This window comes from Pseudomonas sp. NPDC089734 (assembly GCF_044748865.1).
Classification (GTDB): domain Bacteria; phylum Pseudomonadota; class Gammaproteobacteria; order Pseudomonadales; family Pseudomonadaceae; genus Aquipseudomonas.
Map to the genome: position 1 here is coordinate 1 of NZ_JBIVGV010000014.1, position 56,394 is coordinate 56,394.

The following is a 56,394-nucleotide window of genomic DNA, read 5'->3' on the forward strand; positions in this document are numbered from 1 at the left end:
GGGCCCGCGCCTATCTGCTGGAACACCAGCCCACCCACGAACGCCTGCTACGGCAGATCCGCGATACCCAGGCCGACTTTCAGGCATGGGCCGAGCACCTGGGCAACGAACCGCTGCGGCTGTTCATCGACACCACGAACCCCAACACCCTGCTGTACCTGCAAATGGTCATGACCCATCTGCTGGTCGTGTATACCCAGGACGAACAGGCCAGCACCTGGCTGATCGAGCAGGACGCCAAAGCCACCAGCCTGTTCGGGACTATGCGCTACGGGTTTTCTCCGGCACTCAAGGAAGCCCTGCACCAGGAAGCCAACGCCCTGCTCAATGGATTGGGAGACATCACCAACCTCGCCACCCGCGCCGGAGAACTCAACGCCGTACTCAACCACAAGGATTTCGCCGACAGACCCTGGATGAAAAACCTGAAACAACCGGTCAGGGATACCTTCAAGGCCCTGCGTGAACTGGCCATGGGCGTTGGCAAGGCCACGGCAGAAACCCTGCTGCTGGCCTGGGTGCCCACCGACAGCCGTCTGGCCCGGGGCCAATATCAGAATATCGCGGCCTTGATCCGTAACCTGCTGATCGGTCAGATCCTGGCCAATACGCCGGAGCGAATCCGCCTCAACGAGCAGATCGCCTCCCGACTCCAGCAATGGAAACGCGAATGGCACCGGCTCTCCAGGCAGATTGCCGAGACACGACGTCGATGGCTCTACCCCCTCGAACCCCATAGCCGCCGCAGCACCGCCCGCCACCTGCAAACCATGATGGATGCATTGCGCCTGCACGAGCTGAAACTCCCGATGCTGCTCGACTTCCAGAACAACCAGTACGCCCGGCTGCTGCAGGACGAAATCCGCGCCTTCTTCCAGTCCGGCCTGGACGTCGCCAAGGACTGGCACACCCGCGCCAAGGCCTGGAGCGAACGCCTGGGCGGCTTCAGTGCCGCGGTCACCTGGGGCGTCATCCTGCTCAACTTCATCAATACCGCCCTGCTCTACCACGACCTGACCCGCGATGGCGATTTCAGCGCCAGGGATATCGTCAAGGTCGGCTACAGCCTGGGTTACAGCGCCAACCTGCTGATGGCCGTATTTGTCGAAGCGCCCTGGGCGGTGATCAAGGAAGCGAAGCCGGTGCTGATCGGAGGTTATGACGTAGGCATTCTGGATCGCTCTGCCGCCTATTGGAAAGCGCAGGGAAATCCGGTCTGGGGCGAAGCGGTTCGTAGCTTCAGGGTGACACTGGGGGCTGTGGGGGCGTTTGCCATAGTGGCATCAACATTAGAGTTTTGGGACATACGAGGTGATTACATCAGTGCCAGAACCTCTGAGGAGAAAGTAACCCTGGTTATAAAAGGCATTGCTGTTCTCATGATGGATGCTGGAGGACTCGCTCAATTGGTTGGAGCCTTAGGCCTATCCAAGCAAGCCATATACATCGCCATGAGCCCATGGTTTGCCGTCACCCTCCTGATAGTAGGCAGCATTTATCTAATTGCCAGCCTTGCCTTGAATTACTTTAAAAAAGACAGCATTGGCTGGTGGCTAACAAAGTGTTGCTGGTCACAGTCCCTGGAGCATCGTCACAATGACAACCAAGGGGAAGAAGCAGAAGAAAAACGTTCCTTACTGGAAATCCAGCTAAGCCCGCAAATATTCATCAAACGGACAACCACTCATAAACAACAATATATAGGAAAGGGTGACTATATAGCGGTGGCCATACAGAATGGCGCCTGGATACAGCTATTGTTACCTGAAGCCATACGAGGCCAACTGATTCAGCTTAACGTTATCAGCAGTAAGCGACCTTTCGGTCCGCTGTCAGCGGTTCAAAAAGAGGATCATTTAACTGAATTATTTGAAGAGCGCGGCGAGTTCATTTCCCTCAATCAATTCGGCAAGCTTGGTAATGAACGCCCTTCCTACATGCCATCACACCAGTCCTCACCAATCAATCCAATGGAGAAGGATATTGTCTGGCAGGTCTGGGTCCCCCTTAATGAGGATGTTGACTATATAGAGCTACAAATCTGGTATTCAACAAGAAAAAACACATCAGAATTAGAAATTCACAGCTATCTCTATCAATTAGAACTGACCAATCAGGGACAGATGACGGCTGACGGCTCAACCTTCACAAACCTTGAAGTCAGTAAAACACCCCGCAAGAACGCCTTGACTCTTGTCATACCGGAATAAACAACTACCATGCTGCCTACAACAACCGACAACACAGTCAACGCCTCACTGCCTTGCAGCGAAATCATCATTAGCTGGACCATAAAAACCATTGCCTGTTCACCAAAGGAACTATTAAAGGCCCACATTACAGTCATCGTGGCTAATCTCCTGCCTTTTCTTTTTTGCACATGGGCACTGTGGGATAACCTACCTGAAAGCATAGGATTTATTATAGCAGCAGGCTGTGCTGCAATCGCATTTTCAGCTTACTTGATCATTCTTATAGTCAGACAAAAAACCATATTCAAATACCATATCTGCCCTCAAAAAGGGTATGTAGAGTACTTCATTCACTACCCGGATTTCGCGGCGCCCTTCTTCAAAGGCGTCGCCATTTTCACCATTCTGCTCTTCGTCGGTGTCGCCCTCGTCACCGGCTCTCTGCTGTTCCTGATCGGCCCTGCCGCGATGGCGGTCGGGGCAGCACGATCACTGTTGAACTGGGAAAACCCCATCCATCATGAACAAAGCAGGCCATGGGGCGAACACAACTTCGTCACCGTAGATCGCAAACGCTCCATGATCGTCATTCACTGCACAGATATCACCGTTGGCTTTGAAGCCCGCTTCCCCGACAAGCAGCTCTTCGAGCAGTACCTGCAATTTCTCCATACCGTCCTGCCGCCCACTGCCGAGTTCACCGAAAGGGCCTGGGAGTGGTGAATCTCTCACCGTACATTCGCCACCCGGCGAAGCTCCGTGAGGCTGGCGTCCTGTTGTAGCGTGTCATGAGCGCTGTTCTGAACGCCCAGCAACCCGAGCAACCGGGCACGGTGGCTCTGGAATCCGGGTTGTCCACTGTCGCGCTGGCGAGGCAGTTCAATGCGGATCTCGTCGGCGATTCTGCCGTTGGCGAGTACGATCACCCGATCGGCGAGCAGGATGGCTTCATCCACGTCATGGGTGACCAGCAGCACGGCCGGGGTGTGTTTACGCCACAGGTCAATGATCAGTTGATGCATGCGGATGCGGGTCAAGGCATCCAGGGCCGCAAACGGTTCATCCAGCAACAGCAATTGGGGTTCCCGGACCAGCCCCCGCGCCAGAGCCACACGCTGGGCTTCACCGCCGGACAAGGTGGTCGGAAACGCATTGATGCGGTGCGCCAGCCCCACTTCGGTCAAGGCCTCTTCGGCTCGTGCCCTGGCGTCACGGCTTCGCAGACCGAGGGTCACGTTTTTCCAGGCGCGTTTCCAGGGCATCAGGCGAGGCTCCTGAAACACTGCCGCCCGTGCGACAGGCACTCGCAGTTCGCCGCTGTCGATGCTGTCCAGTCCGGCCAGGGTTCTCAGCAAGGTGGTCTTGCCCGAGCCACTGGCACCGAGCAGCGCGACGAACTCTCCGGGCGCAATATCCAGATCCAGGCCGTCGATGACCCGCTGTTGGCCAAACTGACGAACCACGTTGCGTAATCGCACAGGAGCGGGCGCCTGACTCTTGTGGGTTTGTTTTGCATGAGTGGTGAGATGCGTGTCCAGCAGGTCCAGGGCAGCCATGTTCAGTTCCTCACGAATGTAGGTCGCCAGGCCAGCGCATAGCGCTCCAGCGTGCGGATGATGCCGTCGATCACAAGCCCGAGAACGCTGTAGATCAACAGGCAGATGACAATCACGTCGGTGCGCATGAAATCCCGGGCATCGCTGGCCAGATAGCCGATTCCGGCCGTAGTGTTGATCTGCTCGACAAACACCAGCGCCAGCCAGGAGATGCCCAGCGAGTAACGCAGGCCGACGAAAAACGAAGGCAGTGAGCCCGGCAGGATCACGTGCCAGATCAATTCGCGCCGACTGAGGCCAAGGGTGTTGGCGGCCTCGATCAGTTTGGGATCGATATTGCGGATGCCGGAAAACAGGTTCAGGTATACGGGAAAGGTCGTCCCAGTCACGATCAGCGCCACCTTGGTGAACTCACCGATACCGAACCAGAGGATGAACAGAGGTACCAGGGCCAGCGAAGGAATGGTGCGCAGCATTTGCATCGGCGAGTCGAGGATCACTTCGCCGCGTCTGGACAGACCGGTGATCAGCGCCGCCACCACACCAATACTGACCCCGATGCTCAACCCCAGTAGCGCCCGTTGCAAGGACACCCATAAATGCCTGCCCAGCTCTCCGGAAGCGATCATTGCCCAGAGTGTTCCACCGATCTGTGAGGGCGCTGCAATCACTCGAGCGGGTAGCAGCCCCGTCTGGGAAGCCAGTTCCCAGAGCAACAACAAAACCAGTGGACTCAACAAACGCACGATAAAAGCCGGGACCCGCCAGTGACGGTGCCCGGAACGTGATGCAGCATCGACCTGCCCAGCCTTGCTGACGATCAGAAAGCCAGCGTCGGCGGGGTCGAGGGTTCTTTCAGGCATAGAGGCCTCCTTCCATGGCTGGGCCGACAGAAAACCCGGCCCGATGACGTTGCGGCCATGCTATTCACATGAAAAACATCCGTGAAATTCTATTTGGCAATAAGCTAATAGTTAAATTATTGATTATTAAAAATACATAAAATGCATTTTTTTAATAATTAATTTAGTCCAAAATCGAATTTCACAGGCTGCCTCCCCTCCCCGTATGGTGCTGCACGACAGGGTCGAACGGACCTCAAGCACCTGACAGGAGTTTTCATGAGCATCGAATTCATCGGCTATATCGCCACCCAGCCCGGTTCGGAAATCCACCCTCGCAGCGGCCCGGCCATTCAGCCCGATTACGTGGAAAAGGTCGCCAGGGCTCATGAAGAAGCCGGCTTCGACCGGGCATTGGTGGCCTATCACTCCAACAGCCCCGACAGTGCCTTTGTGGCAGCCCATGCCGCCAGCGTCACCCGCACACTCAAGTTCCTGATAGCCCACCGCCCCGGTTTCATTTCTCCGACCGTGGCGGCCCGCCAGTTTGCGACGCTGGATGTATTCAATGGCGGGCGCACGGCCGTGCATATCATCACTGGCGGCGATGATCAGGAGCTGCGCGCCGATGGCAGTCATATCGGCAAGGACGAACGCTATGCCCGCAGCGATGAATACCTGAGTGTGGTGCGCAAGGAATGGACCAGCGATCAACCCTTCGATCATCAGGGCACTTACTATCAGGTCGAAGGCGCCCATTCGCTGGTCAAGTCGCCTCAGCAACCGCATATCCCGCTGTATTTCGGTGGGTCGTCTGCCGCTGCGATTGCCGTGGCCGGCAAGCATGCCGATGTCTATGCGCTCTGGGGAGAAACCTATGAACAGGTGAAAGACATCGTCAAACAAGTCCGCGCCGAAGCAGCCCGGCATGGCCGCACCATTCGTTTCAGCTTGTCCTTGCGCCCGATTCTGGCCGAGACCGAAGAAAAAGCCTGGGCGCGGGCCGACAGCATTCTGGAAAAAGCCAGGGCCCTGGCCCAAAGCAACGGTTTCGTACGACGCGAACCACCGAATGAAGGCTCACGTCGCCTGCTGGCCGCTGCCGCTCAGGGAGCACGTCTGGACAAGCGCCTGTGGACAGGCATCGCCGGTCTGCTCGGTGCTCAAGGTAACTCCACATCTCTGGTCGGCACACCGGAGCAAGTCGCAGAGGCTCTGCTGGATTATTACGACCTGGGCATCACGACATTCCTGATCCGTGGCTTCGATCCGCTGGAAGATGCCATCGATTACGGCAGGAAACTGATCCCGCTGACCCGGGAGCTGGTGGCCCGGCGCGAGCGTCAGACGCGGGAGCAGGTAGCCTGAGCATGTGATTTACCGGGCCTTCGCTCTCATCAAAAAAAACGCAACATCATGATTTACAAACCCTTGCGTAGGAGCGAACCGGACTGATCCGTAGGAGCGGATTCATCCGCGAAGAGGCCGGTGAATCCGCAACCAATACATTGCCTGGAATGCCGGCTTCGCGAATGAATTCGCTCCTACCGTTTGTTGCGCGGCAGCGCGGTGCCAAGACAGCGGGTGATCTGGACTCATCCTCACGCCGCAGCCTGTTCCTGCTTCAATGAGCGGGCCACCAGGCGACCGAACGATTCCACCGGCCCTTGCAGGTTGCCAAGAAAGCGCGGGTAGACCAGCCACAGGTCCATCACGGGTTTGAAGTCCTTGAGTGGCAGGACCGCCAGGTGCTCGCGATGAGCGCTGCGCTCCAGTAAGGGACGCGGCACCAGACCCAGCCCCATGCCATCGGCCACCAGCCCCAGTTGCAACTCGGTGCCGAAGGTTTCCAGATTGACCTTCAGGTTCAGCCCCTGATCGGACAAGGTGCGTTGCAGGCCGGCGCGAAAACCGCAGCCATCGGGGTTGAGCACCCAGCCTTGCTCATAGCAGTCGGCCAGTTTGCCGGTCTTCTTCGGCAGGGCTTCCCTGGCGCACACCACAACCAGTTCAACCTTGCCGATGGACTGGCCAATGATGTTGTCCGGAAAGATCTTGCCCGCCGGAAACAAGGCTGCCGCCGCATCCAGCTCGCCATTTTCGATCTTGCCGATCAGGTTGCTGCCCCACCCGGTGACCACCTGGGCACGCAGGCCGGGGAACTCACCGCGCAGTTGCTTGAGCGCATCGAGCAGCACCACATCGCCGATGGTCTGCGGTACGCCCAGACGCAACAGACCGCTGGGCGGTGTATCGCTGGCCACCAGTTCACGCAGCGAATCCATTTCACGCAGGATCGCCAGGCATTTCTGATAGACCTGAATACCCATGGGCGTGGGCTTGAGTGGCTTGGTATTACGGTCGAAAAGCTCGACGCCCAATGCCTGCTCGAAATTCTGCACCCGGCGGGTAATCGCAGGCTGGGTCAAATCCAGTGAATCGGCGGCATGGCTGATCGACTGGCAGCGAATCACTGCGACGAAAGCATCGATATCATCAATTTTCATTCGGACCGCACATAAAAATATAAAAAGAACATAGGCAAAAAGCATAGTGCGATTTGCAGGCCCTGAATAGCGGCTTCCCCGCCACCAACGCACATTCATTCATGAAAGGCTTATGTCTTCTCATGCACCAAAGATTTTTTCGTTATAACCTAATTATAAAAAAATAGCATATTAAACACGAGCATTATGATTATATCCATCCAAGCCTTAACCACGCTCTGGAAATGGATATGACACAGCTTCGACACCCGGAACGACTCAGAGCCTTCATCGGTGCACTGGCCGAACTGATAGACGGCAATCCCCGCGAGAGCGATCTGTTACATCGCGGCGGCAAGCTGCTTTCACAATTGGTCAGCCATGATGACTGGCTGCCGGACGCGTACACGATTCCCGATCCGGCCCGTTATCAACAATTCCTGCTGCATGCCGATTCCCGCCAGCGTTTCTCGATCGTCAGTTTTGTCTGGGGTCCAGGCCAGAGCACGCCTATCCATGACCACCGCGTCTGGGGCCTGATCGGCATGTTGCGTGGTGCCGAATACTCTCAAGGCTTTGCACGCAGCCCCGATGGACGTCTGGAGCGCGAAGGCCCGGCGATTCGTCTGGAGCCGGGTCATGTGGAAGCCCTGTCGCCGCGCAGCAACGATGTCCATCAGGTCAGCAATGCCTTCAGTGATCGGGTGTCGATCAGCATTCATGTCTACGGCGCCAACATCGGCGCGGTCAAGCGTGCCGTCTACGAGCCGGACGGCACCGAAAAACTGTTCATTTCCGGTTACTCCAACGCCTTTCTCCCGAATATCTGGGACCTTTCAAAAGAGAGCAAAGCCCCATGAGCACATCAACGACCCGATCCTTTGCCGATATTCGCCAGGCGCTGCTGGAGCGCCGGGAAACCGCACTCGTGGACGTACGCGAGGAAGCCCCGTTCGCCGAAGCCCACCCGCTGTTCGCGGCCAATATCCCGTTGTCGAAGCTGGAGCTGGAAGTGTTTTCGCGCATTCCCCGTCGCGATACCGCCATCACCCTGTATGACAATGGCGAAGGCCTGGCACCGGTGGCGCAGCAACGCTTGCAGGCACTGGGCTACAGCGACGTGAAACTGCTCGGCGGCGGCTTGCAGGGCTGGCGCGATGCCGGTGGCGAGCTGTTCATCGACGTCAATGTGCCCAGCAAGTCCTTCGGGGAGCTTGTGGAGCACCATCGCGGCACGCCTTCCCTGTCGGCTGAAGAGGTCAAGGCGCTGCTCGACGCCAGAGCCGATGTCGTGGTGCTCGATGCTCGGCGCTTCGACGAATACCAGACCATGAGCATCCCCGGCGGGATCAGCGTGCCGGGTGCCGAACTGGTGTTGCGTGCACGGGAACTGGCTCCTGACCCGGCCACCCGGATCATCGTCAATTGCGCCGGACGTACCCGCAGCATCATCGGCACCCAGTCGCTGGTCAACGCCGGCCTCCCCAATCAGATCAGCGCCTTGCGCAATGGCACCATCGGCTGGCTGCTGGCCGGGCAGACACTGGACCACGGTCAGTCACGCCGCTTTGCCGCCGTCAGCGAAGACACCCGCGAACTGGCCAGTGCCGATGCCCGCAAGGTCGCAGACAAGGCCGGTGTACAACGCTCGACCTTGGCCGACCTGCAACGCTGGCAAGCCGATACCAGCCGCACCACTTACCTGTTCGATGTGCGTACACCGGAAGAATTTGCCACTGGTCATCTGCCGTCGGCCCGCTCCACACCCGGCGGGCAACTGGTCCAGGAAACCGATCATTACGCCAGCGTGCGGGGTGCGCGCCTCGTGCTGGTGGACGATGACGGCGTACGCGCCAACATGTCGGCGTCCTGGCTGGCCCAACTGGGTTGGGAGGTCTTCGTGATCGACGGCCTGCAAGAAGCTGACTTCAGTGCGCAAGGCGATTGGGACGCCCCCTTTCCGACACCGTCCCAGGTCGAGGAGATCAGCCCGCAGACGCTGGCCGAATGGCAAACCCACACTAACGTCGCGGTGCTGGATTTCACCGCCAGCGCCAATTACGTCAAGCAGCATATTCCCGGCGCATGGTGGGCATTGCGCTCGGATCTGGAACAGGCTCTGGCCAGGGTACCGGTTGCCGAACGCTATGTGCTGACCTGTGGCAGCAGTCGCCTGGCCCGTCTGGTCGTGCCCGAGGTAGAGGCCTTGACCGGCAGGCAGGTGTTTCTGCTCAACGGCGGTACCGCCAGCTGGATCAAGGCCGGGCTGCCATTGGAGCACGGGGAAAGCCGACTGGCCTCGCCGCGAATCGATCGCTATCGCCGCCCTTATGAAGGCACCGACGCGCCACGCGAAGCCATGCAGGCTTATCTGGACTGGGAATTCGGCCTGGTCGAACAACTGGCCCGCGACGGAACCCATGGTTTCAGAGTGATTTGAGTGCAGGAGCGGACTTATCCGCGAGGACAGCCGGTTCGCACATACCGGACAAGCAAGAGTTATCCGCTAATGACAGGGTCAAGGAGCACGACATGAGCACACAACGACACTTGAAACTTGGAGCCATGGTTCACGGCGTCGGCCACGGTTGGGGCGAATGGCGCCATCCGGATGCGCTGGCCGATGCCAGCGTCAACTTCGGTTTCTACAAACAACAGGCGGCCTTCGCCGAAGCCGCGAAGTTCGATTTCGTGTTTATCGCCGACAGCCTGCACATCCACGAAAAATCCAGCCCCCATTACCTGAACCGCTTCGAGCCGTTGACCATCCTGTCGGCACTGGCAGCGACCACACAGAACATCGGCCTGGTGGCGACAGTCACGGTCAGCTACACCGAACCGTTCCAGGTCGCCCGCCAATTCGCCTCGCTGGATCACATCAGTGGCGGCCGGGCTGGCTGGAATGTGGTCACTTCATGGCTGAGCGGCACCGCCGACAACTTCAGCAAGGGTGAGCATCCGCCGCATCCGGTTCGCTATCGCATCGCCAAAGAGCATGTTTCGGTGGTCAAGGGGCTGTGGGACTCCTGGGAGGACGATGCCTTTGCACGCAACAAGCAGACCGGCGAATTCTTCACTCCCGGCAAGCTGCATGCGCTCAATCACCAGGGCGAGTTCTTTCAGGTCAAGGGACCGCTGAATATTTCCCGCTCCCGCCAGGGGCATCCGGTGCTGTTTCAGGCAGGCACGTCCGAGGACGGACGCAATTTCGCAGCGGAATACTCCGATGCCATTTTTGTCCACGCCGAAACCCTGGAAGAGGCCAAGGCCTATTCGCGGGATCTGAAAAGACGCGCAGCCGGGTTCGGACGCGATCCGGACAAGCTGTCGATTCTGCCGGGCATTCGTCCCATCGTCGGGCGTGATGAAGCCGACGTGGAAAGCCGCTACCAACAGGCGGTGGAACTGGTGTCCATCGAAGATGCGATCGTGGCATTGGGACGCCCCTTCAACGATCACGACTTCAGCCAGTACCCCCTGGACGAACCGTTCCCCGATGTCGGCGACCTGGGTGCCAACAGCCAGAAAGGCGGTTCCGACCGGATCAAGCAACTGGCCAGGGACGAAGGCCTGACCCTGCGTGAAGTCGCCCTGCACTTCTCGCGCCCGCGTCGTGATTTCGTGGGCACGCCCGAACAGGTTGCCGATGCACTCCAGACCTGGTTTGAACAAGGCGCTGCCGACGGCTTCATCATCAATTCGCTGCTGCCGGACGGCCTGCAATCCTTTACCGAACAGGTCGTACCGCTGCTGCAGCAACGCGGTCTGTTTCGCCGTGAATACACAGGCGCCACCCTGCGCGAACACTTCGGCCTGTCCGTACCGGTCAACCGCCATGTTCAACAGGCAAGTTCCAGAGAGGAAGCCGTGGCATGAGCCTTTCCCTGCTGCGTCCCCAGAACGGCCCTGCTCCGGACGAGTCCTTCACGGCACGCCTGGAACGGATCACCACAGCCCTGGCCGAGACAGCCGAGCATTACGATGTCAGCGGCGAATTCCCCCACGACAACTTTCGCCTGCTGCACGAGCAGGGTCTGCTGGGCCTGACCGTCCCCGTTGAGCTGGGCGGTGGTGGGGCCGATCTGACTCAGGCGTTGCAGACCATCAGCGCCGTCGCCCGGGGAGAACCGTCCACAGCGCTGATTCTGGTCATGCAATACATCCAGCATGCCCGTTTGCAGGACAACAAGAGCTGGCCCCGGGACTTGCGCATACAGGTCGCAAGACAGGCCGTAAACGAAGGCGCGTTGATCAATGCCTTGCGGGTAGAACCTGACCTCGGCACGCCCGCTCGTGGCGGTCTGCCCGCCACCATTGCCCGCCGTACAGCGCAGGGGTGGCACATCAGCGGCCACAAGATCTACTCCACCGGCAGCCATGGCCTGACCTGGTTCAGTGTCTGGGCGCGCAGCGACGATGACGATCCACTGGTGGGGGCCTGGCTGGTTCACAAGGACACGCCCGGTATCCGCATCGTCGAAAACTGGGATCACCTGGGCATGCGTGCCACCAGCAGCCATGAAGTGATTTTCGAGGATGTACGGGTGCCGCTGGAACATGCGGTCAGTGTCAGCCGCTGGAGTGCACCCCAGCCGGAACTGGACGCTTCGGGCCTGCTGTGGATGTCCGTGCTGCTCTCAGCCGTCTATGACGGCATTGCCCATGCGGCCAGGGACTGGCTGGTGCAATGGCTGGCGCTGCGGCAGCCGTCCAATCTGGGAGCGCCTCTGTCGACCCTGCCGAGATTCCAGGAAACGGTAGGCCATATCGATACCTTGCTGTTTGCCAATCAGACCCTGCTGCACACGGCTGCTCAGGGCCAGGTGGCAACCTCCCATGCCGCACAGATCAAATACCTGGTGACCGGCCATGCCATCCGTGCCGTGGAGCTGGCCATCGAAGCCGCAGGCAATCCGGGCTTGTCACGCAGCAATCCGCTGCAGCGCCATTACCGCAATGTGTTATGCGGTCGGGTTCACACGCCACAGAACGATGTCGTGCTGTTGAACGCGGGCAAAGCCGCCTTTACGACAAACGGCCCCCCGTAAGGGAAAGTTCGGTCCCCTTTCAAGACACTGAAACATGGGCTTTCAATAGGCGTCTTCACGACCAACTTTGTGAAGACGCGAAGGCCAATAGTACATGTCACCCTTCATATCAAGTTCCTTTCCCATCAAGGCGTTAGCGCGCCACAGTTTATTTTCCCACCTCAACTTTCAAGTTAATGAATTTTATCAATCATTACTTCTAAAACGGCACTAACACATCCATATGAATACCATAATCGCCTTCACGAAAAATCTTTTCCCAGGCCTCAACCCTTAAGCCAATCTCCTAGATCCTCGTTGTCCTCAGCCCTTGAAAACAGGCCTGTTTCGTATCCGAAGGCATTGATCAGGTTGTTTTTTATTTGACAGGACGGTCAACTAAAAAACCAAGTAACCCCACAGTTACACACGCGTTGCCCAGCGGCAGGATTAGGGGTTATCCCGATATTGACGTCAATTTACCATCGCTATTATCAAGTACTCTTGAAGGCAATCGAATGGATGCGGGGATGGCTATTTATATTGGTTTCTGGCTTGGCCTCGCCGTTAGCGCTACCGGGATTTCACTGGCGCAAAACATAGTTTCCGCTCTTGGCCTGCTTATTATTGCAGCGTCGACTATTGCCTTGCATCTCCGTGCCAGAGCCTCCGCTCCACATCAGGATTCTCCCTCCCAGGATTCAGAATCCTCTCAAACCCGGCCTCAGCCCGACGTCCCGGCCTTGCTGCACACTGTGGTGCCAAGCTGGAGCGAAAGCATCAACCAGAGCCGCGACCTGCTGCAAAACAACATCAGTGAGCTGTTCAACCGCTTCAGCAGTATTGCCACACGCCTGGAAAGCAGCCTCAACAACTCCGAGAGTGTTCTGGGTAAAGGCGGTGTCGGCGCGAGCCTGCTGGAAGCCAACGAACGTCTCAAGGAAGTGACCCATTCGTTCAACGCCAGCAGCCAGCGTCAGCAAGAGCTGACAAGCACCATCGGCAAGCTCGACAGCTATGCCGGTCAGTTGCAGTTCATGGCCAAGCGCGTGCAGGAAATCGCCAGCCAGACCAATCTCCTGGCCCTCAATGCCGCCATCGAGGCCGCCCGCGCCGGGGAACATGGACGTGGTTTCTCGGTGGTGGCCGACGAAGTGCGCAAACTGTCTTCCCTGTCTGCCGAAACAGGCCAGGGCATGGACTCAAAGGTCGAGGAAATCAACCACGCCATTCAGGCAAGCATTGCCGCTGCCGCCGAACTGGGTGCCAGCGAACGCAGCAACCTGGACTTTCTCAATGACTCCGTCAGTCAGGTCATGGCCCGCCTGGGAGAAAACCTCAACGAGCTGTCCGACTCCTCCCATGCACTGCAGCGCGATGCCCGGGACACGCAAACCGACATTCACGCGATCATGGTCAACCTGCAATTCCAGGACCGTGCCGATCAGATGCTCGACCACATACAGGCCGATCAACAGCAGCTACTCAACGCCCTGCATGCCCAGGACGAGAGCCTCGATGATCCGCATGCCTGGCTGGACCGCCTGCGCCAGCGCTTCACCACCGAAGAGGAGCGCCACGGGCGTCGGCAGTCCCAGGACGAAGCCAGCGAAATCACGTTTTTCTGATGACTGCCTTTTCTTTATAGAGAGATCTGAACATGGCCAAGACTGTACTGATCGTTGACGACTCTTCGTCAATGCGCCAATTGGTGAAAATGAGTCTGACCAGCGCCGGGCATCAAGTGATCGAGGCCGTAGATGGACGCGATGCACTCAACAAACTGACCGGGCAAAAGGTCAATCTGATCATCAGCGACGTGAACATGCCCAACCTGGACGGCATCGGTCTGGTCAAGGAAGTCAAGACACGCCCGGAATACCGCTTCACGCCCATCATCATGCTCACTACGGAAAGCGAGCAGTCCAAGAAGGCCGAAGGCCAGGCAGCAGGTGCAAAAGCCTGGATCGTCAAACCTTTTCAGCCACAGCAGTTGCTTGCTGCGGTCGAGAAACTGTTGGGGTAAGCCCATGTTCTCGATAACCGGTGGTACGCAAGACACACCCACCCGGATGCACGTGAAGGGTGACCTGACCATCTACGAAGTCAGACAGGCACGCGAGCTGCTCATGCCCTTGCTGTCCACGCCGGCCGATGCCTGGCAACTGGACCTCAGCGGCATCGATGAACTCGACAGCGCTGGCATTCAACTGTTGCTGGCCTTGCAGATTGAACTGTCCCGGACCGGCACGGCAGCCAGCGTCTGCGCAGCCTCGCCCAGTGTGATTGAAATGGCCGGGCTGCTGGCGCTGGATGCACTCCAGCCCATCGCCCGTGCCGAGGATTGACCGATGCTCAGTGGCGAACAGTGGAACCAGTTACTTCAGGGCTTTCTGGACGAAGGCCGCGACCTGCTCAAGGATGCCGAGGACAGCCTGCTGCGTCTGGAGACGACCCCGGACGATCATGATGCCGTCAACGGCCTTTTCCGGGCGGTGCACACACTCAAGGGGTCGGCCGGGATCTTTTCTCTGACCCCTCTGGTCACCCTCACCCACCATCTGGAAAGTCTGTTGATGTCGGTACGCGACGGTCAGCGGGTGCTGACGTCGGAATTGACCTCCCTGATGCTCAAATGCATGGATGAACTGAGCACGATGCTTGAAAGCGTAGACCCCGACAATGGCCTGATGGAAGCCAGCGAAAGCCGGCAGGCCCCTTTGCTCGCGGCCCTGGCCAAGGCACAGGGGCATCCCGCAGCCGAAGCGGGCGAAAACCCGCCGGCCAACGACGAAGCCGCCCTCAGCACCGACGAGAGCGACTGGCAGATCTCCATCGCGTTTGCCAGAGAGTTGTTCCAGAACGGTTTCGACCCGGCCGCATTTATCCGTTACCTCAAGAAACTCGGCACGATCACTCATCTGGAAACCCGTACCCAGAACCTCCCCGCTCTGGCAAGGCTCGACCCCGAAGACTGCTACCTGGAACTGAGCCTGACGTTGCGCAGTACGGCCCAGGAAAATGAGATCGAAGATGTTTTCGAGTTCATACACGACTTCTGCACCCTGCACATAGAACGGCTGACACCGGAACCGGTGATCGAGAAAACAGCCGTCGAGGACGCCGTGGTCGAACACTACCCGGTAATCGAGCAGACACCCGTCCTGCAGGCCCATCCTGTGGCTCAGGTGAACGTCAGCGCCCAGGAGAAACCCTCCGCCGCCGGCCCGCACCGCGATCGCAGACCGGTAGAGACAACACTGGTCAAGGTCGCCGCGAACAAGCTGGATGAGTTGATCAATCTGGTAGGCGAGCTGGTCATCAGTACCGCCGGTGCGCAGATGCAGGCCCGTCTCAGTGGTGACAATGCCTGCATCGAAAGTACCCAGGCAGTGCTCCAGCACGTAGAGCAAATCCGCGAAAGCGCGCTGAAGCTGCGCATGGTCGAAGTGGGCGAAACCTTCAACCGCTTCCACCGTGTGGTACGCGATGTCAGCCAGGAACTGGACAAGAAGATCCAGCTGACCATACGCGGCGGCGAAACCGAACTGGACAAGTCGGTGATCGACAAGATCGCCGACCCGCTGACCCACCTGGTGCGCAACGCCATCGACCACGGTATCGAGTCCGCGGCCGACCGGCTGGCCGCCGGCAAGCCAGCCGAAGGCAACCTGAGCCTCAACGCCTATCACGACTCCGGCATGATCGTGCTGGAGATCAGCGACGACGGACGCGGGTTGAACACGGCGCGCATCCTGGAAAAAGCCATCGCCAAAGGCATGGTCGAGCCCGACGCGCAGTTGAGTGACAGCGATATTCACCTGTTGATCTTCGAGGCCGGATTCTCCACCGCCGAGCAGGTGTCCAACCTGTCCGGGCGGGGCGTGGGCATGGATGTCGTGCGCAGCGCCATCGATCAATTGCGCGGCCTGATCGAAATCGATTCGATCGCTGGCGAAGGCTGCACCTTCCGCATCCGCCTGCCGCTGACCCTGGCCATCATCGATGGATTTCTGGTCAGCGTCGGCCATGACAGCTTTGTCATTCCGCTGGACATGGTCACCGAATGCATGGAAGCCAGCGAGCACACGCTTGAAAAAGGCTACGGCTACCTGAACCTGCGTGGCAAACCCCTGCCCTGCATCACGCTGGACAGCCACTTCGGTCTCAAGGCCGAGCCTTCGCGTCGCCGCAACATTGTCGTGGTCAGTCAGGGACGCCAACAGGCGGGGCTGATCGTCGATCAATTGCACGGGGAACTGCAAACCGTCATCAAGCCTCTGGGCAAGATGTTCCAGCACCTTCGCGGCATCAGCGGCTCGACCATTCTGGGTTCCGGACAGGTCGCGCTGATTCTCGATATCCCCAGCCTGTTCCGCCACCTACAAGCTCTGGTCGAAAGCTCCAGCCAGGCCAGTGTCGCCAGTGCCAACTAACCTTTTGCAGCCTTCAGGAGATTCACTATGCAGTTCATCCGAAACATGAAGATAGGAGTAAGGCTGACATTCGGGTTCCTGATCGTCGTGGCCTTGACCGCGACCATTGGCCTGATCGGTATCAACAATCTGGACGAAGTCAACAAGCTCTCGGACCGGATGTATGACATCGATGTCGAAGGCATGAACCAGCTGCAGGAGGCCAATATCCAGTTGATCTCGGCCGGACGTGCAATGCGTCAGAGCCTGCTCTCCACCTCATCGGAGGAGCGGGAAAAGGCAGCCAGCAACACACTCAAGACGCTGGAGACGACGCGCGCGCTGATCGTCAAGTCGCGTGAAAGCTTCATCACCAAGGAAGGCCAGGCTCGAATCGATGCCTTGCTGCCTCCCCTGAATGAATACGAAAGCGTTGCCAAACAACTGTTGCAGGCTCACCAGCAGAGCGGTCAGTTGCAGGAAGCCAGCGAGACCACCAACCTGCTGCCCAAAGCGATATCGACCGCTGACGTTGTGGATCGCATGCTCGGCGAAGTGGTTGACTACAAGAAAGAACGTGCCGGACAGTCCAATCAGGAAATTTCCAACATCGCCGAAAAATCGCGCGTGCAAATGATCGTACTGGTCGCTATCGCCACTCTGCTGGGCATGCTGATCGGCATACTGGTCACCCGTAGCATCACCAAACCGCTCAATGGCGCGGTGGAAGCGGCCAACCGCATGGCCGCCGGAGACCTGAGCAAGGACCTGGAAGTCAACAGCAAGGACGAAACCGGTCAGTTGCTGGCCTCCATGCAGAACATGGCCCTGCGTCTGCGCAGCATTCTGGGCGATGTACGCAGTGCCGCCGACTCGCTGTCTTCCGCTTCCGAGCAGGTCAGCTCGACGTCGCAGTCCCTGAGCCAGGCCGCCAACGAACAGGCCGCCAGCGTCGAACAGACCAGCGCCTCGGTCGAGCAGATGTCGGCCTCGATTGCCCAGAACACCGAAAGCGCCAAGATCACCGATGGCATTGCCGGCAAGGCGGCCAACGATGCCGTGCAAGGCGGCGGTGCCGTGGGTGACACGGTCCTGGCCATGAAACAGATTGCCGACAAGATCAGCATCATCGACGACATCGCCTACCAGACCAACCTGCTGGCCCTGAACGCCGCCATCGAGGCCGCACGGGCTGGCGATCACGGCAAAGGCTTTGCCGTCGTCGCCGCCGAAGTGCGCAAGCTGGCGGAACGCAGCCAGATAGCCGCCCAGGAAATCGGTCAGGTCGCCTCCAGCAGCGTACAACTGGCCGAACAGGCCGGACGCCTGCTCAACGAGATCGTACCCAATATCCAGAAGACCTCCGATCTGGTGCAGGAAATCACCGCCGCGTCCCAGGAGCAGAGCGGTGCGGCCGGGCAGATCAACATTGCCATGGGCCAGATGAACCAGATCACTCAGCAGAACGCCTCCGCGTCCGAAGAGCTGGCGGCCACCGCCGAGGAGATGAACGCCCAGGCCGGGCAGTTGCAGGAGTTGATCGGCTTCTTCCGCTTTGAAGCCCAGTCGTCCTCCAGACCTCAGCCTCGCGCCAACGACAACTACAGCAACACGCCACCGCCATGGTCCAGGGGCAAGTCCCAGGTCGATGACGGCCAGTTTGTCAGCTTCAACTGACGGGGTACGACCATGACGCTTCCCCAACCCCTTGATCTGTTGTCCGAAACCGATGTGTTGAGCATCCAGCATCTGTCGTTTCGGGTACGTGACGCGGCCTATGCCCTGCCGATCGATCTGGTGCGTGAAATCATCGAATACGATGAAGTCACCACCGTGCCGATGATGCCGGCCTTCATCCATGGCGTGATCAACCTGCGCGGGAATGTGGTGCCGGTGCTCGACCTGGCGGCGCGCTTCGGCTTTGAGCTGACAGTGCCGGACAAACGCACTTGCATCGTGATCATCGAGCTGACCCTGGAAGACCTCTACCAGCGCATCGGCCTGGTCGTGGACGCAGTGGACGCGGTGCTCGATATCGATCCGCAACAGGTCGTGCCGGTGCCACCGTTCGGCGCCGGTATCCGCACGGACTTCATTGCGGGCATGGCCCGTAGCGAGCAGGCCTTCACCATCATTCTGAACATCGCACAAGTGTTGTCCCTGGACGATATTCGCCAGCTCAGTCTTGCCGTGGTCAAAGGAAGCTGAGATGTCAGAAGTACTGAAGATGCCGGCACTCGGAGACAACGAGTTCCTGCGTCTGCAAAAACTCATGGCCGATGCTTCGGGCATCCAGCTGGCGCCGAACAAGCGCCCGCTGGTTGCCGGTCGCCTGATGAAACGTCTTCGCTATTACCGGCTCGACAGCTACGCCGAATACCTGCGCATGCTCGAACAACCCATGTACAAGCAGGAACGCCGCCTGGTGGTGGACCTGCTGACCACCAACGAAACGTACTTTTTCCGCGAACACCCGCATTTCGAGTTCCTCGGTAACTGGCTGAGCAAACGACGCGGGCCCGTGCGGGTCTGGAGCGCCGCCTGTTCATCGGGCGAAGAGCCGTACAGCCTGGCCATGGTGCTCACCGAACATGCCGCGACACAGGACTGGTCCATCCTGGCCAGCGACCTGAGCCTGAGCATGTTGCATAAAGCCCATGAAGGCATCTATGACATCGCCCAGGCCAAGTACTTTCCGGAAGGCTGGATGCAGCGTTATTGCCTGAGCGGCGTCGGCGAGATGAGCGGACGCTTCAGGGTCCAGGCCTCGCTGCGGGACCGGGTCACGCTTCGCGAGGTGAATATCGTCCAGCCTCTGACCGAAGACATTGGCCTGTTTGACGTGATTTTCCTGCGCAATGTGCTGATCTATTTCGACAACGAAGAAAAAAAACGCATCGTGCAACGCCTTGTCTGTCAGTTACGGCCCGGCGGCCTGCTCTTCATAGGTCACGCCGAAAGCATCCACGGTTTTGAGCTGCCAGTACGATTGGTAAGGCCCTCGGTGTACGAATGTCTATGAACCCTCCCCTTTTCCTGCGTCCGGGCGACTATTTCTTCGGGCGCTATGACGGCCCGGTCACGACCCTGCTGGGCAGTTGCGTGTCGATCATTCTGTGGCATCCGCGCTGGCACCTGCTGGCCGTATCCCATTACGTGCTGCCCCACGACCCGGCAGCGGGTCAAGGCCTTGACCCGCTCAACGATCAGGACACCCGCTATGGCGATGCCGTGTTCGAGCGGATGCAGGCCGACATGCGGCGTCACGGCACCAATCCGAGCGAGTATCGCAAAGGCATTTTCGGTGGCGGTTGCCTGTCGCGTTTCGAGGGAAACCCGAAACGCAAGATCGGCCACACCAACAGCGATTTTGCCCGCAGACAGTTCAGCCTGCGCCACTGGAGCGTCGATCTGTGCGACCTCAACGGCACGCATTACCGTCGTCTGCAGATCGACGGGGCAAGCGGCAGGATTGACTGTCAACGCAATCAGGTCACTCTGCCGACCCTGGCAGTTCCCCGCAAAGGCAGACATATTCTGTGATCCGCGTATTCATCGTCGACGACTCTGCACTGGTTCGCCAGGTCCTGACCAACTGCCTGGCCAGCCATCCCGGCATCGAAGTGATCGGCCAGGCCAGCGATCCGATCTACGCCATCGACAAGATGCGCCGCGACTGGCCCGATGTGGTGATCCTGGACATTGAAATGCCACGCATGGATGGCCTGACTTTTCTGCGTCAGATCATGAGCGAACGCCCCACGCCCACCCTGATCTGCTCGACCCTGACCGAAGCCGGAGCCAGCGTCTCCGTCGAAGCCCTGGCCGCCGGTGCCGTGGGTGTCTTCACCAAGGCCAGACTGGGTTTGAAACAAAGCCTCGAACAACTTTCAGGAGACCTGATCCGCAAGATCGAAGAAGCCGCACGAACCCGTCCGGGTGCCTTCCGGCCGCCTCCCCGCGCCCAGGCCCAGGACCTCCCCACTCCCCCTGCAACACTGTTCAAGACCACTGACCGGGTCGTCGCACTCGGTTGTTCGACAGGAGGTACCCAGGCACTTGAATTCATTCTTCGGCAACTGCCACGTGACTGCCCGGGCATTGTGATCGTTCAACACATGCCGGAAAAATTCACGGCAGATTTTGCCAGGCGTCTGGACAGTCTCTGCCAGATAGAAGTACGCGAAGCCAGACACCTGGACCGCGTTCACAGCGGTCTGGCATTGATTGCCCCCGGCGGTCTGCACATGCAACTCAAACGTAACGGAGCCCACTATCAGGTAGAAGTCATCGATGGCCCACCGGTCAACCGGCACAAGCCTTCGGTAGACGTGTTGTTCAGGTCGGTCGCCCGGCATGCAGGTGCCAATACGCTGGGCGTGATCATGACGGGCATGGGAGATGACGGCGCGCGTGGCCTGTTGGCAATGCGTGAAAACGGCGCCCAGACCGTCGCCCAGGACGAGGCCAGTTGTGTTGTGTTCGGTATGCCCAAGGAAGCCATTCGCATGGGTGCAGCACAGACGATCGAACCGCTGTCCAGGGTACCGGTACTGATTCAACAGTTTGGTGACAGCACACGGCATGGCTAAAGGAATGCCATCGCCAATATCCGGGATATGGAGGTCCTTCCTGTGGGCGTCTTTAGAACGGATGCAGTCAGCCAACAGCGGACTATCATCAATCCCCACGGGAGAACAGCAATCGTAGCTGTTACTCGTTGGCAGCTATCCACTTCCCATGCGACACAGGCCGTAAATATGCCTTGCCGAATCTTGCTCGCCGATAACTACCCACTGTTTCGGGCTGGTATACGAGCACTGCTAGAAAAACAACACGAATATGAAATCGTCGGCGAAGCCGGCGATGAAGACAGCACCATCCAGCTTGCCTGCCTGCTGTCTCCGGACATCGTTCTGCTCGACATGTCGATGGAGCGATCATGCTGCGTTCATGCACTGGAGGAATTAGCGGTCCATGCGCCCTGCTGCAAGGTGCTCATGCTGTCGACACACACCGACTCGGGCTTCGTCATGAAGTGCCTGCAACTGGGTGCTCAAGGCTTCCTGCTCAAGACCGCCAGCTTTCTGGAACTGGAGCTGGCCCTGCAGGCGCTGCAACATGGCGATCAGTACCTGTCTTCGGAGGTCGTCCCGCTGGTGGTCAGCCAGGCGGTCAAGAAGAGCCTCACCCAGCCTTCCGGTTCACGTCCCGGCAATTTCTCGCTGACCGAACGCCAGCTGGAAATCCTGCGACTGATTGCCCGCGGGGAATCGACCCGCTCCATCGCGACTGGCCTGGGCCTGAGCGTGAAGACCGTCGAAGCCCATCGTTCCCAGGTCATGCATCGCCTGGGTATTCATGACCTGGCCAGCCTGGTGCTGTTCGCCGTGCGCGAGGGGATCATCCAGGTCAACGATTGAAAAACGGGTCAGGCCATCTGCGGCGGATCAAACGCCGTGATCGGCGGCAGGGCCTGATCCCACTTGACGATCTCCACCGACGCGGTTTGTGCCGCGCAGCCTTGGGACAGACGCGAAGCACCCACATCGAGGGTGATCACGTTCGGATTGCCATGTTTCTCCAGGCATCCCTTCCGGCCACGAACCAGAGGGTCGAACCAGGCACCGGTGGCGATCTGCACGACGCCGGGGCGAATGTCGTCCGAGACAATCGCCCCGGCCAGAAAAGCCCCTCGTTCGTTGAACACCTTGACCACATCCCCCTCGGCAATACCTCGCGCCTGAGCATCGAGGCGATTGAGGGTCAAGGGTTCACGCGCCTGAATCTTTGAAGCGCGGCTGTAGACGCCATGATCGTACTGGCTGTGCAGGCGGGTGCGCGGCTGATTGGACAGCAAGTGCAGCGGGTAGGACGGCACAGGCTTGTCCAGCCACACCGGATGCCCTGGACAATCCGCATAGCCGAACCCGGCGATGCGCTCGGAAAATATTTCGATGCGTCCCGACGGCGTGGGCAAAGGGTTGGCATCCGGATCATCGCGAAAAGGCTTGAGCAGCACCGTATCGGTTTCAGGAGACGGAACCTCGAACACCCCGTCACGCCAGAACTGCTCATAGTCGGGTAACTCGATACCGAATGTCTGTGCCCTGTCCCTGGACTGATCATAGATAAAACGCAGCCACTCAGCGGCATCACGCCCTTCGGTGAAGGCATCGTTCACCGCCAGGCGCTGCGCCAGTGCAGCGAAGATCGAATAGTCGTCGCGGGCATCCCCCACCGGCTCGATGGCCTGCTGCATGGCAATCATGAAGCGGTCGGAAGCCGCGCTGCCGATATCGTTGCGCTCCAGCGCCGTGGTCGCAGGCAGGACGATATCGGCGTACCGGGCCTGGGCGGTCCAGTATTGCTCATGGACGACAATGGTTTCCGGACGCTGCCAGGCGTCCAGCAGCCGATTGAGGTCCTGATGGTGATGGAAGATATTGCCGCCCGCCCAATACACCAGCCGAATGTCCGGGTAGCGGTGCTGCTGACCGTTGTAATCGAAAGACGCACCGGGGTTGAGCAGCATGTCGGCGACACGCGCCACCGGAATGAAATCCTTGACCGGGTTGATGCCTTGTTCAAAGCGCGGCCCGGAAAACGCCTTGCGGCCACTGCCGGTGTTGTTCATGCAGCCATATCCCAGGCCGAAACCGCCTCCCGGCAAACCGATCTGCCCCAACAGTGCCGCCAGGGTCACGGTCATCCAGAACGGCTGTTCCCCGTGGACCGAACGCTGCAGGGAATAGGCGACATTGATCATGGTGCGCTTGCCGGCCATGCGCCGAGCCAGCCCGATGATCTGCACAGCCGGAATACCGGTCAGTTGCTCAGCCCACTGCGGGCCTCGGACTTGTCCGTCGACATGCCCCAGCAAGTAATCGCGAAAGCGTTCGTAGCCGACGGTATAGCGCTGCACGAAGGCCTCGTCATGCAGCCCTTCGGTGATCAAGACCCAGGACAAGGCCATCATCAACGCCGTATCGCTGCCGGGACGAACCGCCAGCCATTCGTTGTGCGAAGGCCCGACCAGATCCTCACGCAGCGGGCTGACATTGACGAACTCCACCCCCGCCGCCGACATGGCCTGCAAGGCGTCCTCCAGAAGATGGTCGCTGGCACCGCCCGGGCTGGTCTGGGCGTTCTTGACCGGCAGGCCACCGAACGCCACGAACAGCTCACAGTGCCCGGCCAGGTTTTTCCAGGAGGTGTGCGACGCCAGCAGCCAGTCCATCGGGCCGACGATGTGGGGCATCAGCACCCGCCCTGCGCCGAGGCTGTAACTGTCCGTGCTGGAGACATAGCCGCCAAAACAGTTGAGAAAGCGATGCAACTGGCTCTGGGCATGATGAAAGCGCCCCGCGCTACCCCAGCCATAACTGCCGCCGAAAATCGCTCGATTGCCGTGCTGGTCTTTGACGCGCTTGAGTTCTCTGGCAACCAGGTCCAGAGCCACGTCCCAGGACACTTCGACGAAAGGCTCCTGACCACGCAAGTCGGGGCGTCCATCGGGCTCGTGCAGGAAGCTGCGGCGTACCGCCGGGCGCCTGATACGAGTCGGCGATGTGATGGCCTCCGCCACCGAATCACCGATGGGCGACGGATGCCTGTCCCACTCCACAGGCACCAGCGCCTGTAATTTTCCGTCCAGAACCTGAGGACGATAGGCCCCCCAGTGCAATGAAGTAAAACCCATGGTGAACGGGGCTCCTGTTTTTCAATGCGATGTATGTCTGTAGGAGCGGATTTATCCGCGAAAGCATTCGCGAATGACTTCACTCCTAAGGCGGCGACATCAGCGAGAAGCCTGCGCCTGAGCGGTGAGCGCGGCGTTGAACGACTCATCGAACACACTGGCGGCAGAATAACGCTTGGTCAGCCCCGCATTATTGAAAAAATCGATGGTCTGCTGCGCGCCAGCCACGACATCGGGTGTGATGGGAACGACGACGATCTGCGAACGGGAGAACCAGCGGCGGGCGACGTCCGCATCGGCTCTGGTCAGGCCCGCCCAGGCATTGGCATAGGTTTCGCTGTTTTTCGGGTCACGTACCGACCACTCACGGGCCGCTTGCAGGCGTTGCAGGAAGTCGTTGATCTGCGCTCGCTTGTGCTGGATGGCCTTGTCATTGGCCACGATGAAACTCTGGGCGGGAATCAGCCCCTTGGCCGTGGCAATGATCCGCGCGCCCTGGCGCTCCTGCTGGGTGACATAGGGTTCCCAGGTGGCGATGGCGTCCACCGAACCGCCGTCCAGGGCATGTGAGGAATCCAGTGCACTGAGGTAGCGGTATTCGACGGCATCACGGGCCACCCCGGCCTTGTCCAGCGCCGTCAGCATCAGTTGCTGGCTGAACGAGCCTTTCCAGATCGCCACTTTCCTGCCCGCCAGATCTGCAACGGTCTTGATGGGCGAATCCTTGCGCACCACGATGGCCACACCGTCCAGATTCTGCCGGGAGACGCCGATGACCTTGATGGGTGCCCCCAGGGCTCCCATGAACAAGGCAGGCGAATCCCCCAGCAGCCCCACATCCAGGCTGCCGACGTTCAGCGCCTCGGCCACCGGTGAACCTGCCGTGAATTGCTTCCATTCAAGCTCGTAAGGCACGTCATCGAGCACACCGGCCGCCTCCATCACGGTGCGGGCGCTGTAGCTCTGGTCGCCGACGATAAGGTCGGCGGCCTGTACGTTCAGCGAGGCCGCCAGTGTCAGGAACAGGCCTGGCAGAATGCTTGTTTTCCATCGGGCAAGGGTGTCGGGCATATGCAATCTCCACGGGATCGGAATGAAGTCCGGGTCCGCGTGTACGGTGGCCGACGGTTTTGATCATGCTTTCAATGCTGAAGGCGAATTCCGGAAACCTTATCACCCTGAAAATCATTATCTAAATTCATTTTCGATCTAGCCTGATATGCAAATATCTCAGTTACCTTGCACTCAAAGCATACCGCCCGGTTCCAGTTGCTCCCGCAGAAACTCGATCAAGGCTTGTACGGGCCGGGATCCCTGTCGGTGTTGCGGATAGACCGCCGACAAGGTCAGAGGCTCGGGGCGCAGGTCATCCAGAACCCGGACCAGGCTTCCGCTGCTCAACGCGGCTCCCACAATGAAGGTCGGCAGGTAGGTAATGCCCAGCCCGGCAATCGCCGCGTCCCGGAGCAATTCACCGTTGTTGGTGCGCATCCGCCCGCTGACATTCAGGCTCACGGGCCTTCCATTGCCCTGGAAACGCCATTGCACCTGACGGTTATGGCCATAGGGCAGGCAATCGTGGGCATGCAGGTCTTCGGGTCTTTCCGGACGACCACGTTCGGCGAGATAGACCGGGCTGGCGCAGTACACACGATCGATCGTGGCAATACGACGCGCAATCAGGCTGGAGTCTTCCAGCACGCCAATGCGCAGCACCAGGTCATAGCCTTCACTGAGCAAATCCACCGGACGATCGCTCAGGTCCACTTCCACCGAGACCTCCCGATAGCGCTGCAGAAACAGGGGCAGCAGGCACCCCAGATGCGCCACCGCAAACGACAGCGGTGCACTCAGGCGCAGGGTGCCGCGCGGTTCGCTGTTCTGACCGGCAATGCCTTGCTCGACCTGTTCCACCTCGCCCAGCAGGCGCAAGGCCGACTCGTAATAGCTCTGCCCCAGCGGGGTGACATCCAGACGTCGTGTGGAACGATTGAGCAGACGCACACCAAGCCGCTCCTCCAGTTGCATCAGCCGTCGGCTGACGAACTGCTTGGACAGACCCAGCTTGTCGGAGGCCGCCGTGAAGCTGCCCGACTCCATGACCTGGCAAAAGATACGCATGTCTTCAAAGGGGTTCATTGTCACAACCTGGTTGACAGTTAAACGCTTTATAGCCGCTTTTTCGCCTTTCGGCACCCTATTAATCTGTGTCCATGGTGCAGACGAAGAGCAAAAAACGGACTGCCCTCAACCCCTCTCACTTGCGTGCCCTCAAAAGGATTGACCATGAACACTCTGCAGAAAACCCTGACCACCACCCTGCTCGCCCTTTCCGTCAACAGTGCCTTTGCCGCTGGCAGCCCGGGCGTGGAACATGACACCCAGGCCTTTCTCGAAGCGCTGGCCACTGGCGGCGGCAAGCCGCTGGAACAACTGAGCCCCGGGGATGCCCGTGCCGTGCTGACCGGCGCGCAGGCCTCGGTCAAGGTCGATCTGTCGGGTGTGGACGTCAGCGAGCGCTCGATTGATGTCAACGGTCAGAAGGTCATGCTCAAGATCGTCCGCCCTGCCAAGCTCAAGGGTGAGCTGCCGGTGTTCATGTTCTTCCACGGTGGCGGCTGGGTACTGGGCGACTTCCCGACTCACCAGCGGCTGATCCGCGATCTGGTGGTCGGCTCCGGTGCGGTAGCCGTGTACGTCGACTACACACCGTCGCCCGAGGCCCATTACCCGACCGCCATCAATCAGGCCTATGCCGCTACCCGCTGGGTGGCCGAGCATGGCAGACAGATCGGTGTCGATAGCAGCCGGCTGGCGGTAGCGGGCAACAGTGTCGGCGGCAACATGGCGGCGGTCGTTGCCCTGATGGCCAAGGAACAGAAGACTCCGGCACTGCGCTTCCAGTTGCTGCTGTGGCCGGTGACCGATGCGAACTTCGATAACGGCTCCTACCGGCAATTCGCCGAAGGCCACTTCCTGACCCAAGGCATGATGAAGTGGTTCTGGGACAACTACACCACCGATGCCGGCCAGCGCGCACAGATTCATGCTTCGCCCTTGCGAGCCAGCAGCGAACAATTGCGTGGCCTGCCTGCGGCGCTGGTACAGACCGCGGAGTTCGATGTGTTGCGTGACGAAGGCGAAGCCTATGCCCGCAAGCTGGATGCTGCCGGCGTACCGGTCACTGCCGTGCGCTACAACGGGATGATCCATGACTTCGGACTGCTCAACCCGCTGAACCAGATCCCGGAAGTCCGTGCCGCGATGCGTCAGGCCGCGGGTGAACTGAAAGCCCACCTCAACTGAAAAGCCACTCGCCAGAAGCCTTGAGAGCCCGTCAGAAGGCGGGTTTTCAAGGCCAATGGCCACCCTCGAAATTAACAACGATTAACTCGTCAGCCCTGTTCCTGCACTCAAGAATGGCGCCCTCTGCACAGACTTTTGCCAATCGAAAGGTGCCCGACACTTCCCGCGATAATGGACATTGCCATGACCCACGTTCAGCAATACCCCTGTCAGACATGCAGGCGCATGGAAAGCTTCGAGAAGCAGACACCCGTCAGCGGCGGCCTGACACCCTGGCGCGAACGCCTGGCCAAACAGCTGATCCTTGAAAACCTGGGCGAGAACATCGAAGTGGCTGAACTGGCTCGCGCCTGCGCCTTGTCCAGAAGCTACTTTTCCCGGGCGTTCAAATGCAGCACCGGCCTGTCGCCCCAGGAGTGGATTCGCGCCCAGCGTATCGCCCGCGCCAAGTACCTGATTCGGCACACGGCAATGACTCTGACGCAGATCAGCCAGGAATGTGGTTTCTGTGACCAATCACACTTTTCGCATATTTTCTCTCGCATCGAGGGTATAAACCCCTTTACATGGCGCGGCCATGCGCTAAAGAACACACATCATGACGATCACCTGGCCGCATCCGGTTTCTGAACGGGGCTGGCGTGAACGTCCAGCCGGGAACAGGAATGAACCGTTGAGCCTTCTTACCGAACTGGCCGTGCACTTCGGCCCTTATCGGGTCTACCCGGAGCAACGCCTGGTACTGGACGCCGACCGGCCGGTACGGCTGGGCAACCGTGCCATGGATATTCTGCTGGTGTTGATCGGGAACGCCGGAAACATGGTCAGCAAACAACAGCTGATGGCTCAGGTCTGGCCCAGGAGCGTGGTAGAAGACAGCAACCTGCGTGTTCACATGGCGGCCTTGCGCAAGGCCCTCGGCGATGGGCAGGCGGGTCAGCGCTATATCGTTACGGTTGCACAACGCGGTTACAGTTTCGTCGCCCCCCTGACCCTGCAACAGGTCTCACACAGGCCAGACCCCGACATGGATAGCTCAACCCGCCACAACCTGCCTGTCCGCCATGCGCGGATTCTCGGACGTGATGCCCTGGTCAACCGGCTGACGGGGCGGCTTCAACAGCATCGATTCATTTCCCTGACCGGTCCCGGCGGCATCGGCAAGACCACTGTCGCCCTGCAGGTCGCGGAACAACTGATCGGCCACTACCGGGATGGCATCCGCCTGCTGGACCTGGCTCCACTGACAGACCCCGCCATGATCACGTCTCATCTGGCGATGCTGCTCGAAGCCCAATGGCAAGACGGTGAGCCGATGAACGGCATCGGAACCTTCCTGCGCGATCGGCAGATGCTGTTGGTGATCGACAACTGCGAACACATGATCGAGGACATTGCCCTGTTGATCGAAGGCATTCTGCGCAACGCGCCGGATGTGCACATTCTGGCCACCAGCCGCGAGAGCCTGAGGGCCGAAGGTGAGTTCGTCGAACGCCTCGCCCCTCTGGACTGCCCGCCCGGCGACGGGGCCAGCCGTGATGAAGCCATGGGGTTTGCCGCGCTGCAACTGTTCGTCGAACGCGCCACGGCCAATCAGGAGCACTTTGAACTGACCGAGGCCAACCTGCCGCTGGCCATTGATATATGCCGACGGCTCGACGGCATTCCACTGGCCATCGAACTGGCTGCCGCTCAGGTCGGCAACCTGGGGTTCAGCCACCTGCTGGAACATCTGCAAGCCAGTTTCCACCTGCACGCCCAGGGCAACCCTCAGGCGCTGACCCGCCATCAGACCTTGAGCGCCACGCTGGACTGGAGCTTCCAGATGTTGAGCGCGGTCGAGCAGACATGCCTGCAAGGCCTGAGTGTCTTCAAGGGCCGTTTCACCCTCGACTCGGCCCTGGCCGTGCTCATTGATGCCGAAACGACCGAATCCGACGTCTTTGCCACCCTTCCCCTGCTGGTCGCCAAATCCCTGCTCAATGTCGAGATCGGCGACGAAGAGGTCTTCTACCACCTGCTCGACACCACCCGCTGCTATGCACTGGAAAAACTGCGCCACAGCGGACACCTGCCCGCAATCCGCATACGCCACGCACAGCGTTGCCTGGCAATCATGCAGCAGGCCCATCAGGAGTGGGAGCGCATTCCGGCCCAAGTCTGGATCGAGCGGCATATCCGCAGCCTGGACGATGTCAGGGCCGCGCTGGACTGGGGCCTCAATACCCAGCCGCCACAGACGCTGGCCATCGAGCTGGTCGCCGACTGCGCACCGCTCTGGCAGGAACTGTCGCTGCTCAAGGAACATGACTTTTATGTGCGCAAGGCCCTGAAACGACTGGAGTCGGAACCCTTGCCGCCACCGGCGCTGTTGATGCGCCTCAATCTGGCACTGGGCAGTGTTTCCTATCACACGCGAGGGGATACACCCGAAACCGTGGCGGCCTTCGTGACCGCCATGGCCCTGGCCGAACAGACAAACGACCTGACCAGCCAGCTACGAGCCGTCTCCGGGCTGATGACCCTCAATCTGTACGGTGGCCATTACCCGACAGCCCTTGAGCAAAACCGCCAGTTCAACCGGCTCGGGATGAACACCCAGACCACGGCCTACCTGAGCATCCATCGCCTGCAGGTTCTGGCCCTGCATTTTTCAGGCGACCAGACCCTGGCGCGACGCAATGCCGAACAGGTCATTCAACGCATGTCCCGGAGCGGGCACCTCAATCGCTTCACTTACGGGTTCGGCGTGCAGTACGACCAGAGCGTGGCCGCCCTGACCGTACTGGCGCGCATCCTCTGGCTACAGGGACGTCCCGAACTGGCATGGCAGACAGCCCGCCAGGCACTGGACATCGCCCTCCAGATCAATCACGGAACCTCCATTTGCTACACCCTGTCCCTGGCGGGCTGTGTCATCGCCTTCTATAACGGCGACACCCAGACCGCCCACGAGCTGTTGCAACAGCTGCGCGACCGGGCCAAAAAGCACTCGGCCCAGCTCTTTCAGACCTGGGCACAACACTATGAGCGAGTGATGGGACTGCCCGGCAAGGATGCTCAGTGCCCGGACAGCAGCGGGATTATCAAGGACATTCTGCTCACCCTGCGCCCGACACCCATCGACGACGCGCTGTTCGAGCGGGCAAACAACGGATCGGCCGGCTGGTGTACGCCGGAAATCCTGCGCTCCAAAGCCGACGCCATGTTGCTGGCCTCGAAGGATCCCCACCAAGCAGAAGCCGCCGAAGCCTTGCTGCTCAAGGCCTCAAGCGTGGCACAGGCACAAGGAGCGCTGGCCTGGGAGCTGCGCTGTGCATGCTCGCTGGCGCAACTCAAACAGCGCCAGGGCCACAGGCAACAGGCCTACTCATTGCTGTCCGCGGTCCATGCACGCTTCACCGAAGGCTTCGCGACACCGGATCTGGTCAAGGCCCGACAGCTACTCGACGACCTGCAGTGACAGGCTCCCGGCCAAGGTGCAGGACATGGCGGGCTTCGTATGTCCGCAACTCACCACTGCGCTGTAACCGGTCCAGCGCATAGAGACGAGTCGTGTGCAGCAGGCCATAAGACAGGACCCCGTCCGTACGCTCCATCGACAGCAACGAGTTATTCAACAGGACTTCCAGCGCCTTGTTCACACAGCGAGCGCTCAGGTGAGTGCAGGTCACCACCTCGAGGGCCGCCTCTCGCGTGAAGGCCGAACGAAAGACCGAAAGGCGCTGGAACACGATTTGCTCGACCGGACTCAAACGTTCACAGCTCCAGTCCAGCGAGGCCTTGAGCGTCCGATGCCGCTCGACGGCTGTGCGTCGCCCAAGGCTCAGCCATGACAGGCCATTGTCCAGCCGGGCCTGCAACCCCGGCAGTGCAAAGGCATCGATACGGGCTGCAACCAGTTCGATGGCCAGTGCCAGGCCATCAAGCCGCCGACAGATATCCCCCACGATGGCCACCTCCTGCTCGCGCAGGACAAACTCCGGTCGGTACGCCCGGGCACGACTGACGAACAACTGAACAGCCGAAAAATTCATCGCATCTTCGATGCCCGACAGCCCCGTCACCGGTGGAACAGTCAGTCCCGGCACTGGCTGCACCGACTCTTTATCGATCATCAAGGGCTCGCGACTGGTCACCAGAATCGACAGGTGCGAGCCGGCATTCAGCAGGCACTCGATCCAGCGACGACAAGGGGCCTGCAAGTATTCACAGCCATCGAAGACCAGCAGCGCATGACGTTGCGCCAGGATATCGAGCAGACCATCCAGGGAAGATGGCTCTGCGAGGCCAAGGCCCTGCGCCAGTCGAACAGACAGTTGCTCCGGGCTTTCGGCCCCGGAACAGTCGATGAACCCGACACCGTCCGGATAGTGTCGGGTGAGCGATTCCGCAACCCGGCAGGCAACCGCCGTCTTGCCGACACCTCCCGGCCCGGTCAGTGTCATGCAGCGGCGCCCTGACAAGTGACGTGCAAGCTTGCCCACCAGCTCATCGCGCCCGATGACAGGCGTCAGGCGGACCGGCAGGTTGTGCCGGGGTGCAGTGGAAACGGCGCATTGCTCTGTCGCCTCGGCCTGCTGAACCCTGGCGACGAAGCAATAACCTCGCTGGGGAACCGTCGCGATATAACGCTGCCCATTACGGCCCCCACCCAAGGCACGACGCAGGGCTGCGATATGGACCCGCAGGTTGATCTCTTCCACGACAGAATCGGGCCAGACCTGAGCGATCAAAGTGTCCTTGCTGACAACCTCCCCCGCCTGTTCGACCAGCACCTGGAGAATATCGAGCGCCCGCCCTCCCAGAGGCAATTGATGCTCGCCATGCAGTACGAGCCGCTGACGGACATGAAAGGCATAAGGGCCGAAGCGCAGCACCGCATCGTTGTGAATATTCTGGAGGCTGTCCATACGCGTTCACGCGTCGATAGACCTGGCTCGGCAGGCCACCGCACGACCTTTGTAAAAAGTTCGTGTTTATCTTGGCAGTCATCAATCCGGGAACAACCCTCGAGGGAGGCCCGATACGGTCATCGCGGTGCGCAATACGGACAGCCTTGGCTCTGTACGAAAAGTTTTGAGACGAAGGTCAGGCAAGGCGAAAACGGTCGAGGAAGCGGAGTTTACGGGTTGTAAATGAGCATTCCGAGACCGTTTTCAACGCAGCATCACCGAGTATCAAGACATTTCGTACAAAGCCTAGCTGAATTGCTCACGATATTGAGAGGGGGTCAGACCAATCCTCTCGCTGAACAGAAACCGCATGTGCCGCACACTGCCGAAACCGCTTTTATAAGCCACGGTCTTGAGCGGCAGATCCGTGCTTTCCAGCAGGCTCCGGGCACGGTCGATACGGGCTCCTTGCAGAAAATCCATGGGCGTCATTCCCACTTCTCGGGCAAAGGTGCGAGAGAAGTGCCGGGCACTCATATTGGCCAGCCCCGCCATGCGCTCGATGCTGAAGGCTTCGTCCAGATGCTCCAGCACATGATTCTGCACACGGGTGACAGGCGTTTCCTGAAGAGCGACCGCGGTCATCAAGGGGCTGAACTGTGCCTGCCCGCCCTGGCGCTTCATCAATACCAGCAACACCTTGGCCACATCCTGCGCGACCTTCTTGCCATGGTCCTGCGCCACGACCGCGAGCGCCAGGTCGATGCCGGCCGTGACGCCACCGGAGGTCATGAGGTTGCGGTCCTGAATGTAGATCTGATCGGTTTCGACACAGGCCTTGGGAAAACGCTTGATAAGCCTGTCGGTGTAGTGCCAGTGCGTGGTGACACGGTAGCCGTCGAGCAACCCGGCCTCGCCCAGGATGAAGGCACCCGTGCAGATGGAGCCGTAGCACGCAACCCGGGGAACCGCCTCGTGCAACCAGTTCAATAAAGGCTGATGCCTGTCGTTGTAGGCCCCCGGCCCGCCGGGCACCAGTAAAAGGTCGTACGCCTCGACAGCTTCATTCATATGCCGATCGGCCAGGATATTGACCCCGCAGGACGCACGAAGCGCCCCTGACGCAGTACCGATGGTCGAGACCTGATAGCGCTGGTCAGCCTCCAGATAACGGTTGGCAATCGAGAAAACCTCGATGGGCCCCGCCATATCGAGCAAGAGAAAGTCCGGGAACAGAATCATCGCCACGGTTTTCATGAGGTGCGCATCACTTGAATGAGGGAAGAGAACAGGCGCTGCATTATGACGAAGATGGCTTCGTTTCGCTGAGCGCCCTTGACTGTCAACTCAAACAGGACAGTCATTCGTTTTTCATCTACTTATTGCAAGCAACGATAAACAGTAACCTTTCTCTCAATCGGTCGACAGCTGAATGTGCAGCGCCGACATCTGAATGGAGAAACAATCATGCTGACTCTTCGCAAGGCTTCCGAACGTGGCGCAGCCGATCATGGCTGGCTGAAATCCTTTCATACCTTCTCGTTTGCCAGTTACTACAACCCGCAGGAGCAAGGCTTCTCTGACTTGCTGGTGATCAACGATGACCGTGTCGCGGCAGGTAAAGGCTTCGGACAACACCCGCACCGCGACATGGAAATCTTTTCCTATGTGCTCGAAGGTGCTCTGGAGCACAAGGATACCCTGGGCACCGGCTCGGTCATCCGCCCTGGCGATGTGCAACTGATGAGCGCCGGCAGTGGCGTCGCTCACAGCGAGTTCAACCACTCTCCTCGCGAGCAGGTGCACTTTCTGCAGATCTGGATCGTACCGAGTGTCGCGGGTGCCAGGCCGACCTATCAGCAGGAACACTTCAGCCCGGAACAGAAACGTGGACGGCTGAAACTGATCATCTCTCCCGAAGGCGACGATGGCTCGTTGAAAATCCGCCAGGATGCCCGTGTCTATGCCGGCCTTTTCGACGGTGAGGAATCGGCCAGCCTGACACTGGCGGCCAATCGTCATGCCTATGTGCATGTCGCCCGTGGCAGCGTCGTGCTCAATGGCGAACACCTGGGTGAAGGTGACGGTGTCCGTCTGCGCGACGAGCAACAGATTCACCTGAGCGCTGGTGTGGATGCGGAGGTATTGGTCTTCGACCTGCGCCCCAATGAACGGCCGCAGATGCCTTGATAGCTCTATATAGATAGAAAAATGTATGCCCCCTGAAGTCAGGGGGCATACGAAGGGAAAAAACGCAGAAACAAAAACGCCGCTCATTGAGCGGCGTTTTCGTGAATATGGAGCGGGAAACGAGACTCGAACTCGCGACCCCGACCTTGGCAAGGTCGTGCTCTACCAACTGAGCTATTCCCGCAATATGGCGTCCCCTAGGGGACTCGAACCCCTGTTACCGCCGTGAAAGGGCGGTGTCCTAGGCCACTAGACGAAGGGGACACACGTACAACATTCACTGCTTATCGCGCTTCGCTGTGTGCTTTACGCTGTAAGTGGCGCGCATTCTATGGATGGTTTGAAGGGTCGTCAACCCCCTTCTGAAAATTTATTTAAATCAATGACTTCGCCCCTCTTTAAGGAGAAGACCGTTGGCCGGAAACCTCTTGCCTGAAGTGCACATTTAGTTGCAATGTCCGACGGGGGCATCTATGCGCAATAGTGCTTAGCCACTACACTCGCACAATATTTACCGGAAATGAGGTTTGCGCAGTGACACCACTCATGATCACGCTGTTGGTAGTAGCTGGTATCGCTCTGCTTATAGCTATTGGCTACCTGAACCATGTCGCTGAAAACAGCAAACTGGACAAGGCACGCGCCAAGGTGGAGCTCAGCGACCGACTGAGGCGGTGCGGTGAAATTACCGAGACCTTCCCCGGCCAATTGATGTCGCCAGCCCTCAAGCTGCTGCTGACCCGCCTTGAACTGAATGTCGTGCAGCGCATGCTGACGCTGGAAAAAGGCAACGCCCAGCTCAAGACTCGCCTGGGAGAACTGGAAGAACTGATTGCCCAAGGGGATCGCATTCCGGTCACCAACCCGGTCAGCCCGATCCAGACCGAAGCCAAGGCCAAGGACATTCGCTTTCTATTGGAAGCACTGCACGGTCAAGTGACACGTGCGGCCCATGACGGCTTCCTGCCGACCAGCGAAGCCAAACACTGGATCCGGGAAATCCGCGTCATTCTGGTGAACCTGCACATCGAGTTCTTCAATAACCTGGGCCAACTCGCACTTTCCCAGGACCAGCCAGGCCAGGCGCGTCTGGCGTTCGAGCGCGGCGTACAGTACCTGCGCAACCAGCCGGACCCCGTGACCTATCAACAGCAGTTGCAGGCCATGGAAAAACAACTGGCTCGCGCCAACTCCATGGTATTGACCAATATCGCGCCTAGCGACGATGACGACAACGCCCTGACCGAAGGCCTGAAGGCCGACGAAGTCGAATCGGAATGGAAGAAAAAGGTTATCTACGATTGATGACCGCCCTGCCGTTGCGCGGCATCGTGCAACGGCAGGACCGCCAGCGACTCAGCAGTCGGTGGCTTGCAGAAAGATAGCCGCCAGCCGCTCGATCCCCTCCTGATCCACTTCCTTGAATCGCCCGACCTTCGGGCTGTCCAGATCCAGTACGCCGATCAGGCGCCCTTCCTTTATCAACGGTACGACCAGTTCGCTGTTCGAGGCACTGTCGCAGGCAATGTGCCCGGCAAACGTGTGAACATCTTCGACCCGCTGGGTCTGCCGGCTTTGGGCGGCTGCACCACAGACACCACGACCGAACGGAATACGCACGCAGGCAACCTGCCCCTGGAAAGGACCGAGCACCAGCTCTTCGTTGCGGTTGAGGTAAAAGCCCGCCCAGTTCAAATCGTCGATCTGGGTGTACAGAAACGCAGAAAACTGCGCGGCATTGGCAATGAAGTCACGCTCATCGGCCAGCAGCGCCTGCAATTGCGCAGTCAGCAGTTCATACCCTTCCTGCCCCGCCCCGACGCCTTGTAAATCGATCATGCTTCTTGCTCCAACAATTTCAGGCCTACCCAGTAACGTGCAAACTGGTAGGCACAACGACCATTACGATTACCCCGGCCTGTCGCCCAACGGACGGCAGCCTTCTCCAGCTCTTCGTCGCGCTGCCAGGTCAGACCGGCAGTCTGCGCCAGCTGGGTGATCCAGTGTTCCACCACATTCAGAAAGTGTTCCTGAGTGAAGGGATAGAAAGACAGCCACAGGCCAAAGCGATCCGACAATGCGATCTTGTCCTCGACCGCCTCGCTGGGGTGCAACTCGCCATCCACGTGCTTCCAGTTGGCGTTGTCACTTTCCTTTTCAGGGACCAGATGACGGCGGTTCGACGTGGCGTAAAGAAGCACATTGTCTGGCGCCTGCTCCAGCGAACCGTCAAGCACGCTCTTGAGGACACGATAATCGCCCTCGCCCGACTCGAAGGACAGGTCATCGCAGAACAGCACGAAACGTTGCGGCAGTTTCTGCAGTTGCTCGACCACACGCGGCAGGTCACCCAGGTGATCACGCTCGATTTCGATCAGACGCAACCCCGCCTGGGCATGCTCGGCCAGCAAGGCGCGAATCAACGAGGACTTGCCGGTGCCACGCGAACCCCACAGCAACGCATGGTTGGCAGGTAATCCCTCAATGAACTGGCGCGTATTGCGTCCCAGTTGATCACGTTGCAGGTCGACCCCGATCAGGTCGGACAGGCGCATGTCCAGACTGACCTCCAGCGGCAACAGATAGCCACTACGCCCCTCGCGTACCCAGCGTGCAGCCAGCGCCGAAGACCAGTCGACAGGCTCGCGAACGGCAGGCAACAAGGGCTCCAGACGGGTCAGTACAGCATCGGCACGCTCCAGAAAAGCCATCAACCGAGAATCCACAGAACCTCCTTATATTTAACTGATCAAGGACAAGACACGATCGGCTATGCTTGCCCCGCAATGGGCACCAGAAGTGACTGAACTCAATGGATATATCGTTCACCAACAGGCTGTCGTTCAAGCAGGCCCGCATGGCCGTCCTGATCGGCTTCATTCTCGGAACCCTGCTCAGCCTGTTCCAGATTGCCCTCGATTATGCCAGCGAAGACGCCTCCATCGATCGTGAAATCGGCTCGCTGATGGAAATCAGCCATAACCCGGCTTCACGCATGGCGTACAACATCGATGCCGAACTGGCCCAGGAACTGACTCTTGGCCTGCTGCACTCCCCGGCGGTAGTCAGTGCCAGACTGACCGACAACAACAATATGGTGCTTTCCAGCGTCGAACGCCCGATGGCAACAGGACGCTATCGCGTGCTCAGCGACTGGCTGTTCGGGGAAAGCCGGCATTTCGAGGAAGTCCTGCACCTGGATCACATGCCCAGCGAAGTGATCGGCACCCTGAGCCTGACCGTCGACACCTTCGCCTTTGGCAGCCACTTCCTGCAACGTGCGGAAATCACCCTGCTCAACGGCTTCGTCCGCAGCCTGGTCCTGGCTGGCATTCTGACCATGCTGTTCTACGCGACCCTGACCAAACCCCTGGTCAATCTGATTCGCGACTTGAGCCGTCACGACCCGCGCAGCCCGATCCAGAACAAGATGGACTGCCCGCCCGGTCACGAGAACGACGAGATCGGCGTACTGGTCAAGACATTCAATCTGCATATCGAAACCATGAGCACCGAGTTTGCCAGGCGCCGCGAGGCCGAAGACCGGCTCACCAATCACCTGAACGAACTGGAAAACATCGTTGCGGCGCGCACCAACGAACTCAAGGCCAGCAACATTCGCCTCAGCCAGTCCAACGAAGAATTGCAGATTGCCCGCAGTACGGCGCTGGACATGGCCCACGCCCGATCAGCCTTTCTGGCGCACATGAGCCATGAGATCCGCACACCGCTCAACGGGCTGCTGGGAATGCTGGCCCTGTCACTGGACAGCCCGCTCAGCGCCGAGCAACGCCAGCAACTGATGATTGCCCATGACTCGGGCAAGGTCCTGGTGGAACTGCTCAACGATATTCTCGACATGTCCAAGTTCAATGCCGGACACCTGGAAATAGAGCGCATCCCTTTCGACCTGGGCATGCTCATCGAAGATACGGCCAACCTGCTTTCCCAGAACGCTGCGCCCAGCGTGGAGCTGACCTGCCTGATCGCCCCGGATTTTCCGCCCCTGGTCATTGGCGACCCGACACGGGTCCGGCAGATCGTCAGCAACCTGCTCTCGAACGCCCTCAAGTTCACCCGCTTCGGGCGGGTGGATGTGCGCCTGAATTATTTCCTCGACCCCGAGACTCGCGAAAACCGGGTTCAGATCGAGGTCCGCGATACCGGGATCGGCATCGCCAAGGAAGCGCAAGAGAGGATTTTCCAGCCCTTTACCCAGGCTGAAACCGCCATTACCCGCCAGTTCGGCGGCACCGGGCTCGGGCTTTCATTGACACGCAGCCTGTGTGAGGCCATGCAGGGGCGACTGAGCATTCAATCCCAGCCCGGTTTTGGCAGCCTGTTCTGCGCCGAACTGCCATTGCCCATCCACCTGTCCGCCGTTATGCCCCCGACGCTGAAGGGCCGCGTGACGGTAATCAGCATGGCAGGCAGCGGGTTGGTGGAACTGCTGGGGACTCTGTTGCCTGCCTGGGGAATCGACTTCACTCGCCGGGGTATCGATGACCAGACCTGTGAGCTGGAACTCGATCCCGGCACCGACCTCATCATTACGGATTGCCCGGAATGCCTGTTTGCCATTCGCCCGACCACTCAGGCCCCCATCCTGCTGGTGACGGCCTACGGCAACTTCATGCCCGTCGAGCAGGTCAGCGCCCTCGCCCCCCTGCAACAACAGGCACGACCACTGGCTCGCAACGCGCTCTACAACACCTTGCGCCGGGCCTTGTACCTGGAAGAGCCGAGCACACGAGAAACGTCCGTCGACGAACAGGCCACCCAGCGACCGGCGCGCATCCTTCTGGTGGAAGACAACCCGGTCAATCAACTGGTCGCCAAGGGCATGCTCAGCAAACTGGGCTGCGAAGTCACCGTCAGCGGCCACGGGGCCGAAGCCATCGAGCAGCTTGAACACAGCAACTTCGACCTGATCCTGATGGATTGCAACATGCCAGTCATGGACGGCTATGAAGCCAGCCGCCAGATTCGCAGCAGCGGACGCTGGCCGAAACTGCCGATCGTCGCCCTGACCGCCAATGCCATGCCCGAAGAACGTGAACGTTGCAGGGCCGCCGGCATGAATGACTACCTGGCCAAACCCTTTCGCCGGGCGGAACTGGCCAGCGTTCTGGATCAGTGGATCCCGCTGGCACAGGACAACCGACCTACCTGAGCAAGGCCTCGATTTCGCCAGCCATCTCCTCAGGCCTGGTCAGCGGGGCAAAACGCTTGACCAGCGTGCCATCCTTGCCGATCAGGAACTTGGTGAAGTTCCACTTGATCCGCTCCGACCCCAGAAGTCCGGGCGCCCGCTTCTTCAGTTGCACGAACAAGGGGTGTGCCTGGCTGCCATTCACATCGATTTTCTTGAACAGCGGGAAGCTGACGCCGTAATTCAGCTCGCAGAACTCGGAGATGGCCCCTTCATTGCCCGGCTCCTGCTTGCCGAACTGATTACAAGGAAAGCCCAGCACCACAAGGCCTTGATCCCGGTATTGCTGCCACAGCTGCTCAAGCCCCTTGTATTGAGGCGTGAAGCCGCATTTGCTCGCCGTGTTGACCACCAGCACCGCCTTGCCAGAAAAGTCGGCCAGCGTCTTCTGCTCTCCCTTGATCGTGGTACACGGTATGTTCAACAGGTTTTCGCTCATGACGCTCCCTCACCAAAATGAATATTGAAGTTAGCGTGCAATCGCACGGCACACGTCTTCAATTTCTCCTGTTGATACAGGCTGATAAGCCAGACTGCAAACAGACCCCGGGCTTATGCGCGAGGCACAAGGTCCAGGCACACTGAATTGATGCAGTAACGCAGGCCGGTCGGTGGCGGACCATCCGGGAACACGTGCCCCAGGTGGGCGTCACATTTTGCGCAGACCACCTCGGTCCGAATCATCCCGTGGCTGACATCACGGACCTCAACGACCGCACTGTCCTGCAGAGGTGCGTAAAAGCTTGGCCAGCCGCATCCGGAGTCGAATTTGGTTTCGGAGTCGAACAAGGCTTCGTTGCAACAGACACAATGATAGACCCCCGGCGTCCTGGTGGTGTTGTACCGGCCGGTGAACGGTCGCTCGGTCGCTTTCAGGCGACAGACGTTGTACTGCTCTGGGTCAAGCATCTCCCTCCACTCTTCGAGTGTTTTCTGCAACTTGTCCACGGGTACACCTCCTTATTCGAAAAAGCCCGATCTGTGTCTTTTCCAGTGATCGGGTGGCACGTATGATTGCGCCTGATCAGATATCAGTCTGTCACCCGCGTTTGTCGCATACAAACCCATTTTCGCCGGGTCATGTCCAGCGACCTTCGTTGCAAGCCAGCAACAGCTCGTCCATTTTCGGGATCAATCACCATGCAGTTCAGCAAATCGAACAAGCTCGCAAACGTCTGCTATGACATTCGCGGGCCAGTGCTCAAGCACGCCAAACGTCTGGAAGAGGAAGGTCATCGCATCCTCAAGCTGAATATCGGCAATCCGGCACCGTTTGGTTTCGAGGCGCCGGACGAAATCCTCCAGGATGTGATCCGCAACCTGCCGACAGCCCAGGGCTACAGCGACTCCAAAGGCCTGTTCAGCGCTCGCAAGGCGGTGATGCAGTACTACCAGCAGAAGCAGGTCGAAGGTGTCGGCATCGAAGACATCTACCTGGGCAACGGCGTCTCCGAGCTGATCGTGATGTCGATGCAGGCACTGCTCAACAACGGCGACGAAGTGCTGATCCCCGCTCCGGACTACCCGCTCTGGACTGCCGCCGTGAGCCTGGCAGGCGGTAATCCGGTGCATTACCTGTGCGACGAGCAGGCCAACTGGTGGCCTGACCTGCAGGACATCAAGGCCAAGATCACCCCGAACACCAAGGCCATGGTGATCATCAACCCGAACAACCCGACCGGCGCCGTTTACTCGAAGGAAGTGCTGTTGGGCATGCTGGAACTGGCCCGCCAGCACAATCTGGTGGTGTTCTCGGACGAGATCTACGACAAGATCCTCTATGACGAAGCCGTTCACATCAGCACGGCGTCGCTGGCACCCGACCTGCTCTGCCTGACCTTCAACGGCCTGTCCAAGTCCTATCGCGTCGCGGGCTTCCGCTCCGGATGGATCGCCATTTCCGGGCCGAAACACAATGCCCAGAGCTACATCGAAGGCCTCGACATCCTGGCCAACATGCGTCTGTGCGCCAACGTGCCGAGCCAGCATGCCATTCAAACAGCGCTGGGCGGCTATCAGAGCATCAATGACCTGGTATTGCCGCCAGGCCGCCTGCTGGAACAGCGCAACCGCACCTGGGAACTGCTCAACGACATTCCCGGCGTCAGCTGCGTCAAACCCATGGGCGCACTCTATGCTTTCCCGCGTATCGATCCGAAGATCTGCCCGATCCACAACGACGAGAAATTCGTCCTCGATCTGCTGCTGTCGGAAAAACTGCTGGTGGTTCAGGGCACAGCCTTCAACTGGCCATGGCCCGACCACTTCCGCGTCGTGACACTGCCGCGCGTCGACGATCTGGAGCAGGCCATCGGTCGCATCGGCAACTTCGTGAAAGGCTATCGTCAGTAACCGACAAGGCTCTTCCGTCCGTTACACGGCCCCGACCCCGTTTCGGGGCCGTTTTTTTCAGGCTGCCCACCTGCCGCCCGTCTCCTCCTCGAAACGCCTGCTGCCTTGGCTCAGGCAGTGTTCAGGTTGGAGGGATTAACATCGAACGGGACAAAACGACACAGTTTGAAATAGTCCCCCGGTTGAATAGCGGCAGGCATCACCTTATATACCCGGCATCACGTTACATATTTATCCCGAGGAGAACGTTTCGACCATGATGCGCATTTTGCTGTTTTTGGCCACTAACCTTGCGGTCGTGCTGATTGCCAGCATTACCCTGAGCCTTTTTGGCTTCAACGGGTTCATGGCGGCCAATGGGGTTGATCTGAACCTCAATCAGCTGCTGGTTTTCTGCGCCGTGTTCGGTTTTGCCGGCTCGCTGTTTTCGCTGTTCATCTCCAAATGGATGGCCAAGATGAGCACCGGTACGCAGATCATTACCCAGCCGCGCACTCGCCATGAGCAATGGTTGCTGCAGACCGTAGAACAACTGTCCCGAGAAGCCGGTATCAAGATGCCGGAAGTCGGCATCTTCCCGGCCTACGAGGCCAATGCCTTCGCAACGGGCTGGAACAAGAACGATGCACTGGTTGCCGTCAGCCAGGGCCTGCTGGAGCGTTTTTCACCCGATGAGGTGAAAGCCGTACTGGCGCATGAAATCGGCCACGTTGCCAATGGCGACATGGTCACGCTGGCTCTGGTACAGGGCGTGGTGAACACCTTCGTGATGTTCTTTGCACGGATCATCGGCAACTTTGTCGACAAGGTGATCTTCAAGACCGAGAACGGCCAGGGCATGGCCTACTACATCACAACGATCTTCGCTGAACTGGTCCTGGGCTTCCTGGCCAGCGCCATCGTGATGTGGTTCTCGCGCAAACGCGAATACAGGGCTGACGAAGCCGGTGCACACCTTGCGGGCACCCAGGCCATGATCAATGCCCTGCAACGCCTGCGCTCCGAACAGGGCGTCCCTGTCAACATGCCCGACAGCCTGACGGCGTTCGGCATCAACAGCGGCCTCAAGCACGGGCTGGCCGGCCTGTTCATGAGCCACCCGCCGCTGGAAGAGCGTATCGAGGCGCTGCGTCGCCGCGGTTGATTCAGAGCAGTAACCGAAAAGGGCGACGCAAGTCGCCCTTTTTCATACCCGCAGCAAACGATAGACCTGCTCATCCATGCGGGTCACCCCGCTCTTCCGGGCCTTGTGACTGCCCGGCAAGGCATCGTAATCCCCCACCTTCGTGACCTGCCATAGATCGGATAACAAGCCTCCAAGCTGCGACTCCGACACCGAAAACGGAGGGCCATCAAGCTGTGCCTGATCGTAATCCAGTGAAATCAGCAAACCACGAGAGCCTGGAGGCAACAGGCGACCAAGGTGCTCGGCATAGCGCCCGCGCATATCGTCAGGAAGTGCAATCAATGCAGCCCGGTCATAAAACGCGTCGCAATGGCCGATATGAGCAGCCGTCACCGCAAAGAAATCACCGCACCATATCTGACAAGCCCCATGCCTATAGACCTTGAAGCCATCGCGCTCAAGTATCTCCGGCACCCGGCTCCGCTCCTCGAAATAAGCCTGGGCAGCCTTTTCCGACAACTCCACGCCAACGACCGAGAAACCCTTCTCCACCAGCCAGTCCATATCGAGGCTCTTGCCACATAACGGCACCAGCACGCGAGCCCCTTGAGGCAGCTGTAATTCCGGCCAGAAGTTTTGTAGATACGGATTGACCTGTTCCTGATTGAAACCGATCTGGCCTTCGGACCAACGGTGATGCCAAAACTCGGGCTGCATGAACGCTCCAATAATTTCGATCAAATTGCCTCAGAACTTATATTAGATCTAGATCAATGATCTACATGAAGATAAGCATATCCCAAACCTTCAGGACGCCTTCATGTTCCCCAGTCTATTCATTTCCCATGGCTCTCCGATGCTGGCGCTTGAGCCGGGCGAAAGTGGCCCTGTACTCGCACGCCTGGCAGCCGACATACCCAGACCAAAGGCTATCGTGATCGTCTCGGCGCACTGGGAAAGCAACGAACTGATCGTCAACGGCAATCCGCACCCGGACACCTGGCACGACTTTGGTGGCTTTCCGCCCGCCCTGTTCGCCGTTCAGTACCCCGCCCAAGGGTTGCCGGCACTGACCCGCGAGGTCGTTGATTTATTGGCCGCCAGTGGCTTGCCTGCCCGAGTGGACAGTCGCCGCCCTTTTGACCATGGGGTCTGGGTGCCTTTGTCCCTGATGTATCCGCAAGCCGATATTCCGGTGGTTCAGGTTTCGCTACCCAGCCGCCAGGGCCCTGCCCTGCAGACGCGCGTCGGTCGTGCGCTGGCCGTCTTGCGCGAACAAGGCGTGCTGATCATTGGTTCCGGCAGCATCACCCACAATCTGCGCGAGCTGGACTGGAATGCAGGCACCGAAAGCATTGAACCCTGGGCCAGCGCCTTTCGCGACTGGATGATCGAAAAGCTGGAAAGCGATGACGAACAGGCTCTTCATGACTACCGCACACTCGCCCCACAGGCAGTACGTAACCATCCGAGCGATGAGCACCTGCTGCCGCTGTATTTTGCACGCGGAGCTGGCGGCAGGTTCAGCATCGCCTATCAGGGATTCACCATGGGCGCACTGGGCATGGATATCTACCGGTTCGGCTGAATGCCGGGCAAAAAAAATCCCCGAACCTGTCGGGGATTTTTTCATCTGACGATCAACCCGGGAGTTGATCAGTCTTCACGGTAGCGACGCAGCTTCAACTGCTTGCCAGCAACACGGGTGTCCTTGAGCTTGGTCAGCAGACGCTCAAGGCCATCTTCCGGCAGTTCGACCAGGCTGAAGCTGTCACGGACCTGGATGCGACCGATCGCTTCACGGGCCAGACCGCCTTCATTGAGGATTGCACCCAGCAGGTTCTTGGCTGCGATGCCATCACGCGCACCCAGCGCCGTACGGCAACGGGCACGGCCTTCGGCCAGCGGAGCCGGAGCACGACGCTCACGCTCTGGACGATCACCACGGTCGCCACGATCACGTGGCGTGTTGTTCGGCACCAGCGGACGCTCACGCTCGATGGCTGCCAGCGTCAGCGCCTGACCATTGGTGGCCTTGCGCAGCAGGGCAGCGGCAAGAGCACGCGGCGTGCAACCGATATCGGCAGTCAGGCGGTCAAGCAGATCGCCATGAGTCGACTCGGCATCGGCAACCAGTGGCGAAAGACCATTGGTCAGCTTCTTGATGCGGGCATCCAGGACAGCCTGGGAATCCGGCAGGCGGACTTCCACGACTTTCTGGCCAGTGACACGCTCGATCACTTGCAGCATGCGGCGCTCACGCGGAGTCACCAGCAGCAGTGCACGACCTTCGCGACCGGCACGGCCGGTACGGCCGATACGGTGAACGTAGGACTCTGGATCGTAAGGCATGTCGACGTTGAACACGTGAGTGATACGTGGAACGTCGAGACCGCGGGCAGCAACGTCGGTCGCCACAACGATGTCCAGACGGCCATCCTTGAGGGAGTCGATGACGCGCTCACGCTGGTTCTGGGCGATGTCGCCGTTCAGCGCAGCAGCCTTGTAGCCTTTGGCTTCCAGGGCGCTGGCCAGATCCAGAGTGGCCTGCTTGGTACGGACGAACATGATCAGGGCGTCGAAATCCTCGACTTCCAGCAGGCTCAGTACGGCAGAGGTCTTCTGGTCGGCGTGAACCAGCAGGTGAGCCTGCTCGATCGCGGTGACGGTCTGGGTCTTGGTCTGGATCTTGACGTGCTTCGGATCGCGCAGGTGGCGTTCGGCGATGGCACGGATCGACTGCGGCAGGGTCGCCGAGAACAGGACGGTCTGACGGCTCTCAGGCATGGCCTTGAAGATGACTTCCAGGTCATCCATGAAGCCCAGCTTGAGCATTTCGTCCGCTTCGTCGAGAACCAGGTGGTTCACGGTCGCGAGGACTTTCTCGTCACGGCGAAGGTGATCGCACAGACGGCCCGGAGTGGCGACGACGATTTGTGCGCCATTGCGGATAGCCTTGAGCTGCGGGCCCATTGGCGCGCCGCCGTAGACGGCAACGACCGTCACGCCCGGCATTTGTTTGGAGTAGGTCTCGAACGCGGTGGCGACTTGAAGTGCCAGCTCGCGGGTCGGTGCCAGGATCAGTGCTTGCGGCTCACGCTTGCTCGGGTCGATACGGTTCAGGATAGGCAGGGCGAAGGCGGCGGTTTTACCGGTACCTGTCTGCGCCTGACCAATCATGTCGTGACCGGCAAGGATGATCGGGATCGACTGCTGCTGAATGGCCGAAGGCTCTTCGTAGCCGGTAGCGACTACGGCTGCAACGATATTGGGATGAAGATCGAGAGCGGCGAAGCCGCCGATTTCCTGGGTCATGGGTCTGCCTCTGGTGCATCCGCAAAGACCCATGCTGCAAAGCTGCGCGTGCCGTGTACGACCCTGAGGTCACCCTGGCTGCTTTGTCGGCGGGGATTTGCGAAAACGTTTGATGAATGGATCGTCAAGGATAGTCCGCAATGCGGACAGGCTACCGAAGCGGGCTCCGGGAAATTGCACTACCTGAACGAGGGCCGTTTAAGGCCGGCGCGCACTATACCGGAATTACGCCTGGAGGTGAGGCTTTTTTTTCAAAATATTGACGGAAAAACCAGCGCTTGCAGGCATTTCATCGCCAGGAGAACCGGCCTGCAGGCCGTGCAGCCCCAACGATTACGGCCATCATCGCTTAAACGTTTCACTCATTCATCCATATGAATGGGATTTCACCCCTCGAGGCGCGGCAAAATGTCTCACCCCACTGCCGCCCTCATAACCGTTTCAGCTTGCAGGACGGATATCCCTGATCAGCGTCGACAACGAATAACCCAAGCGCGGTGCCAGCGACTCTGCACGCCGGGCCAGGGACTCGGTATCCAGGGTCTGCTCCAGATCCGCAGGCACGATGAGAATGACATTGCCCTCCTTCACCGGCAGCTCCCAGTAGTGACGGTGATAGAGCCCGCGCAGCAACGCAGCCCCCAGGGGCTTGCCGTCGTCGGTGGCCCACTGGTTGATGATCAGCCACCCCCCCGGATTGAGATGCTGCTGACAGTTCTGGAGAAATTTCCAGGCCAGATGCCCGGCTCCCGGCCCGACATCGGTGTAGAGGTCGACAAAGATCAGGTCGGCGGGTTCGGCACTGTCGAGAAGCTCGAGCGCATCGCCAATACGTATATAAAGACGCGGATCGTCATCCAGCCCCATGTACTCGATCGCCAGCCGCGGCACATCCGGACGCAGCTCGATGACCTCCACATCCTCCAGGGGCAGAAACTTCATGCAGGCCTGAGTCAGGGTGCCGGCTCCCAGCCCGAGGAATAATGCGCTTTCCGGGGCCTCGTGACACAACGCGCCGATCAGCATGGCGCGGGTATAGTCGTACTCCAGCCAGCTGGGGTCAGCCGTGAAGGTACAGCTCTGCTCGATGGCATCGCCAAACTCGAGAAAGCGGTAATCGTCCACTTCCAGCACGCGAATCATGCCAAAGGCATCGTGCACCTCGGCGAGAATCCGTTCTTCGCGCTCACGCTCTTCTGTCATTGCCTCTCCTGGCTGATGGTCGCGCCGGGCGCAAAGGGCGAATTGTCAGCCAAGCGAACGCATTTGTCACAATTATCGAGCCGGTTCATCCAGCCACTCTGGCTGACCGACCCTGAACTGCTAACATGCCGGTTCGATTTCCTCCTCCCCAAGAGCCAACAATGAGCCAACCCTGGAGCCCCGACAGCTGGCGGGCATTTTCCATTCAGCAACAGCCTCGATACCCTGATGCCGCGCACCTGTCGCAGGTCGAGCAAACCCTGGCCAGCTACCCGCCGCTGGTCTTTGCCGGGGAAGCCCGTGACCTGCGTCGCCAGTTTGCCGAAGTATCCCAGGGACGAGCCTTCCTGTTGCAAGGCGGCGATTGTGCCGAGAGCTTCATGGAGTTTTCGGCGGCCAAGATTCGCGACACGTTCAAGGTGTTGCTGCAAATGGCCGTTGTGATGACATTTGCCGCCGGCTGCCCGGTGGTCAAGGTAGGACGCATGGCCGGGCAATTCGCCAAGCCTCGTTCGGCCAACGACGAAACCCTCAATGGCGTGACGCTACCGGCCTATCGCGGCGACATCGTCAACGCCATCGGCTTCGATGAGAAAAGCCGCGTGCCGGACCCGGAGCGTCTGTTGCAGGCCTATCACCAGTCCACCGCCACCCTGAACCTGCTGCGCGCGTTTGCTCAAGGCGGTTTTGCCGACCTGCACCAGGTCCATCAGTGGAACCTGGATTTCATTGCCAACTCGGCACTGGCGCAAAAGTACAGTCAACTGGCCGACCGCATCGACGAAACCCTGGCGTTCATGCGCGCCTGCGGCCTGGAAAGTTCGCCACAACTGCGCGAAACGAGTTTTTTCACCGCCCACGAAGCCTTGTTGCTGAACTATGAAGAAGCCTTTGTACGACGCGACAGCCTGACCAACGACTTTTACGATTGCTCGGCGCACATGCTGTGGATCGGTGATCGTACCCGCCAACTGGACGGTGCCCATGTGGAATTTCTGCGCGGGGTGAACAACCCGATCGGCGTCAAGGTCGGGCCGAGCATGGACACCGACGACCTGATTCGCCTGATCGACATCCTCAACCCGAACAACGACCCTGGCCGCCTGAACCTGATTGCCCGCATGGGCGCGAACAAGGTCGGGGATCATTTGCCCCACCTGATCCGTGCCGTGGAACGCGAAGGCCGCAAGGTGCTGTGGAGTTCGGACCCCATGCATGGCAACACCATCAAGGCCAGCAGCGGGTACAAGACCCGTGACTTTGCGCAGATTCTGGGAGAGGTGAAACAGTTCTTCCAGGTTCACCAGGCCGAAGGCACTTACGCCGGAGGTATCCATATCGAAATGACCGGGCAGAACGTGACCGAATGCATCGGTGGCGCACGCCCGATTACCGAGGACGGCCTTTCGGACCGCTACCACACCCATTGCGACCCGAGAATGAATGCCGACCAGTCGCTGGAACTGGCGTTTCTGATTGCCGAGACGTTAAAACAGGCCAAGCGCTGACGCCGCCGCTGGCACCTACCCCAGATCGAATGCCCGCAAGCGCGCTGCACTGGCTCGCGGGCAATTGATCCAGACCTCTGCCAGCCCCAGCCAGTCGGCCAGTTGGCGAAGGTGTCGCGCCAGAGCCTCTATCCCGTCGTCATCAAGCCCTTGTTCTTCATCATGCACGGCATGCACCGCCAACCGGCCGACAGCCCGTTCGGCACGCAGGTCGATGCGCGCCGCAATGCGTTCGTTGTGCAGAAACGGCAAGACGTAATAGCCGTAGACGCGCTTGTGCTGCGGTGTGTAGATCTCCAGTCGATAGCGGAAATCGAACAGGCGCTCGGTACGCGCACGTTCCCAGATCAGAGAGTCGAATGGCGACAGCAAGGCGCTGGCCGTGACCTTGCGCGGCGGCCGACTGTCCGGAAGGCAGAATGCCTGTTGTTTCCAGCCCCGAACCCGAACGCTCTGCAACGCACCTTCCTCGACCAGTTCGGCCAGCGCCAGACGACTGGGCAGCGGGTCTTGCCGAAAGTAGTCGCGCAGGTCCTTTTCCGTTCCGACACCCAGGGCCTTTGCCGCATGCAGCAACAGTCCACGCTGAGCATCGGCCTCGTTGATGTCGGGCAGATCGAGCACCGCTCCCGGAAGCACCCGCTCCGGCACGTCATAAAGGCGTTCAAAGCCACGACGCCCCGCCACGGTGACTTCACCGGCGGCGAACAGCCATTCAAGCGCAAGCTTTTCCGCACTCCAGTCCCACCAGGGTCCTGCACGTTCCTGTCGACTACTGAGACTGCCCGCTCCCAGCGCTCCCTGTTCACGCACGGCCTGCAATACCCGTTCGATCACTGGCTGTTGCTCGCGACCGAACCGGGCCAACTGCTGATAAATGCCCTCGCCTTGCGCCGCTCGCCGCATGCGCCAGCGCATCAAGGGATAAAGCTTGAACGGCAGCAGCGATGCCTCGTGTCCCCAGTATTCAAACAGTGTGCGATGCCGCCCCTGACTCCAGGCCGCCCGATCCAGCAACGCTGGCGAATAATTGCCAAGCCTTGAATACAGCGGCAGGTAATGGGAACGCACCAGCGCATTGACCGAGTCGATCTGCAACACGCCGAGACGCCCGATCAACTGCATGATATGGCCGGCCTTGATAGTGGCTGGCGGTTGGCGCCCATTGAAACCCTGGGCGGCCAGCGCCAGACGACGCGCTTGCTTGAGGGACAGTTCTACAGACATTCAGGACTCCCTTTGGAGTCTGTAACCCTATCCGATCAGGAAGTGCCTTGTCAGCGTCACCGAGGATCGTCCCAGAACGGACGCTCGGATTCACGCAGGATATCGGCCCGGCTCAATCCCAGGTCCTTCAATGTTTCATCGCTCATGCTCGCCAGCAACTGACGTTGTTGATGCAACGCCACCCAGCGTTGAGCACGTGTTTTCAGCCCGGTCCAGAAGCGAGCGAACAGGGTTGTGAACGCGGGTCTGGCGACCAGTACGTAACCTTTTTGACCTTTCATCATCTTGCCCTCCATGTGGGGATGACTAGAGTCTTGCGCCTGGCGTAGGATCAATCCAACGAATGTTTCTTATGCAAGCCATCTGTGAGATTGATGAATTGGCCCACTATCCCAGTATCGACACCGAACTGCTGCGCACCTTTGTAGCGATTGCCGACCATGGCGGATTCACGCGCGCCGGCGAGGTGGTCAATCGCACCCAGTCGGCGGTCAGCATGCAGATGAAGCGCCTGGAGGACGATGTCCTGCAACGTTCGCTGTTTCAACGTGATGGCCGTACCTTTCGCCTGACAGCCGAAGGCCAGGTGTTGCTCGGTTATGCCCGACGCATCCTGAAACTGCACAGTGAGGTGTTCAACACGCTACGCGATCCCCACATGGTCGGTGTGGTGCGGATCGGCTCGCCGGACGACTATGTGATGCGCTTTCTGCCCGGCATCCTTTCGCACTTCGCCTGCACCTACCCTCTGGTTCAGGTGGAGGTCCACTGCGAACCGTCTACGGCGCTGCTGCAACGTCACGATCTGGACCTGACCATCGTCACCAGTCGCCCCGGCAGCGAGATGGGCCAGATATTGCGCCAGGAACGGCTGGTCTGGACCGAAGCCCAAGGCTTTTCGCCCCATGAACGGACGCCTCTGCCACTGGCCATGTTCAACACGGACTGCTTCTGCCGTGAGTGGGCCTGCAACGCACTGGATGCCATGGAGCGCGAATACCGCGTCGCCTACAGCAGTGCGAGCCTGTCGGCGATCATGGCCGTGGTCAGTGCCGGTCTGGCCGTCACCGCCCAGCTCCAGAGCCTGGTCACACCCGATCTGCGCATCCTGGGCGAGGCAGAGAACCTGCCGCAACTGCCGATTGCCAGCATCGTCCTGGTGCGTAACCCGGAGACGCCCTCGCCCATCACCGATTGCCTGGCCGAGTACATTGCCGAAGGCTTCAGACCTTGAACATCAGGATCACGGCACACAGCATCAGGAAAACGCAGAACAGATAACGCAGCAGGCGCTCCGGCATCGAATGCGCCAGCTTCACCCCCCAACTGACACTGGCCAGCCCTCCGATTGCCAGCGGAACGCCCATGGACCAGTTGACGTGATCGTGCAGCGCGTAAGTGAACAGGGTAATCGCCGTGCTCGGCACCGCCAGCGTCAGCGCAAGCCCTTGCGCCACGACCTGGGTCGCCCCGAATACACTGGTGAGCACCGGGGTGGCGACAACCCCGCCCCCCACACCGAACAAACCGCCCGTGACACCGGAGCCGACGCCCAGCAACCACAACCAGTTGACGTGGCGCAACTGAGCACTGGCCTGCCCCTTGCGCCAGAACATCTGGGCAAGATTGAAAGCCGTCAAGGCGATCAGAAAAACCACGAATCCGATACGCATGTACTGCGGTTCGACATTCACCGCCAGCAATGAGGTCAGCCAGGCCAGAAAGAAACTGGGAATGACGAGCATCACGGCATTGCGCAGCAGGACGCGATTGCGCTGGTTATAGCGCCACAAGGCCAGCAATACATTGGGCAGTACCATCAACAGGGCCGTGCCTTGTGCCAACTGCTGATCGAGTCCGAACAACACCCCCAATGCCGGAATCGCAACAAGGCCGCCACCGATCCCGAACAACCCGCCCAGGGTGCCCATCGCTGCACCCAACAACACAAACATGACAACTTCAGTCACACCACTTCCCCAATCGGCCCATTAGGAGAATGCTACGCAGTCTTGACCCGCAGGCATACGCTCACTGTAAGAGAATTTCTCGAGATGCCGTGCATCAAGCGATAACGATTCCTATTGTGTAGTCATGACCGCCCGGATTTATCTGGCGCATTAAAGAACGCAACACTAAATTAGGCCTCTTTTCCAGAGCTTACGAGGATTGCCCATGAATGCCGAAGACCGCCTTGATACCGAGGCTTCTGCCGATTGCGACTCGCTGCTGCTCGATAATCAACTGTGCTTCGCCCTTTATTCCACCTCCTTGATGATGACCAAGGTCTACAAGCCATTGCTTCTTGCCCTCGGGCTGACCTATCCGCAGTACCTGGCGATGATGGTGCTCTGGGAGACAGAAGGCCTGACGGTCAGTGATGTCAGCACCCGCCTGCTGACCGATCCCGGTTCATTGACCCCTCTGCTCAAGCGCCTCGAAGCCGAAGGGCTCATCAGCCGTACCCGCAGCAAGGAAGATGAGCGTGTGGTTCTGTTGCACCTGACGGAACAAGGCCGCGCCCTGCAGCAAAAAGCCAGAGACGTGCCCGGCTGCATTCTTTCATCCAGCGGCCTGACGCTGGAGAAACTGCGTGAATTGCAGGGGGAACTGCTGGAGCTGCGCACCAGCCTGCACGGCAGCCTTTGAACAGATTCAGGCCTGACAGCGAGTCATGGCCTTCTCTTCCGACGAACGGAAAATCTCCATAATGGATTGTTTTAAAAGGATTTAAAGCACCGTCAGCCCTGCAGCTCGCCTTCCCGCTCAACCGGGAGAGAGTGAACTTTTGAAATTTAACTTGCGCGCAAAATATTTGAGCTATAAATTAAATTCACTTAGTTAGCGCACAAGATTTCTGCAATCACCCCAACCTGCGAGGTAAACGCCATGAACACTCTCTACACTGCTGTTGCAACGTCTACCGGTGGCCGCGATGGCCGTGCTGTTTCCAGCGACAAGATTCTCGACGTCAAACTGGCAACCCCCAAGGAACTCGGCGGTGCAGGCGGCGAAGCCACCAACCCTGAGCAACTGTTCGCAGCCGGCTATTCCGCCTGCTTCATCGGTGCCCTGAAATTCGTCGCAGGCCAGAGCAAGCGCAGCATCCCGGCAGACGCCTCGATCACCGCCCATGTCGGTATCGGTCAGATCCCGGGCGGTTTCGGTCTGGACATCGACTTGCACATCAGCCTGCCAGGCCTTGAGCTGGCCACCGCTCAAGAGCTGGTCGATGCCGCTCACCAGGTCTGCCCGTACTCCAACGCTACCCGCGGCAACGTTGACGTGCGTCTGCATGTAACCGTCTGACCCCGTTTAACAGGCACAAAAAAACCGCATCGCTGCGGTTTTTTTGTGTATCGGGGTTACAAAACCATGCTTATTTAGCACGGCCTTTGTAAGAACCGCCGTCACGGGTATCGATCTCGATCATGTCGCCGATTTCGATGAAGTCAGCCACGCTCAGCTCGGTACCGTTTTTCAGTTTGGCAGGCTTCATGACCTTGCCCGACGTGTCGCCACGAGCGGAACCTTCGGTGTAGTCAACCTGACGCACGATAGTGGTCGGCAGCTCTACGGAAACCAGACGCTCTTCGAAGAAGACCGCTTCGCAGACGTCGGTCATGCCTTCTTCGACGAAGGGCAGAACGGCTTCGATGTCTTCGGCGTTCAGCTCGTACATGGTGTAGTCAGTGGTGTCCATGAACGTGTAGGAGTCACCGCTGATGAAAGACAGGGTAGCTTCCTTGCGATCCAGGATCACGTCGTCCAGCTTGTCGTCGGCGCTGTATACGGTTTCAGTCTTGTAACCGGTCAACAGGTTCTTCAGCTTGGTCTTCATGATGGCGCTGTTACGACCGGACTTGGTGAACTCGGCCTTCTGGACCAGCCAAGGATCGTTGTCGATACGGATCACGGTGCCGGGTTTCAGCTCTTTACCAGTTTTCATTGCATATATCCGAATTTGGATTGAAATAGCCAAAGGCTCTGTACGAGAAATAGCCTGCACAGGCACTTTTCGTACAGAGCCTGATATCAAGGCCGCGTATCATAGCGAATTTCGGTAAAACTGTACCAGCGCCGCAGCAAGATCGGTTTGCGAGGCCCGTTCCAGACACCAGCGCCGGGCATGCCGTTCTATCTCGGCCTCGTGAATCAGCACCGCCTGCCAGCTTTCCCCAAGGTCCAGCCCACGGTTCCAGCCCCGCCACAGACTGCCCAGCGCCTGAGCGGCCGCCGGAGACAGCCCGGCGAGATAAAGCGCCAGAAACGCCTCCAGCTTGGGGAGATGGGCCTCATCCTCCTGCTGATAGATATGCCAGAGCATCGGACGTGCGGCCCATTGGGCACGGACAAAGGAATCCTCGCCCCGCACGATATTGAAATCACAGCACCACAACAGCCGGTCATAGCGCTCCTGCCGGACGAACGGCAGCACCTGAACGGTCAGGGAACCCCGCGTTTGCACGGCCCCGACCTGCAAGTCTTGATTCCCGAACCAGCGCTGAAAATCACCCAGCACACGGCCTTCGGGAACCAGCACATGGTTTTCCCTCGAATCGCTGGCCAGCCTCTCCAGCCAGCTGCCCAGCGCCGGATTCTCGTAGGCAAACACCGAGATCAGGCGGGCACCGTCATTGGGCTTCACGCCCATCTCTTGCAGGAAATCACGCTGTGCCGAGCGGTCATGCTGGAACGCCTGACACTGCTCGACCAGCCCCTTTTCTCTCAACAGGCCACCGGTGGCGTCCTGAAACCCCGGAAAGAAAAAGAACTTTTTCAAGCCATTCGACTGCAACGAAGGCAGGCCATGACAGCCAGTGACCCACTCCTCGGCACTGAGGTAGTCCAGATTCAGCCACAGAGGCCTTGGCGAGCGCTGTAACATGGCGTCGATGTAGCCCGTCGGCAGGCGGCAGGCGAACGCTTCGAGCACGACGTCGGGAATATCGGCAGCCCCCCACGTTTCGGGCCAGTGGCAGATCTGCACACCGTCCTGCCACTGCTCTGCAGCCTCGAGACTGGCCTCGGGGCACAGACGAACGAAGGCCGCCAGATCATCGATCCACAGACGGACACCGACCCCATGTTCGGCGACCAGCTGACGCGCCAGACGCCAGGTCACGCCCACATCGCCATAGTTGTCGACGACGCTGCAAAAAATGTCCCAAGAGGCTTTCATCCCGGCTCCCTGAGGCTGGTTCAAGAAAAAACGCCGATTGTCCTCCAGAACAACACCTCTCCACCAGCACAAGGCATGGCACAATTGCTTCTGCCGCCCAACGTCAGGAGTCCAGTCATGCCGTCCTATCCGAATCGTCGCGAACTGTATGTTTCCCTGAAGCTGATCGTGTGTATAGCGCTGGGCATCTGGCTCGGCGCGATGGCCGTCGTCCTGACAGGCATGCTGTTTTACAAGAACCTGCCTCCGGCCCAGACACAGGCACTGGAAAAAGCCGCCGCTCAGCTGACGGCGCCCGAAGCGCCTGCGGTAGAACCGGAAAACACCCTGTTCCAGAAATACGAGCAAAACCTGCGGGAAAGCGAAGCCCGTCAGGCACGTGAACAGGTCCAGGAACAGCGGCAGAAGAACTTCAACCGGGCAAAATGCGATTTCTGGATACAGCAGGACCGCACCGCCCCCAGCGAAAGAAGCCGTGCGGGCATCAATGAATACTGCGGGTAAGACATGAACAAGGCAGACATCCTGCAACGGGTCATCGACCGTCTGAACATCGACCTGGACATCGCCCGGCGTGCGGCACAGACCGCCTATGAAGCGGCGACTCACGAAGAGAACATCGCCGAAAACAAGTACGACACCCTGGGGCTGGAGGCCT

General features: G+C 59.3%; 51 protein-coding genes, 2 tRNA genes and 1 pseudogene (1 of these 54 only partly in view). 32 read left to right on the plus strand and 22 right to left on the minus strand.

Annotation, left to right across the window (positions count from 1 at the left end; genetic code table 11):
- Together ACIPY9_RS17450 and ACIPY9_RS17455 are read left to right on the plus strand one after the other, a co-directional pair.
- Positions 1-2,210: pseudogene (locus ACIPY9_RS17450) on the plus strand (hypothetical protein); the annotation flags it as partial.
- Between the two features lie 9 nt (positions 2,211-2,219).
- A complete protein-coding gene (locus ACIPY9_RS17455; protein WP_400703885.1) occupies positions 2,220-2,915 on the plus strand; it encodes a permease in 696 nt (231 codons plus the stop codon).
- Positions 2,916-2,920: 5 nt separating this feature from the next.
- On the opposite strand, the gene ACIPY9_RS17460 is transcribed toward ACIPY9_RS17455, so the two are convergent.
- The gene (locus ACIPY9_RS17460) at positions 2,921-3,748 is read right to left on the minus strand and encodes an ABC transporter ATP-binding protein (protein ID WP_400703888.1); all 828 of its coding nucleotides are present in this window, start codon (positions 3,746-3,748) and stop codon (positions 2,921-2,923) included.
- Between the two features lie 2 nt (positions 3,749-3,750).
- Positions 3,751-4,611 (minus strand): ABC transporter permease, encoded by an 861-nt coding sequence (locus ACIPY9_RS17465; RefSeq protein ID WP_400703891.1) that lies wholly within the window; start codon positions 4,609-4,611, stop codon positions 3,751-3,753.
- A gap of 258 nt (positions 4,612-4,869) precedes the next feature.
- Between ACIPY9_RS17465 and ACIPY9_RS17470 the strand changes: the two genes are divergently transcribed.
- Positions 4,870-5,958, plus strand: a complete 1,089-nt coding sequence (locus tag ACIPY9_RS17470; protein WP_400703894.1) for an LLM class flavin-dependent oxidoreductase — start codon at positions 4,870-4,872, stop codon at positions 5,956-5,958.
- 233 nt (positions 5,959-6,191) lie between these two features.
- On the opposite strand, the gene ACIPY9_RS17475 is transcribed toward ACIPY9_RS17470, so the two are convergent.
- Entirely contained in the window at positions 6,192-7,097 is a 906-nt protein-coding gene (locus tag ACIPY9_RS17475) for a LysR family transcriptional regulator (RefSeq protein ID WP_400703897.1), read from the minus strand.
- A 230-nt stretch (positions 7,098-7,327) separates the two neighbouring features.
- Here ACIPY9_RS17475 and ACIPY9_RS17480 point away from each other — a divergent pair, with 230 nt between their 5' ends.
- From ACIPY9_RS17480 to ACIPY9_RS17545, 14 genes are all read left to right on the plus strand, one after another.
- Entirely contained in the window at positions 7,328-7,936 is a 609-nt protein-coding gene (locus ACIPY9_RS17480) for a cysteine dioxygenase (RefSeq protein ID WP_400703900.1), read from the plus strand.
- A complete protein-coding gene (locus ACIPY9_RS17485) occupies positions 7,933-9,516 on the plus strand; it encodes a rhodanese homology domain-containing protein (RefSeq protein WP_400703903.1) in 1,584 nt (527 codons plus the stop codon). The genes ACIPY9_RS17480 and ACIPY9_RS17485 overlap by 4 nt, the downstream gene beginning before the upstream one ends.
- Positions 9,517-9,608: 92 nt before the next feature.
- Entirely contained in the window at positions 9,609-10,952 is a 1,344-nt protein-coding gene (locus ACIPY9_RS17490; RefSeq protein ID WP_400703906.1) for an LLM class flavin-dependent oxidoreductase, read from the plus strand.
- Positions 10,949-12,124, plus strand: a complete 1,176-nt coding sequence (locus ACIPY9_RS17495; protein ID WP_400703909.1) for an acyl-CoA dehydrogenase family protein — start codon at positions 10,949-10,951, stop codon at positions 12,122-12,124. The genes ACIPY9_RS17490 and ACIPY9_RS17495 overlap by 4 nt, the downstream gene beginning before the upstream one ends.
- A gap of 509 nt (positions 12,125-12,633) precedes the next feature.
- On the plus strand, positions 12,634-13,731 hold the full coding sequence (locus tag ACIPY9_RS17500; protein ID WP_400703912.1) for a methyl-accepting chemotaxis protein: 1,098 nt from the start codon (positions 12,634-12,636) through the stop codon (positions 13,729-13,731).
- Between the two features lie 32 nt (positions 13,732-13,763).
- Positions 13,764-14,129, plus strand: a complete 366-nt coding sequence (locus ACIPY9_RS17505) for a response regulator (RefSeq protein ID WP_400703915.1) — start codon at positions 13,764-13,766, stop codon at positions 14,127-14,129.
- Between the two features lie 4 nt (positions 14,130-14,133).
- Entirely contained in the window at positions 14,134-14,451 is a 318-nt protein-coding gene (locus ACIPY9_RS17510) for a lipid asymmetry maintenance protein MlaB (protein WP_400703918.1), read from the plus strand.
- A 3-nt stretch (positions 14,452-14,454) separates the two neighbouring features.
- On the plus strand, positions 14,455-16,539 hold the full coding sequence (locus tag ACIPY9_RS17515; RefSeq protein WP_400703921.1) for a chemotaxis protein CheA: 2,085 nt from the start codon (positions 14,455-14,457) through the stop codon (positions 16,537-16,539).
- A gap of 27 nt (positions 16,540-16,566) precedes the next feature.
- Positions 16,567-18,195 carry a methyl-accepting chemotaxis protein gene (locus tag ACIPY9_RS17520; RefSeq protein WP_400703924.1) on the plus strand — a complete coding sequence of 543 codons (1,629 nt, stop codon included), beginning with the start codon at positions 16,567-16,569 and terminating at the stop codon, positions 18,193-18,195.
- 12 nt (positions 18,196-18,207) lie between these two features.
- On the plus strand, positions 18,208-18,726 hold the full coding sequence (locus ACIPY9_RS17525; protein ID WP_400703927.1) for a chemotaxis protein CheW: 519 nt from the start codon (positions 18,208-18,210) through the stop codon (positions 18,724-18,726).
- Between the two features lies 1 nt (position 18,727).
- Positions 18,728-19,540 (plus strand): CheR family methyltransferase, encoded by an 813-nt coding sequence (locus tag ACIPY9_RS17530; protein WP_400703930.1) that lies wholly within the window; start codon positions 18,728-18,730, stop codon positions 19,538-19,540.
- The gene (locus ACIPY9_RS17535) at positions 19,537-20,061 is read left to right on the plus strand and encodes a chemotaxis protein CheD (RefSeq protein WP_400703933.1); all 525 of its coding nucleotides are present in this window, start codon (positions 19,537-19,539) and stop codon (positions 20,059-20,061) included. The genes ACIPY9_RS17530 and ACIPY9_RS17535 overlap by 4 nt, the downstream gene beginning before the upstream one ends.
- The gene (locus ACIPY9_RS17540) at positions 20,058-21,110 is read left to right on the plus strand and encodes a chemotaxis response regulator protein-glutamate methylesterase (protein WP_400703936.1); all 1,053 of its coding nucleotides are present in this window, start codon (positions 20,058-20,060) and stop codon (positions 21,108-21,110) included. Before ACIPY9_RS17535 ends, ACIPY9_RS17540 begins: the two co-directional genes overlap by 4 nt.
- Before the next feature lie 168 nt (positions 21,111-21,278).
- Positions 21,279-21,941, plus strand: a complete 663-nt coding sequence (locus ACIPY9_RS17545; protein ID WP_400703939.1) for a response regulator — start codon at positions 21,279-21,281, stop codon at positions 21,939-21,941.
- Between the two features lie 8 nt (positions 21,942-21,949).
- Here ACIPY9_RS17545 and ACIPY9_RS17550 read toward each other — a convergent pair whose 3' ends face one another.
- The 3 genes from ACIPY9_RS17550 to ACIPY9_RS17560 all read right to left on the minus strand — a co-directional run bounded on the left by ACIPY9_RS17550 (position 21,950) and on the right by ACIPY9_RS17560 (position 26,359).
- Positions 21,950-24,220, minus strand: coding sequence for a molybdopterin guanine dinucleotide-containing S/N-oxide reductase (locus ACIPY9_RS17550; protein ID WP_400703942.1), 2,271 nt, complete (start codon positions 24,218-24,220; stop codon positions 21,950-21,952).
- A gap of 99 nt (positions 24,221-24,319) precedes the next feature.
- Positions 24,320-25,291, minus strand: coding sequence for an ABC transporter substrate-binding protein (locus ACIPY9_RS17555; RefSeq protein WP_400703945.1), 972 nt, complete (start codon positions 25,289-25,291; stop codon positions 24,320-24,322).
- 174 nt (positions 25,292-25,465) lie between these two features.
- Positions 25,466-26,359 (minus strand): LysR family transcriptional regulator, encoded by an 894-nt coding sequence (locus tag ACIPY9_RS17560; RefSeq protein WP_400703948.1) that lies wholly within the window; start codon positions 26,357-26,359, stop codon positions 25,466-25,468.
- A 147-nt stretch (positions 26,360-26,506) separates the two neighbouring features.
- Between ACIPY9_RS17560 and ACIPY9_RS17565 the strand changes: the two genes are divergently transcribed.
- The 3 genes from ACIPY9_RS17565 (at position 26,507) to ACIPY9_RS17575 (ending at position 30,989) form a co-directional block, all read left to right on the plus strand.
- Positions 26,507-27,526: an alpha/beta hydrolase gene (locus tag ACIPY9_RS17565; RefSeq protein ID WP_400703951.1), complete on the plus strand. Its 1,020-nt coding sequence runs from the start codon at positions 26,507-26,509 to the stop codon at positions 27,524-27,526.
- A 183-nt stretch (positions 27,527-27,709) separates the two neighbouring features.
- Positions 27,710-28,156 carry a helix-turn-helix domain-containing protein gene (locus ACIPY9_RS17570; RefSeq protein ID WP_400703954.1) on the plus strand — a complete coding sequence of 149 codons (447 nt, stop codon included), beginning with the start codon at positions 27,710-27,712 and terminating at the stop codon, positions 28,154-28,156.
- Between the two features lie 43 nt (positions 28,157-28,199).
- The gene (locus ACIPY9_RS17575) at positions 28,200-30,989 is read left to right on the plus strand and encodes an ATP-binding protein (protein WP_400703957.1); all 2,790 of its coding nucleotides are present in this window, start codon (positions 28,200-28,202) and stop codon (positions 30,987-30,989) included.
- Here ACIPY9_RS17575 and ACIPY9_RS17580 read toward each other — a convergent pair.
- Positions 30,955-32,439, minus strand: coding sequence for an ATP-binding protein (locus ACIPY9_RS17580; protein WP_400703960.1), 1,485 nt, complete (start codon positions 32,437-32,439; stop codon positions 30,955-30,957). The two genes, ACIPY9_RS17575 and ACIPY9_RS17580, sit on opposite strands and share 35 nt — an antisense overlap.
- Positions 32,440-32,727: 288 nt before the next feature.
- Positions 32,728-33,678 carry a GlxA family transcriptional regulator gene (locus ACIPY9_RS17585; RefSeq protein WP_400703963.1) on the minus strand — a complete coding sequence of 317 codons (951 nt, stop codon included), beginning with the start codon at positions 33,676-33,678 and terminating at the stop codon, positions 32,728-32,730.
- Between the two features lie 210 nt (positions 33,679-33,888).
- On the opposite strand from ACIPY9_RS17585, the gene ACIPY9_RS17590 reads away from it, so the two are divergent.
- Positions 33,889-34,611 (plus strand): pirin family protein, encoded by a 723-nt coding sequence (locus tag ACIPY9_RS17590; protein ID WP_400703966.1) that lies wholly within the window; start codon positions 33,889-33,891, stop codon positions 34,609-34,611.
- A 108-nt stretch (positions 34,612-34,719) separates the two neighbouring features.
- Here ACIPY9_RS17590 and ACIPY9_RS17595 read toward each other — a convergent pair.
- Positions 34,720-34,795, minus strand: a tRNA-Gly gene (locus ACIPY9_RS17595).
- 4 nt (positions 34,796-34,799) lie between these two features.
- Positions 34,800-34,875: transfer RNA gene (locus ACIPY9_RS17600), tRNA-Glu, on the minus strand.
- A 282-nt stretch (positions 34,876-35,157) separates the two neighbouring features.
- Between ACIPY9_RS17600 and ACIPY9_RS17605 the strand changes: the two genes are divergently transcribed.
- Complete coding sequence (locus ACIPY9_RS17605; protein WP_400704300.1) at positions 35,158-35,916, plus strand: hypothetical protein; 759 nt, start codon at positions 35,158-35,160, stop codon at positions 35,914-35,916.
- A gap of 51 nt (positions 35,917-35,967) precedes the next feature.
- On the opposite strand, the gene ACIPY9_RS17610 is transcribed toward ACIPY9_RS17605, so the two are convergent.
- A complete protein-coding gene (locus ACIPY9_RS17610) occupies positions 35,968-36,450 on the minus strand; it encodes a GAF domain-containing protein (protein ID WP_400703969.1) in 483 nt (160 codons plus the stop codon).
- A complete protein-coding gene (locus ACIPY9_RS17615) occupies positions 36,447-37,337 on the minus strand; it encodes an ATP-binding protein (protein WP_400703972.1) in 891 nt (296 codons plus the stop codon). The genes ACIPY9_RS17610 and ACIPY9_RS17615 overlap by 4 nt, the downstream gene beginning before the upstream one ends.
- Before the next feature lie 86 nt (positions 37,338-37,423).
- Between ACIPY9_RS17615 and ACIPY9_RS17620 the strand changes: the two genes are divergently transcribed.
- Entirely contained in the window at positions 37,424-39,784 is a 2,361-nt protein-coding gene (locus tag ACIPY9_RS17620) for an ATP-binding protein (protein ID WP_400703975.1), read from the plus strand.
- Here the strand turns inward: ACIPY9_RS17620 and ACIPY9_RS17625 are convergent.
- Complete coding sequence (locus ACIPY9_RS17625) at positions 39,777-40,262, minus strand: glutathione peroxidase (RefSeq protein WP_400703978.1); 486 nt, start codon at positions 40,260-40,262, stop codon at positions 39,777-39,779. The two genes, ACIPY9_RS17620 and ACIPY9_RS17625, sit on opposite strands and share 8 nt — an antisense overlap.
- A gap of 113 nt (positions 40,263-40,375) precedes the next feature.
- Positions 40,376-40,771, minus strand: a complete 396-nt coding sequence (msrB, locus tag ACIPY9_RS17630; protein WP_400703981.1) for a peptide-methionine (R)-S-oxide reductase MsrB — start codon at positions 40,769-40,771, stop codon at positions 40,376-40,378.
- Between the two features lie 192 nt (positions 40,772-40,963).
- Between msrB and ACIPY9_RS17635 the strand changes: the two genes are divergently transcribed.
- Both ACIPY9_RS17635 and htpX read left to right on the plus strand, forming a co-directional pair.
- Positions 40,964-42,175: a pyridoxal phosphate-dependent aminotransferase gene (locus ACIPY9_RS17635; protein ID WP_400703984.1), complete on the plus strand. Its 1,212-nt coding sequence runs from the start codon at positions 40,964-40,966 to the stop codon at positions 42,173-42,175.
- Positions 42,176-42,431: 256 nt separating this feature from the next.
- A complete protein-coding gene (gene htpX, locus ACIPY9_RS17640; RefSeq protein ID WP_400703987.1) occupies positions 42,432-43,319 on the plus strand; it encodes a protease HtpX in 888 nt (295 codons plus the stop codon).
- Positions 43,320-43,361: 42 nt separating this feature from the next.
- Here htpX and ACIPY9_RS17645 read toward each other — a convergent pair whose 3' ends face one another.
- On the minus strand, positions 43,362-44,018 hold the full coding sequence (locus tag ACIPY9_RS17645) for a thiopurine S-methyltransferase (RefSeq protein WP_400703990.1): 657 nt from the start codon (positions 44,016-44,018) through the stop codon (positions 43,362-43,364).
- 103 nt (positions 44,019-44,121) lie between these two features.
- Between ACIPY9_RS17645 and ACIPY9_RS17650 the strand changes: the two genes are divergently transcribed.
- Positions 44,122-44,889 (plus strand): DODA-type extradiol aromatic ring-opening family dioxygenase, encoded by a 768-nt coding sequence (locus ACIPY9_RS17650; protein WP_400703993.1) that lies wholly within the window; start codon positions 44,122-44,124, stop codon positions 44,887-44,889.
- Between the two features lie 68 nt (positions 44,890-44,957).
- Here the strand turns inward: ACIPY9_RS17650 and ACIPY9_RS17655 are convergent, their stop codons facing one another.
- Together ACIPY9_RS17655 and ACIPY9_RS17660 are read right to left on the minus strand one after the other, a co-directional pair.
- Positions 44,958-46,649 carry a DEAD/DEAH box helicase gene (locus ACIPY9_RS17655; RefSeq protein WP_400703996.1) on the minus strand — a complete coding sequence of 564 codons (1,692 nt, stop codon included), beginning with the start codon at positions 46,647-46,649 and terminating at the stop codon, positions 44,958-44,960.
- A 408-nt stretch (positions 46,650-47,057) separates the two neighbouring features.
- Complete coding sequence (locus tag ACIPY9_RS17660) at positions 47,058-47,819, minus strand: spermidine synthase (protein WP_400703999.1); 762 nt, start codon at positions 47,817-47,819, stop codon at positions 47,058-47,060.
- Positions 47,820-47,980: 161 nt separating this feature from the next.
- On the opposite strand from ACIPY9_RS17660, the gene ACIPY9_RS17665 reads away from it, so the two are divergent.
- Positions 47,981-49,327, plus strand: coding sequence for a class II 3-deoxy-7-phosphoheptulonate synthase (locus ACIPY9_RS17665; protein ID WP_400704002.1), 1,347 nt, complete (start codon positions 47,981-47,983; stop codon positions 49,325-49,327).
- Positions 49,328-49,342: 15 nt separating this feature from the next.
- On the opposite strand, the gene ACIPY9_RS17670 is transcribed toward ACIPY9_RS17665, so the two are convergent.
- The gene (locus tag ACIPY9_RS17670; protein ID WP_400704005.1) at positions 49,343-50,554 is read right to left on the minus strand and encodes a winged helix-turn-helix domain-containing protein; all 1,212 of its coding nucleotides are present in this window, start codon (positions 50,552-50,554) and stop codon (positions 49,343-49,345) included.
- 56 nt (positions 50,555-50,610) lie between these two features.
- Entirely contained in the window at positions 50,611-50,838 is a 228-nt protein-coding gene (locus tag ACIPY9_RS17675) for a DUF1127 domain-containing protein (RefSeq protein WP_400704008.1), read from the minus strand.
- A gap of 68 nt (positions 50,839-50,906) precedes the next feature.
- Here ACIPY9_RS17675 and ACIPY9_RS17680 point away from each other — a divergent pair, with 68 nt between their 5' ends.
- Complete coding sequence (locus ACIPY9_RS17680; protein WP_400704011.1) at positions 50,907-51,788, plus strand: LysR substrate-binding domain-containing protein; 882 nt, start codon at positions 50,907-50,909, stop codon at positions 51,786-51,788.
- Here ACIPY9_RS17680 and ACIPY9_RS17685 read toward each other — a convergent pair.
- Positions 51,778-52,509, minus strand: a complete 732-nt coding sequence (locus ACIPY9_RS17685; RefSeq protein ID WP_400704303.1) for a sulfite exporter TauE/SafE family protein — start codon at positions 52,507-52,509, stop codon at positions 51,778-51,780. The genes ACIPY9_RS17680 and ACIPY9_RS17685 overlap by 11 nt on opposite strands.
- A gap of 220 nt (positions 52,510-52,729) precedes the next feature.
- Here ACIPY9_RS17685 and ACIPY9_RS17690 point away from each other — a divergent pair, with 220 nt between their 5' ends.
- Both ACIPY9_RS17690 and ACIPY9_RS17695 read left to right on the plus strand, forming a co-directional pair.
- Positions 52,730-53,203 carry a MarR family winged helix-turn-helix transcriptional regulator gene (locus ACIPY9_RS17690; RefSeq protein ID WP_400704014.1) on the plus strand — a complete coding sequence of 158 codons (474 nt, stop codon included), beginning with the start codon at positions 52,730-52,732 and terminating at the stop codon, positions 53,201-53,203.
- A gap of 240 nt (positions 53,204-53,443) precedes the next feature.
- Positions 53,444-53,863 carry an organic hydroperoxide resistance protein gene (locus ACIPY9_RS17695; protein ID WP_400704017.1) on the plus strand — a complete coding sequence of 140 codons (420 nt, stop codon included), beginning with the start codon at positions 53,444-53,446 and terminating at the stop codon, positions 53,861-53,863.
- Between the two features lie 70 nt (positions 53,864-53,933).
- Here the strand turns inward: ACIPY9_RS17695 and ACIPY9_RS17700 are convergent, their stop codons facing one another.
- Both ACIPY9_RS17700 and earP read right to left on the minus strand, forming a co-directional pair.
- Positions 53,934-54,503, minus strand: coding sequence for an elongation factor P (locus tag ACIPY9_RS17700; protein WP_117164043.1), 570 nt, complete (start codon positions 54,501-54,503; stop codon positions 53,934-53,936).
- A 99-nt stretch (positions 54,504-54,602) separates the two neighbouring features.
- Complete coding sequence (gene earP / locus ACIPY9_RS17705; RefSeq protein WP_400704021.1) at positions 54,603-55,736, minus strand: elongation factor P maturation arginine rhamnosyltransferase EarP; 1,134 nt, start codon at positions 55,734-55,736, stop codon at positions 54,603-54,605.
- A gap of 117 nt (positions 55,737-55,853) precedes the next feature.
- Between earP and ACIPY9_RS17710 the strand changes: the two genes are divergently transcribed.
- Both ACIPY9_RS17710 and ACIPY9_RS17715 read left to right on the plus strand, forming a co-directional pair.
- Entirely contained in the window at positions 55,854-56,240 is a 387-nt protein-coding gene (locus ACIPY9_RS17710; protein ID WP_400704024.1) for a hypothetical protein, read from the plus strand.
- 3 nt (positions 56,241-56,243) lie between these two features.
- On the plus strand, positions 56,244-56,394 hold the 5' end (the start) of the coding sequence (locus tag ACIPY9_RS17715) for a GreA/GreB family elongation factor (protein ID WP_400704027.1). The gene runs 332 nt beyond the window's last position; 151 of the gene's 483 nt are visible here — the first part of the coding sequence; the start codon lies at positions 56,244-56,246; its stop codon lies beyond the right edge, outside the window.

What these genes read in the sequence shown, in the direction of transcription:
- ACIPY9_RS17455 (WP_400703885.1), top strand. Translation starts at nt 2,220, where the DNA reads ATGCTGCCTACAACAACCGACAACACAGTCAACGCCTCACTGCCTTGC.
- ACIPY9_RS17460 (WP_400703888.1), bottom strand. Translation starts at nt 3,748, where the DNA reads ATGGCTGCCCTGGACCTGCTGGACACGCATCTCACCACTCATGCAAAA.
- ACIPY9_RS17465 (WP_400703891.1), bottom strand. Translation starts at nt 4,611, where the DNA reads ATGCCTGAAAGAACCCTCGACCCCGCCGACGCTGGCTTTCTGATCGTC.
- ACIPY9_RS17470 (WP_400703894.1), top strand. Translation starts at nt 4,870, where the DNA reads ATGAGCATCGAATTCATCGGCTATATCGCCACCCAGCCCGGTTCGGAA.
- ACIPY9_RS17475 (WP_400703897.1), bottom strand. Translation starts at nt 7,097, where the DNA reads ATGAAAATTGATGATATCGATGCTTTCGTCGCAGTGATTCGCTGCCAG.
- ACIPY9_RS17480 (WP_400703900.1), top strand. Translation starts at nt 7,328, where the DNA reads ATGACACAGCTTCGACACCCGGAACGACTCAGAGCCTTCATCGGTGCA.
- ACIPY9_RS17485 (WP_400703903.1), top strand. Translation starts at nt 7,933, where the DNA reads ATGAGCACATCAACGACCCGATCCTTTGCCGATATTCGCCAGGCGCTG.
- ACIPY9_RS17490 (WP_400703906.1), top strand. Translation starts at nt 9,609, where the DNA reads ATGAGCACACAACGACACTTGAAACTTGGAGCCATGGTTCACGGCGTC.
- ACIPY9_RS17495 (WP_400703909.1), top strand. Translation starts at nt 10,949, where the DNA reads ATGAGCCTTTCCCTGCTGCGTCCCCAGAACGGCCCTGCTCCGGACGAG.
- ACIPY9_RS17500 (WP_400703912.1), top strand. Translation starts at nt 12,634, where the DNA reads ATGGCTATTTATATTGGTTTCTGGCTTGGCCTCGCCGTTAGCGCTACC.
- ACIPY9_RS17505 (WP_400703915.1), top strand. Translation starts at nt 13,764, where the DNA reads ATGGCCAAGACTGTACTGATCGTTGACGACTCTTCGTCAATGCGCCAA.
- ACIPY9_RS17510 (WP_400703918.1), top strand. Translation starts at nt 14,134, where the DNA reads ATGTTCTCGATAACCGGTGGTACGCAAGACACACCCACCCGGATGCAC.
- ACIPY9_RS17515 (WP_400703921.1), top strand. Translation starts at nt 14,455, where the DNA reads ATGCTCAGTGGCGAACAGTGGAACCAGTTACTTCAGGGCTTTCTGGAC.
- ACIPY9_RS17520 (WP_400703924.1), top strand. Translation starts at nt 16,567, where the DNA reads ATGCAGTTCATCCGAAACATGAAGATAGGAGTAAGGCTGACATTCGGG.
- ACIPY9_RS17525 (WP_400703927.1), top strand. Translation starts at nt 18,208, where the DNA reads ATGACGCTTCCCCAACCCCTTGATCTGTTGTCCGAAACCGATGTGTTG.
- ACIPY9_RS17530 (WP_400703930.1), top strand. Translation starts at nt 18,728, where the DNA reads ATGTCAGAAGTACTGAAGATGCCGGCACTCGGAGACAACGAGTTCCTG.
- ACIPY9_RS17535 (WP_400703933.1), top strand. Translation starts at nt 19,537, where the DNA reads ATGAACCCTCCCCTTTTCCTGCGTCCGGGCGACTATTTCTTCGGGCGC.
- ACIPY9_RS17545 (WP_400703939.1), top strand. Translation starts at nt 21,279, where the DNA reads ATGCCTTGCCGAATCTTGCTCGCCGATAACTACCCACTGTTTCGGGCT.
- ACIPY9_RS17550 (WP_400703942.1), bottom strand. Translation starts at nt 24,220, where the DNA reads ATGGGTTTTACTTCATTGCACTGGGGGGCCTATCGTCCTCAGGTTCTG.
- ACIPY9_RS17555 (WP_400703945.1), bottom strand. Translation starts at nt 25,291, where the DNA reads ATGCCCGACACCCTTGCCCGATGGAAAACAAGCATTCTGCCAGGCCTG.
- ACIPY9_RS17560 (WP_400703948.1), bottom strand. Translation starts at nt 26,359, where the DNA reads ATGAACCCCTTTGAAGACATGCGTATCTTTTGCCAGGTCATGGAGTCG.
- ACIPY9_RS17565 (WP_400703951.1), top strand. Translation starts at nt 26,507, where the DNA reads ATGAACACTCTGCAGAAAACCCTGACCACCACCCTGCTCGCCCTTTCC.
- ACIPY9_RS17570 (WP_400703954.1), top strand. Translation starts at nt 27,710, where the DNA reads ATGACCCACGTTCAGCAATACCCCTGTCAGACATGCAGGCGCATGGAA.
- ACIPY9_RS17580 (WP_400703960.1), bottom strand. Translation starts at nt 32,439, where the DNA reads ATGGACAGCCTCCAGAATATTCACAACGATGCGGTGCTGCGCTTCGGC.
- ACIPY9_RS17585 (WP_400703963.1), bottom strand. Translation starts at nt 33,678, where the DNA reads ATGAAAACCGTGGCGATGATTCTGTTCCCGGACTTTCTCTTGCTCGAT.
- ACIPY9_RS17590 (WP_400703966.1), top strand. Translation starts at nt 33,889, where the DNA reads ATGCTGACTCTTCGCAAGGCTTCCGAACGTGGCGCAGCCGATCATGGC.
- ACIPY9_RS17605 (WP_400704300.1), top strand. Translation starts at nt 35,158, where the DNA reads ATGATCACGCTGTTGGTAGTAGCTGGTATCGCTCTGCTTATAGCTATT.
- ACIPY9_RS17610 (WP_400703969.1), bottom strand. Translation starts at nt 36,450, where the DNA reads ATGATCGATTTACAAGGCGTCGGGGCGGGGCAGGAAGGGTATGAACTG.
- ACIPY9_RS17620 (WP_400703975.1), top strand. Translation starts at nt 37,424, where the DNA reads ATGGATATATCGTTCACCAACAGGCTGTCGTTCAAGCAGGCCCGCATG.
- ACIPY9_RS17625 (WP_400703978.1), bottom strand. Translation starts at nt 40,262, where the DNA reads ATGAGCGAAAACCTGTTGAACATACCGTGTACCACGATCAAGGGAGAG.
- ACIPY9_RS17635 (WP_400703984.1), top strand. Translation starts at nt 40,964, where the DNA reads ATGCAGTTCAGCAAATCGAACAAGCTCGCAAACGTCTGCTATGACATT.
- htpX (WP_400703987.1), top strand. Translation starts at nt 42,432, where the DNA reads ATGATGCGCATTTTGCTGTTTTTGGCCACTAACCTTGCGGTCGTGCTG.
- ACIPY9_RS17645 (WP_400703990.1), bottom strand. Translation starts at nt 44,018, where the DNA reads ATGCAGCCCGAGTTTTGGCATCACCGTTGGTCCGAAGGCCAGATCGGT.
- ACIPY9_RS17650 (WP_400703993.1), top strand. Translation starts at nt 44,122, where the DNA reads ATGTTCCCCAGTCTATTCATTTCCCATGGCTCTCCGATGCTGGCGCTT.
- ACIPY9_RS17655 (WP_400703996.1), bottom strand. Translation starts at nt 46,649, where the DNA reads ATGGGTCTTTGCGGATGCACCAGAGGCAGACCCATGACCCAGGAAATC.
- ACIPY9_RS17660 (WP_400703999.1), bottom strand. Translation starts at nt 47,819, where the DNA reads ATGACAGAAGAGCGTGAGCGCGAAGAACGGATTCTCGCCGAGGTGCAC.
- ACIPY9_RS17665 (WP_400704002.1), top strand. Translation starts at nt 47,981, where the DNA reads ATGAGCCAACCCTGGAGCCCCGACAGCTGGCGGGCATTTTCCATTCAG.
- ACIPY9_RS17670 (WP_400704005.1), bottom strand. Translation starts at nt 50,554, where the DNA reads ATGTCTGTAGAACTGTCCCTCAAGCAAGCGCGTCGTCTGGCGCTGGCC.
- ACIPY9_RS17675 (WP_400704008.1), bottom strand. Translation starts at nt 50,838, where the DNA reads ATGATGAAAGGTCAAAAAGGTTACGTACTGGTCGCCAGACCCGCGTTC.
- ACIPY9_RS17680 (WP_400704011.1), top strand. Translation starts at nt 50,907, where the DNA reads ATGCAAGCCATCTGTGAGATTGATGAATTGGCCCACTATCCCAGTATC.
- ACIPY9_RS17685 (WP_400704303.1), bottom strand. Translation starts at nt 52,509, where the DNA reads ATGTTTGTGTTGTTGGGTGCAGCGATGGGCACCCTGGGCGGGTTGTTC.
- ACIPY9_RS17690 (WP_400704014.1), top strand. Translation starts at nt 52,730, where the DNA reads ATGAATGCCGAAGACCGCCTTGATACCGAGGCTTCTGCCGATTGCGAC.
- ACIPY9_RS17695 (WP_400704017.1), top strand. Translation starts at nt 53,444, where the DNA reads ATGAACACTCTCTACACTGCTGTTGCAACGTCTACCGGTGGCCGCGAT.
- ACIPY9_RS17700 (WP_117164043.1), bottom strand. Translation starts at nt 54,503, where the DNA reads ATGAAAACTGGTAAAGAGCTGAAACCCGGCACCGTGATCCGTATCGAC.
- earP (WP_400704021.1), bottom strand. Translation starts at nt 55,736, where the DNA reads ATGAAAGCCTCTTGGGACATTTTTTGCAGCGTCGTCGACAACTATGGC.
- ACIPY9_RS17710 (WP_400704024.1), top strand. Translation starts at nt 55,854, where the DNA reads ATGCCGTCCTATCCGAATCGTCGCGAACTGTATGTTTCCCTGAAGCTG.